This window comes from Microbacterium saccharophilum (assembly GCF_007992455.1).
Taxonomy (GTDB): domain Bacteria; phylum Actinomycetota; class Actinomycetes; order Actinomycetales; family Microbacteriaceae; genus Microbacterium; species Microbacterium saccharophilum.
Genome location: NZ_BKAH01000003.1, coordinates 169600 through 224231, shown reverse-complemented (window position 1 = coordinate 224231; position 54632 = coordinate 169600). Strand labels below are relative to the sequence as shown.

Here is a 54632-nt window from a genome sequence, read left to right as displayed (position 1 = left end):
GTGTCGGAGACGCTCGATGCGCAGAGCGCCGACATCCACATGGTGTCGGGAGCGACCTACACGAGCGATGGCTACCTCCAGTCGCTGCAGAGCGCGATCGACCAGGCACAGTCATGAGCCCCGTCATCGCCGGCCGCCCGCACCGACAGGTCTGGACCGAGCAGATCATGGGCACGGTCGTCAGCATCCACGCCGTCACCCGCACCGGCGCACCGGAACGGGGCGCGACGGAGGCTGCGGCGGCTTTCGCCGCCCTTCGCGAGGTGGACCGCGTCTTCTCGACCTACCGGGATGACTCCGACATCTCCCGGCTCCGGCGGGGCGAGTGCGCCGTCGCGTCACTGGACCCGCGCGTCGCCGAGGTCGCCGCCGCGTGCACCGCGTGGGAAGCGGCGACGGCGGGACGGTTCAGCGCCGACTGGCGGGGATGGTTCGACCCCACGGGCTTTGTGAAGGGCTGGGCCGTCGAGTCGGCGGCGCGTGCGCACCTTGCGCCGCTGCTCGCGGACGACGAGGTCGTGGCGGTGGGGATCAACGCCGGGGGTGACCTCCAGCTGTACACGGCGCCGGGCGCGGACTGGGTGTGGCACGTCGGCATCGCCGATCCGACCCGCCCGGGCGTCGTGCTCGCGACGGTCGACGTGGTCGACGGCGCCGTCGCCACGTCGGGGCTCGCCGAGCGCGGGGCGCACATCATCGACCCGCGGTCCGGGGCGCCGGCGCGCGGCGTCGCGAGCGCCACCGTGATCGCCGACGGCCTCGCTGCGGCCGATGTGTGGGCGACCAGCGCGGTCGTTGCGGGAATGGACGAGCTGGCCTGGATCCAGGATGCGGGCACCCGCACGGGCATCCTGATCGGCGACGACGGCCGCGTGCGGCGGTGGATCCGCTCGATCGAGGTCTCGGTCGTCGGGGCGGACCCTGACCTGGCGACGATCGCCTGACCTCCACTCCGGCCCGGCCCGGGCCTGAGCGCGACTGACCGCAGGGACGGAGGGCGCCGGCTCAGAACGGCGCGTCGCGGGAACCGAGCGGATCCTCGGCGGGGAGGAGCCACGGTTCTCGGAACCGCTTGCGCCTCCCGAGGACCTCGGGTTCGGGCACGAAGCGCACGGTGGGCTCCGGTCTGTCGGTGTGTCGGCGCCCGCTCGGGCTCGTCCAGACCAGCACCCCCGGCGACATCTGCTCGACCGACCACGCGCTCGCGTGTTTCAGGGTGTGATGCCGACGGCAGAGGTGGGCGAGGTTGTCGCATCGGGTGGGTCCGCCGCGCGCGGCGTCGCGCGTGTGGTCCAGATCGCAGCGCCACACCGCCCTCCGGCATCCGGGGAAGCGGCAGTGCTCGTCGCGAGCGCGAAGGAAGCGCTGGAGTCCAGCCGGCACCCGGTAGCGATCGACGGCGAGGACGTCGCCGGTGAGCGGTGAGGTCATCACGCGCTCCCAGCCGGTGGCGCCGCCGGCGAGCTCGCGGGCCGTGTCCGCGTCGATCGGCCCGTACCCGGCGAGAAGGGCGGGCTCTTCGCTGTGTCCGATCATCGTGAGGACCGGAAGCGTGACTTGGACGATCGCCCGGATCTCGCCGAGCCCCTCCCCGCCCACGCACGCGTCCGGGGTGGCAGTGAGCAGCAGGTCGGTGAAGACGTCGGCGCGCACCTGTTCCACGGTCCGCGCGTCGGCGTCGGCGTCGACGCCGCCGCCCCGGGCATCGATGACGCACCGAGCCTGCCGGCTGAGACGGTCGTGGATGCCGTGAGCGAGCGTCGCGGGGAGCGTCGCGACCAGTTCCGCCATGCCGTCGGAGAGGTCGTTCACCTCGACGCGGCGGCGCTCTCGCGCCTCCTCCGCCCGCTCGTCGAGCGACCTGTCCAGACAGCGCTCCGCGAACGTGCGGACGAGCGGGGCCAGTCGCCCCGGAGTCGTCGCGCGCGCCCGGTCGAGCGCGAAGTCGAGGTACGCCGCGCGATCCGCGTCATCGTGGATCGCGGCGCCGGCGTCGTGGATCACGATCAGGTGGCGGCGGGAGATCTCACCTCGCTCGAGAGCATCGACGCCGGCCGCGAACCGCGTGCAGAGGTCGGCGCACTGCCCCATCTGCCGGGACACCGACCACTCGCTCCTCCTCGTCGCCGTGGCGAGCTCGGCGACGAGCGACCGCTGCGCGATCTCCCGGCTGGATCCTCGTTCCCCGGCGTCGTCGACGAGCGCGGCGGCGCGGGCGAGAGTGCGGATCTCCTCGGCGTCGAGTGCGCCCTGCCGCCGCTGGACGTCGGCGAAGGCATCCACCACCTCATCCGTGCGGCGCAGGACGACGGACGGGTCGTCGTCGCGGTGTGCGCCGGATGCAGACATGAGGGCTCGCTTTGGGTCGGGGTCAATGCGGGCACATATTCGAATGTCTGAGGACATTCTAGCACACGAGCTCAGACATCGCCGTACTTTTGTTCCCATCTTCTTCGCATCCCTCGCCGCCCGTCCGCCGTGCCGGGCAGTTCGAACGAATCGATTCGATAGAATGTTGCGGTGGTGCCGACGCGGACACCGCTCCCCCCGCCCCGTTTCGCTGAAAGCCCGCATGTCCACGTCCCTCACCACCGGCAGCCCCTGGCGCGTCATCCTCCTCTTCTCCGTGCCGCTGCTCCTCGGCAACGTCGTGCAGCAGCTCTATCAGTTCGCGGACGCCATCGTCGTGGGCCGGTACCTCGGCGTCGGCGCGCTCGCCTCCGTCGGTGCCACCGGCAGTCTCTTCTTCTTCCTGCTGGGCTTCGTCTGGGGGCTGACGACCGGTTTCGCCATCCCGACGGCGCAGGCCTTCGGCGCGGGCGATCATGCCGCCGTCCGGCGCTCCGTCGCGACGGGCACCCTGCTGACAGCCATCGCGACCGTGCTCCTCACGGTCGCGGGCGCCCTGCTCGCGGAGCCGATGCTGCAGCTCCTGCAGACCCCGCCGGAGCTCATGGCCGACGCCACGGTGTTCGCGCAGGTCAGCTTCCTCGGTTCCGGCACGATGCTGTTCTTCAACTACCTGTCCGCGATCATCCGCGCCATCGGCGACTCCCGCACGCCGCTCGTCTTCCTCACCGTGGCCTGCGCGCTCAACGTCGGGCTCGTCATCCTCATGGTCGGCCCCCTGGAGTGGGGAGTCGGCGGCGCCGCCCTCGCCACCGTGACGTCGCAGGGGGTCTCCGTGCTGCTGTGCCTGGAGTACGTGCGCCGCCGCGTGCCGGTGCTCCATGTCCGCCGCGCCGATTGGCGCGTCGCCCGCATCGACCTCGTCCAGCACCTCCGCATCGGTCTGCCGATGGGCTTCCAGGCATCGATCATCGCGATCGGCACCCTTGCCGTGCAGGTGCGCCTCAACGAACTGGGGGCGGACGCCGTCGCCGCCTACACGACCGCCTCCCGCGTGGACAGCCTCGCCGTCGCCCTGCTGCAGTCGCTCGGTCTCGCGGTGTCCATGTTCGTCGCGCAGAACTTCGGCGGGGGCCGGCCCGACCGCATCCGCCGCGGCGTCGTGCAGGCGACCTGGATGGCGCTCGGCGGCGCCGTCGTCCTCGGCATCGTGCTCGTCGCGTTCGGCAGCCACATGGTCCGCCTCTTCGTCGGTGAGGGATCGGACGGTGTCGTCGACCTCGCCGCGCTCATGCTCGTCATCAACGGGATCTCGTACAGCGCGCTGGCGGTGCTGTTCGTGCTCCGCGGAGCCCTGCAAGGGCTCGGCCACACCCTCATCCCGACGGTCACGGGCATCATCGAGCTGTTCATGCGCGTCGGTGCGGCCGTCATCCTCGGCGGCATCGTCGGCTACGTCGGGGCCGTGTGGAGCAACCCGCTCGCCTGGATCGGTGCCGTGGTGCTGCTGGCGCCCGCCTACGTCCGCGCGCATCGCGAGCTCGCCGGGATGCCGATCGCCACCGGCGACCACATCTCCCCGGCCACCACGCCGATCGCGGTCGTGGGCCCCGTCGACGGTTCGATGAGCGTGGATGCCGTCATCACCCGCCCGGTGCCGCTGCCCGAGTTCGCTACCGACAGCCGCGTCCGCCGACGCCTCACGCACCTGCGTCGACGGCGCGTCGAGCGCGCGGCGAAGCGCGCGGACTGATCCGAGGGGGACAATCGGGGGGTGACCAACGCGCTTCCCGCCCTCACCGAGACGCCCGACCCGAAGTTCGTCATGGTCGGTGACGGCCACCGGATCGCGACGTACTCGTGGGGTGATGACACCGCACCGACCGTCGTCGTGGTGCACGGATTCGCTTCGAGCACCCGCGACAACTGGGTGAGCACCGGCTGGGTCCGTGACCTGCAGCAGGCCGGCTACCGCGTGCTCGGCCTCGACCAGCGCGGCCACGGCGCGAGCGACAAGCCGCACGACCCCGCCGACTACGACCTGCGGACCCTCGCGGGCGACGTCGAGGCGGTGCTGGACACCTACCTCGTCGGGACGGCGTTCTATGTCGGCTACTCGCTCGGGGCGCGCGTGGGCTGGGAGGTCGCGCAGGACCTGCCGGGCCGCATCGAGCGCGTCGTGCTGGGTGGGGTCCCCGACGGGATCCCGCTCGGACGCCTGGATCTCGACCAGGCGACGGCGTACGTCCAAGACGGCACCCCGGTCGAGGACCGCGTCACCCAGAACTACATCGCGCTGACCGAGCGCGTGCCCGGCAACGACCTGCGCGCGCTTCTCGCGATCGCCGGCGGCATGCGGCGGTCGGGCACGGTCGATCCGGACCCGGCGCAGGCGCCGGCGCAGCCGATCCTCTTCGCGACGGGCTCGCAGGACGCCATCATCGAGGGCTCGAAGGCGCTCGCCGCCGCCTGCCCGCAGGGGCACTTTGTGGAGATCCCCGACCGGCACCACTTCAACGCGCCCGGTTCCCGGGTGTTCCGCGCCGCGGCCCTGGAGTTCCTCGCCCAGGCGGACTGACCCCGGCGCCGACCATGTCCCGGCCGGTCAGATCGTGACGACGATCTTGCCCTGGACGTGTCCGGCTTCCAGCTGCCGGTACGCATCGACGGCCTCGGCCAGCGGGTAGGTCGCGGCGCGTTCGATGCGCAGCGTCCCGTCCGCGGCGAGCTGCGCGAGCGCGGCGAGCTGCACGGCATCCGGCCGCACCCACGCATACACCCCGTCGAACTCGTCGCGGGCGCGCGGGTCGGTGATCGAGACGACGAACCCGCCTTCGTGCAGCAGGGCCGGTGTGGAGTCCAGGGCGCCGCCGCCCGCGTAGTCCAGGACCACGTCGATGCCGTCGGGGGCGAGTGCGCGCACCTGCTCGATGAGCGGAGCGCCGTACTCCACGGGCTCTGCGCCGAGCGATCGCAGGTAGTCGTGCTTGGCGGCGGACGCCGTGCCGATCACGCGCGCGCCGCGGAGCCGCGCGAGCTGCACGGCGAACGAGCCCACGCCGCCGGCGGCGTTGTGGACGAGCACGGTGTCGCCCTCGGTGAGCCCGGATCGCTCCACGGTCTGCAGTGCCGTGAGGCCCGCGAGCGGCAGCGCCGCGGCATCCTCGAACGACAGCCCCTCCGGCAGCGGCGCCGCCGTGCGGACCGGCACCGGCATGAGCTCGGCGAGCGAGCCGTGCTCCACCACGTCGGCGCGCGCGTAGGCGAGGATGCGGTCGCCGACGGCGTACTCGGGGGTGTCCAGGCCCACCTGCTCCACGACACCGGCGACATCCCAGCCGGGGATGGCGGGAAGCCGCGTGTCGAAGAGCCCGCGGAGGTGCCCCTCCCGGAGCTTGTAGTCGACAGGATTCAGGCCCGCCGCCGCGACGCGGACCAGGAGGGTGTCGGGGCCGATGTGCGGATCGCCCACCTCGGTCAATTCGAACCGCTCGGCGCCGCCGAACTCCGTGTACACGAGTGCCTTCATGCTGGTAGCAAACACCACAGCCCGCGGGCATTCCACTGTCTGGCAGGGCGCGCGGCGGCGTGGCATCATCGGCAGGTGACCGCTCGGCAACCCCAGGACCTGCAGACGCTGGCCCTGCTCCGTCGTGTGCGGGACCGGATGGACCGGGACTACGCGAAGCCGCTCGACGTCGCATCGCTCGCCCGGGACGTGCATCTCTCCGCCGGTCACCTCAGCCGCCAGTTCAAGCGCGCCTACGGTGAATCGCCGTACTCCTACCTCATGACCCGGCGCATCGAGCGGGCGATGACGCTGCTCCGCCGCGGCGACCTCAGCGTCACCGAGGTCTGCTTCGCCGTCGGCTCGTCGTCGCTCGGCACGTTCAGCACCCGATTCACCGAGCTGGTGGGCGTGCCGCCCAGCGTCTACCGGGAGCACGGCGCCGCCTACGTCCCCGGGATGCTGCCGTGCATCGCGAAGCAGATCACGAAACCGGTCAGGAATCGAGAAGCGCCGAGGTCACGCGTCCTCGTACCGTGAGAGCCATGGACATCACGATTCATTCGAGCTTCCTGCCGCACACCGACCCCGAGGCATCCCTCGCGTTCTACCGGGACGTCCTCGGCTTCGAGGTGCGATTGGACGTCGGCTACGAGAACATGCGCTGGATCACGGTGGGTCCGGCCGGTCAGCCGGACACGGCGATCGTGCTGCACCCGCCGGGAGTCGGCAACGACATCTCCGACGATGAGCGCGAGACGATCCTCGAGCTCATCGCCAAGGGCACGTACTTCGGCGTCAATCTCGCCACGGACGACCTGGACGGGACGTTCGCGAAGCTCGAGGGAGCCGGCGCCGACATCGTGCAGGAGCCCATCGAACAGGACTACGGGGTGCGTGACGCGGCCTTCCGCGATCCCGCGGGAAACCTCATCCGCATCCAGGAGAACAAGAGGAGCAGGGACAATGGCTGACCAGCGGAGCAAGGCAGACGGCTTCAGCGCCGAAGAGCGCGCCGCCATGAAACAGCGCGCGGACGAGCTGCGCGCATCGAAGGGGCTCAAGGGCGCCGCGAAGCTCGCGAAGGAGCTCGAGGCGTGCGTCGCCGCGATCGACGGCCTGGACGGCGTCGACCGTCAGGTGGCCACCCTCCTGCACGGCATCGTGACCGACGAGGCCCCCGACCTCGACCCGAAGACCTTCTACGGGTTCCCCGCGTACGCCCGGGACGGCAAGGTGGTCGTGTTCTACCAGCCCGCCTCGAAGTTCAAGACGCGCTACGGGACGGTGTCCTTCGATGACCCCGCGAACCTCGACGACGGGCCCATGTGGGCGGTGTCGTACGCCGTGGTCGAGGTGACGGACGCCGTGGAGAAGAAGGTCCGCGAACTCGTCAAGAAGGCCGCGAGCTGACCCCCCGATGACCGTCATCCGCATCGCCACCATCGGCACGAGCATGATCACCGGCAGGTTCCTGGATGCCGTGCGGCAGACGGACGGCATCCAGGCGACCGTGGTCTACTCGCGCGACAGCGACCGGGCGGCCGCGTACGCCGACGAGCAGGGGATCGGCGCGACCTCCTCAGACCTCGAGGAGCTGCTCGCGTCCGGCGACGTCGACGCGGTGTACGTCGGCTCGCCCAACGGGAAGCACGTCGAGCAGGCACGCGCCGCGCTGCGCGCCGGACGCCACGTGTTCGTGGAGAAGCCGGCAGCGCCCACGGCGGCCGAGTTCGAGGCTCTGATCGAGGAGGCCGCCGACGCCGGCGTCGTCGTGTTCGAGGGCATGCGCAACGCCTACGACCCGGGCATGGACGAGATCCGTGCGCTCCTGCCCCGGCTCGGGACGATCCGGCGGGCGGCGTTCACGTACTGCCAGCGGTCGGCGCGCTACGACCGGGTCCTCGCCGGCGAGCGGGTGAACATCTTCGATCCGGCGCTCGCCGGGGGCGCGCTGCTCGACCTCGGCGTCTACTGCGTGAGCCCGATGGTCGACCTGTTCGGCGAGCCGGACGCCGTGCGCGCCGTCTCCGTGGAGATCGCGGGCGGCGCCGACGGCACCGGCTCGGCGCTGCTGACCTACCCCGGATTCGTCGGCGAGGTGGCGTACTCGAAGATCACCGTCACCGCGCGCCCGAGCGAGATCCAGGGCGAGCTGGCGACGTTGGAGATCGACCGGATCGCCGAACCCTCCCGCCTGCGGGTGCACGGCATCGACGGCTCCATCGAGGAGATCGAGCTGAACCCGCCGGAGAACAACATGCTCTTCGAAGTGCAGCGCTTCGTCGACCTCGTCCGCGGCGGCGACCCCGCCCCGGACAACGCCCGGACGCTCAGCACGCTCCGTGTCGTCGAGGCGATCGTCGCCGGCTGAGCTCAGTCCAGCAGCGCCGGCGGGACGGCGATGATGCGGTCGTCCCCGTCCCGCGGGGCGCCGCGGCCGTCGGTGTTGTTCGTGAGCACCCACACCGCGCCGTCTGGCCCGGCGAACACGTCGCGGAGGCGGCCGAACGCGCGCGCGTAGAACTCCTCCGACGTGGCGGTGTCGGAGAGCGGGACCGATCGCAGCACCTCGCCGCGCAGGTTCGCGATGAGGATGCGGTCGCCGATCACCGCGATACCGCTCGGGCTCGCGGCATCCGTCGCCCAGCTCTGCAACGGGTCGACGAAGCCCCGCTCCTCGCCGCCGGTCCCCTCGACGACGGGCCAGCCGTAGTTGCCGCCCGGCATGATCTCGTTGAGCTCGTCCCACGTGTTCTGCCCGAACTCGCTGGCGAACATCCGGCCGTCCGGTGCCGGTGCCCACGCCAGGCCCTGCACGTTGCGGTGCCCGAGGGTGTAGACGGGCGAACCCCGCCTCGGGTTGTCCGCGGGGATGCCGCCGTCCGGCTCGAGGCGGAGGATCTTCCCGTTCAGCGCATCGGGGTCCTGCGCGGCGTCCGGGTCCCCGGCATCCCCGACCGGGACGTACAGCATGCCGTCCGGACCGAACGCGATGCGTCCGCCGTTGTGGTTGCCGGCTCGGGGCAGCCCGTCCACGACGATCCGCGGGTCGCTGAGGCGGAGCGCGCCGGGCGCCCCTTCCACGGCATAGCGTTCGACGCGGTTGCCGTCCGCGGCCGTCGAGTACGCGAAGAGGCCGTCGTCGCCGTCGAACGCGAGTCCGAGCAGGCCGCCCTCCCCGCCGTGGGCCACGTTCTCGACCGTGACGACATCGCGGAGGGCGCCGCCGGCGGTCAGCTCGCGGATGCGGCCGGTGTCGCGCTCGCTGATGAGGACGGAGGTGCCGATCCGGACGAGCGACCACGGCGCGGCGAGGCCGGTGACGATCGTCACGGGCTCGGAGGTCGGGGCGGCGGACGGGGACGCCGCGGGCGGTGGGGGTGGCGGGGGATCGGGCCCGGCGACGCCGCAGCCGGTGAGCCAGCAGGCGGTCGCGAGCACGAACGCCGCCGCGGCCGTGCGTCGTGGCCGTGTCCCTGCGAGCCGTCCCCGGGGCGACATGCTCACACGGTACCCGGGTGCCGGTGGCCGCGCCGCCCCCTTGCACGCTTCGCGGAGGCGGCGCATCCTGACCCCATGCAGAAGATCGTGCCCAACCTGTGGTTCGCCGATGCCGCCGCCGGCGGCGAGTTCTACGCCGGGGTCTTCCCCGGCTCCCGGGTGAGAACCTCCTCCTTCTATCCGCAGGACGGCCTGCTCGACTTCCAGAAGGACTACGCCGGGAAGCCGTTGACCGTCGACGTCGAGATCGACGGCTACCGGCTGGTCCTGATCAACGCGGGCGACACGTTCCGCCCGAACCCCTCGATCTCGTTGACGCTGAGCTTCGCGGAGGCGGAGATCGATCGGCTCGACGCGCTCTGGGACGCGCTCGCCGACGGCGGGCGCGTCCTCATGCCCCTTCAGGAATATCCCTACAGCGCGCGGTACGGCTGGGTGGAGGATCGATTCGGGGTCAGCTGGCAGCTGACGGTGGCGGGCGATGAGCAGCGGCCGCCTGTCATGCCGACGTTCCTCTTCAGCGGGCCGGCGCAGAACCGCGCCCGCGAGGCGATCGAGGAGTACACCGGACTCTTCCCCGACGCCCAGGTCGGCGCGATGGTCGAGTATCAGGAGAAGAGCGGACCGGCGGATGCCGGTGCGGTCATGTACGCCGACTTCACGCTCGCAGGTCAGTGGTTCACCGCCATGGACTCGGCGGCGACGGAGTCGCATCCGTTCACGGAGGGCGTCTCGCTGCAGGTCGAATGTGCCGACCAGGCCGAGATCGACCGCTACTGGGCGGTGCTGTCCCGGGTGCCGCAGGCGGAGCAGTGCGGCTGGTGCAAGGACCGGTTCGGCGTCAGCTGGCAGATCGTCCCCGGCGGCATGGACGACCTCATCTCCTCGCCGGCCGCGTATGCGGCGATGATGGAGATGCACAAGATCGACATCGCGGGGCTGCGAGCCGCGGCATCCTGACTCCCCCGGCGGGTCCTCAGGTGGCGGCGACCTAGACTGGAGCCGTCCCATTCCGCCCCTTCGGAGGAGTTCCGTCGTGTCCCAGGCCGCCGCCACCCGCACTTTCGAGGTGCGGCACGTGCAGCTCGCGCGTGCGTTCTTCGCGGCCCTCGCGGCGGTCATGATCACCTTCACGCCGGATCACTCGGCGGCGGTCGGGCTCTCCGTCTTCAGCGGCTTCGCCATGGCGACCGGGATCGTCCTGCTGCTCGCGGCCTGGCTCGTCCGCCCCGGCGGGCGGCGCGCGCCGGCTGTCGCGCTCGGCGTGGTCACGATCCTCGCCGGCATGGTGGGGGGACTCGGCGGCATCCGCAGCATCACCCTCTTCTTCGTCCTCGTGATCGCGTGGGCCCTCCTCGCGGGGGTCGTCGAACTCGTCGCGGGCGTGCGCGCGCGCAGGCGCGGCGACGCCGCGGCCCGGGACGCCGTCTTCATCGGCGCACTGACGATCCTGCTGGCCGTCGGGCTGCTGCTCGTCAACCCCGCGTACAGCCTGGAGTACTTCATCAAGGAGGCCGGCGCGACGTTCGAGCTGACCGGCATCAGCATCGGCGTCGGCATCTTCGGGGCCTACGCCGCGATCGTCGCCGTGTTCCTCGGGATCGCCGGCTTCAGCCCGCGTCCCGCCGTCGCCACCGCGGACGACCTGACTGCTTCGGCAGGAGAGAGCGCATGACCGACCCACACCCCACCCGCCGCGACCTGCTCAAGCCGGTGCAGCTCATCGGCTTCGCCTTCATCGCCGCCGCCTTCGCGGGCGTCATCACCCTCGTGACGATGGGCTTCTTCCAGACCCTGACCGGCGACCAGCGCGCGCACGTCATCGTCGTCGCGCTCATCGTCGCCGGCATCGCGTTCATCGTGACCCTCGTCGGCATCGCGCTGCTGATCCTCGCCGTCGACCCGGCGGAGATGTCCAAGCCCGTCGACCGCCCTGTGCTGATGCGCAAGGACGACCGGCCGGCCGACCCCGACACGGGCGCCCCGCGCCCCTGACCGGCCGTCGCGGCGCCGGTGCGTCGCGCGGCCCCGTCGCGCCGCGCCGCATCCGCGCCGGCGAGGCCACCCGCCGGGCCCCCGCGCAGCGAACTGCAGGACCGGGCGTGACGGGTGGGGCCTGTGGGGCTCAGGCGCCACTTCGGCCACGGGTGATCCTGCGGTTTGCCACGCGCCGCGCCCGGCCGGCTGCCGGCGCGCGTCGGTGGATGCTGTGCTGCGGCGCCGTCGGTGCGCCCCCGCGCAGCGAACTGCAGGATCGGGCGTGACGGGTGGGGCCTGTGGGGCTCACGCGCCACTTCGGCCACGGGTCATCCTGCGGTTGGCCGCGCGCCGCGCCCGGCCGGCGGCCGGCGCCCGTGGGCGCATGCCGCGCCGCGGCGTCAGGCCAGTTCGTCGACCAGCGCGTCGGCGAGGCCCACGTACCCGGCGGGGGTGAGGGCCAGGAGGCGCTGCTTCGCGGCATCGCCGATGTCGAGGCCCTGCACGAACTCGGCGAGCTCGGGTCCGCCGACACGGCGGCCCCGAGTGAGGTCCTTCAGCAGGGCGTACGGGTCGGTGATCTGCGAGCGACCGGCGACGATCTCGGCGCGGACGACGGTCTGGATGGCCTCGGCGAGGACCTCCCAGTTGGCGTCGAGGTCGGCCAGCAGCACGTGGCGCGACAGCGAGATCTCGGTGAGGCCGCGCTGCAGGTTGTCCAGCGCCAGCAGCGAGTGCCCGAACGCGACGCCGATGTTGCGCTGCGTCGTGGAATCGGTGAGGTCGCGCTGCATGCGGCTCGTGACGAGCGTCGACGCCAGCGTCGCGAAGAGGCCGCCGGAGATCTCCAGGTTCGCCTCGGCGTTCTCGAAGCGGATGGGGTTGATCTTGTGCGGCATCGTCGACGACCCCGTCGCGCCGGCGACCGGGATCTGGGCGAAGAAGCCCATCGAGATGTAGGTCCAGATGTCCGTGGCCAGGTTGTGCAGGATGCCGCCGGCGTGCCGGACCCGGTCGTAGAGCTCGACCTGCCAGTCGTGCGACTCGATCTGCGTCGTCAGCACGTTGAAGCCGATGCCCAGGCTCTCGATGAAGCTGCGGGACAGCTCCGGCCAGTCGACGTCCGGGGCGGCGGCGAGGTGCGCCGACCACGTCCCGGTCGCGCCGGAGAACTTCGCGAGGTACTCCCCGCCCTCGATCTGCCTGGCGACGCGGTCGAGGCGCCACGCGAAGACGGCGAGCTCCTTGCCCATCGTCGACGGCGTCGCCGGCTGGCCGTGCGTGCGGGAGAGCATCGCGGCATCCCGGTGCTCGCGGGCGAGGTCGGCCAGCGCGGCGGTCACGGCGCGCAGCTTCGGCAGCCACACGTTCTCGACGGCGCGCTTGACCGTCAGGGCGTAGGAGGCCGAGTTGACGTCCTCGCTCGTGCACGCGAAGTGCGTCAGCTCCGCCACGGCATCCAGGCCGAGCGCACTCAGCCGGTCGCGGACGAGGTACTCGACCGCCTTGACGTCGTGCCGCGTCACGGCCTCCTTCTCGGCGAGCCAGTCGATGTCCGTCTGCCCGAAGTCGGTGTAGAGGGCCCGCAGTGCGGCCTTGTCGGCCGGCGACAAGGGCGACGAGCCGAACAGCGACCGATCGGTGAGGGCGATGATCCACTCGACCTCGACCTCGACGCGCGCGCGGTTCAGGCCCGCCTCGGAGAGGTAGTCGGCGAGGCCCGTGACCGCGGAGCGGTAGCGGCCGTCGAGCGGGCTGAGGGGCTGGGGAGGCAGAGAGGTCACGAGGCTCCGATCGGTGAAAACGGGCGCTCAGGACGTCGGACGGATGGCGGGTTCGAGCTGCCGGAAGAGCGCCCGGCTCGCACTCTCGATCATACCGAGCACCTCGTCGAACATCCCGGGCCCCGCGTAGTACGGGTCGGGGACGTCGAGCGAGCCGTCCGGCTGGGGGTCGAACGACAGCAGCAGCGCGAGCTTGTCGGTGTCGGCGGCCGACGGCGCCCAGCTGGCGAGGATGCGCTCGTGGGAGCGGTCGAGCGCGACGACGAGGTCGCTGCGCTGGAAGTCGTCGAGGGTGAACTGCCGGGCGCGGTGCTTCGATCCGTCGTAGCCGCGCCGCTGCAGCGCCTCGATCGTGCGGACGTCGGCGCGTTCCCCGACATGCCAATCCCCGGTGCCGGCGCTGCTGGAGTGCACGCGGTCGCCGAGTCCCGCCTGCTCCGCGAACCAGCGGAAGACGACCTCCGCCATGGGCGACCGGCAGATGTTCCCGGTGCACACGAACAGCACGCGGAAGGGCTCGGACGCAGGGGGCACGCTCCATATTGTGGCGAATACAGCGCCTTCTGCACAGGATGCCGTATTCCGGCGCTCCGCACGGCGCCGCGGCGGCCGCACCGCAGCCGCTCCCGCGCGGTCAGGATCGGCTCATGGACCTGCAGGCGGCGACCGCTCTCGCGTTCGCCTACGAGCGGCTCGCCGCCGCCGCCGCCGACGTCGACGACCTCCGGGCGCAGGCGCGCGCGCTCACGGCCGCGACCGCCTGGACGGCGCGCGCCGCCGAGGCGTACCGCGCGGCGCTGCAGGAGTGGAGCGACCGGCTCGACGCCCTCGCGGTCGGCATCGCCCTGTGCGAGAGCGAGCTCGCCGCCCGGATCCGCGGACTGGATGCCGGCCGATGAGCGATGACCTGGAGATCCGCAGCGGCGGCGTGATCGCCGTCGACACGGCCGACCTCCGGCACGCGGCGGGACGGCTGACGTCGCTCGCGTCGGCGGGGGACCGGGTCCACGCGGCCCTCGTCGGGGTGGCGCACCACCTCGCCATGCACGGGGTGTTCGCGTCCGTGCCGTGCGCTCTCGCGGACGAGGCCGCCGGCCGCGCCGCCGCGCTCGCCGCCGACCTGCGCACCCTCTCGCTCGTGTACGAGCTGGTCGAACTGGAGGCGCAGCGCGCCGCGGCGGAGGCCGGCGGCGACCCGGCCCGCGCGGCGCGTCTGGGCCGGGCGTACGCCGCCCGCCAGGCGGAGGCCGGCGACGCGGGCGCCGAGGCGATGCGGCTCCTGGACGGGTGGCGCGGCGAAGCGCACGCCGAGCTCGAGCGTCAGATCGCGCAGGCGCTGCAGCCGCTCGGCCCGCAGGGGTGGGGTGCGGCGTTCGCGCTGCCCCTGCTCCTCGCCCGGGTGCGCACGCTCGGCCGCGGATTCGTGCCGCGGGACGCGCGCCTCCGGGGCGAGCCGCAGCCCGTCACCGTGCCGGTCCTCCGGCGCGGCGCGGCGACCGCGCCGCATGCTCTCGCCGACATCGCCGCCCGGATGCCGGGTCACGGCGACGGCCGCATCCGTGTGGAGCGCTACGTCATGCCGGACGGGTCGCGCCAGTTCGCCGCCTACCTCGCCGGCACGCAGAGCGCGATGTCGGTGTCGGAGCCGTTCGACATGGCATCGAACCTCGACCTGTACGACGGAGCCCGCGCCGCCTCCTACGACGCCGTCGTCGCGGCCCTGCACGCGGCGGGGGCGCGGGATGGTGACACGGTGCACCTGGCCGGTCATTCGCAGGGCGGGATGATCGCCGAGCGGCTCGCGCTGGACGGGCAGTTCCGCGTCGCCACGGTCGTCACCTTCGGCTCGCCCGTGCAGGCCGATGTCCGGGGCGACACCCTGCAGGTCGCGCTGCGGCACACCGACGACCCGGTCGCGGCGCTGGCGGCCGGCGGCGCGCCGTACCCCACGGGCGCGCCCGGCAGCTTCGTCGCCGAGCGCGTCGCCGATCCCGGCGGCTCCGTCACCGACCTCGCCTTCGGCGCGCATCAGCTGGATGCCTACGCCGAGACCGCACGGCTCGTCGACGCCTCGGACGACCCGCGGGTGGATGCCGTGCGCGAGCGTCTCGCGGAGCTCGGCACCGCGACGTCGGTCACGGCCACGCTCTACGGCGCGGAACGCGGCTGGGTGCGCGCGCCCGGCCGCGCCGATCCGAACCCCGTCAGCGCTTCTTCTTCAGCTGCGGGCGGAGGATGATCCCGAGGATCCAGTTGATGAGCGAGATCACGATCGCGGCGACCACGCCGAGCCAGAACTCCTCGACGCGCAGCCCCCAGCTCCACCACAGCGTCAGCCAGGCGGTCAGCCACAGCAGGAAGCCGTTGATGACGACCGAGATGAGGCCCAGCGTCAGGATGTACAGCGGGAAGGCGACGATCTTGATGACCGTGCCGATCACCGTGTTGACGATCGCGAACACGGCGGCGACGGCGAGCAGCGTCAGGACGAGCTGCAGCGTCTCACCGGGCGCGAACGGCAGGACGTCGACCTTGAGCGGCTCGATGAGGGTGACGACCCAGATCGCGAAGGCGTTGATGACGACGCGGATGAGGAAGCGCATAGTGCGCTCAGTCTGGCACGCCGCATGGTTCGGGGGCACGGGTGTGCGGGAGACTCGTCAATAGACTCGTCGCGTGACCGACATCCCCGTCCGCATCCGTCCCGAGATCGCCGCCCTCCCGCCGTACCGGCAGGGCAAGCAGGCCGGCGAGGGGGTCTTCAAGCTGTCCAGCAACGAGAACCCGTTCGGGCCGCTGCCGGGCGTCGTCGCGGCCGTCGCCCGCGCGCAGGCCTTCAACCGGTATCCGGATGCCTCCTCCCCGCGCCTGAGCGCACGCATCGCCGAGCGGTACGGGGTCGCGCCGGACGCGGTGCACATCGGCGCGGGCTCGGTGTCGATCCTCTTCCAGCTCGCGCAGGCCACCTCCGGGCCCGCGGACGACATCGTGTTCTCCTGGCGCTCGTTCGAGGCCTACCCGAGCCTCGCGACGGTCGCCGGCGCCACCGCGACCACCGTGCCGAACACGCCCGACGGGCGCCACGACCTCGTCGCGATGGCCGCCGCCGTCACGGAGCGCACGGGCATGGTGCTCGTCTGCAGCCCCAACAACCCGACCGGTCCCATCGTGACGCAGGACGAGTTCGACGCGTTCCTGGCCGCGGTGCCGGCGAACGTCCTCGTGGTCCTCGATGAGGCGTACGCCGAGTTCGTCACCGACCCCGCCGCCGTCGACGGCCGCCGTGTGCTCGCCGCCGGCCACGACAACGTCATGGTCCTGCGCACGTTCTCGAAGGCGTACGGCCTCGCCGGTCTCCGCGTGGGCTACGCCGTCGGGCACCCCCGCATCCTCGACGCCGCCCGCTCGACCGGCATCCCGCTGTCGGTCACCGCCGCCGCCGAGGAGGCGGCGCTCGCGAGCCTCGACGCCGAGGAGGAGCTGCTCGAGCGCGTCCGCGTCATCGCCGACCGCCGCGACCGCCTCGTGCGGCTGCTCCGCGATGCCGGCTGGGACGTCCCCGACGCGCAGGGCAACTTCGTGTGGCTGCCCGCCGGAGACCGGGCGCTCGAGGTCGCCGCGGTCTTCGAGGCCGCCGACCTCATCGTCCGCCCGTTCGCCGGCGACGGCGTGCGCATCACGGTCGGCGAGGAGGAGTCGCTGGACCGGGTGGTCGAGGCGGCGCGCCGGAGCATCGCGTCGGAGTGACGGTCGCGCCCCCGCGTCGCCTGTGGACTCGGCACCGTGAATCCCGGCATCCGTTGTCGATGTCCTGCAGAAGACGCACCGGAGGGCACGTTAGCGTAGGACCGTGACCCCCTCTTTCGAGGCTCAGGCCGATGATCCCGCCCTCGTCCGCGTCCTCGCGGCCGACGGCACGTTCGCGCCCACCCCGGAGGCCGAGCGCCTCCTCCCGCTGATCGACGCGCTGAGCGACGACGACCTCCGCGGCCTCTACCGCGACATGGTTGTCGTCCGCGCCTTCGACCAGCAGGCGACGAACCTGCAGCGTCAGGGCCAGCTCGCGCTGTGGCCGCCGTCCTTCGGGCAGGAGGCCGCACAGGTGGGCTCCGCGCGGGCCGCGCGTCCGCAGGACCACCTCTTCCCGTCGTACCGCGAGCACGTCGTGTGCACGATCCGCGGCGTCGACCCCATCGACATCGTCCGGCTCATGCGCGGCCTCACGCACGGCGGATGGGACCCGACAGACCCGAAGAACGGCAACACGCACATCTACACGCTCGTGCTCGGCGCGCAGACGCTGCACGCCACGGGCGTCGGGATGGGGATGGTCTTCGACGGCCGCTGCGGCACGGGCGACCCGGAACAGGACGCCGCCGTCATGGTCTACTACGGCGACGGCGCGTCCAGTCAGGGCGACGTGCACGAGGCCATGGTCTTCGCGAACACCTACCGCACGCCGCAGGTGTTCTTCCTGCAGAACAACCACTGGGCGATCTCGGTGCCCGTCGCCACCCAGGCGCGTGCTCCGCTCTACCGCCGCGGTGAGGGCTACGGCATGCCGTCGCTGCGGGTGGACGGCAACGACGTGCTCGCCAGCTACGCCGTCACGAAGCTCGCGCTCGACGAGGCGCGCGCCGGCGAGGGCCCGCGCGCCATCGAGGCGCTCACGTACCGGATGGGCGCCCACACGACGAGCGACGACCCCACGAAGTACCGCACCTCCGACGAGGAGGCCTCATGGGCGCGCCGCGATCCCATCCAGCGGATGCGCGCGTATCTCGAGGGCCGCGGCGCGGCCTCGACCCTCTTCGCCGAGGTGGATGCCGAGGCCCGGGCCTACGCGGACGACGTCCGGGTGCGCACGAACGCGCTCGGCGACATCGACGCCGCGTCGATGTTCGCGCACGCGTACAGCGACGAGCACCCGCTCATCGATGCGCAGCGGCAGTGGCTCGCCGACTACGAGGCCGCGTTCGGGGAGGCCCAGGCATGAGCGATGTCCAGAACCTGCCGTTCGCGAAGGCCCTCAACGCCGGCCTCCGCGCCGCGATGGCCGCCGACGACCACGTCCTGCTCATGGGTGAGGACATCGGCCGCCTCGGCGGCGTCTTCCGCGTCACCGAGGGGCTGCAGGCGGAGTTCGGCGACCGTCGCGTCCTCGACACCCCGCTCGCCGAATCCGGCATCGTGGGCACGGCCATCGGGCTGGCGATGTCGGGCTTCCGGCCCGTCTGCGAGATCCAGTTCGACGGGTTCGTCTTCCCGGCGTTCGATCAGATCACCTCGCAGCTCGCGAAGATCACGAACCGCCACGAGGGCGCCTACCGGATGCCGGTGGTCATCCGCATCCCGTACGGCGGGCACATCGGTGCGGTCGAACACCACCAGGAGAGCCCCGAGGCGTACTTCGCGCACACCCCCGGCCTGCGGGTGGTGTCCCCCTCGACGCCCAACGACGCGTACTGGATGATCCAGGACGCCATCACCTCGCCCGACCCCGTGATCTTCCTGGAGCCGAAGGCGAAGTACTGGATCAAGGGCGAAGTGGACACCGCCGACCGGGCGCTGCCCCTGCACGCCTCGCGCGTCGTCCGCCGCGGCACCGACATCACGCTGGTCGGTCACGGCGCCATGGTCACGACGCTCCTGCAGGCCGCCGCGCTGGCCGAGTCGGAGGGCACGAGCTGCGAGGTCATCGACCTGCGCTCCCTCTCGCCCATCGACTACGGGCCGATCCTGGACTCCGTGCGCCGCACGGGCCGCATGGTCTACGCGCAGGAGGCCCCAGGCTTCACCTCCGTCGGGTCGGAGGTCGCTGCGACCGTCATGGAGAAGGCGTTCTTCGCCCTGGAATCCCCCGTCCTCCGGGTCTCCGGCTTCGACGTGCCGTTCCCGCCGGCCAAGCTCGAGGGCACGTACCTCCCCGACCCCGACCGCATCCTCGAAGCCGTCGACCGCGCACTGGCGTACTGACGCAGACTGATTTGGAGCACCGATGAGCACGCAGACCTTCCATCTGCCGGATGTCGGCGAAGGCCTCACCGAGGCGGAGATCGTGCAGTGGCGCGTCTCCCCCGGCGACGCCGTCGCCGTCAACGACGTGCTCGTCGAGATCGAGACCGCCAAGTCGCTCGTCGAGCTGCCGTCGCCGTTCGAGGGAACGGTCGGCGAGCTCCTCGCCGCGGAGGGCGACACCGTGACGGTGGGTGCCGCGATCATCACGATCGCGGGCGCCGCCGCCGAGCCGGACGCGTCTGCAGGCCTGTCGGAGCACGGCGAGAAGGCCGCCGAACCCGAGGACGGCGGCGCGGTCCTCGTCGGCTACGGCACCGGCGGGCACGTGCAGTCGCGGCGGCGCAAGCCCGCCGAGCGTCCGGTGAAGGCGTCGGTCGGCGTCGTCGCCAAGCCGCCCATCCGCAAGCTCGCCCGCGACCTCGACGTCGACCTCACGCAGGTCGTCCCCTCCGGCCCCGCCGGGGAGGTCACCCGCGATGACGTCGTCAAGCACGCCTCGCAGGCCTCGGTGTTCCGCAACATCGCGACGCCCGAGGCGCCCGAGGTCCGCGAGCAGTCCATCCCGGTGGCGCCGCAGGCCGCGTCCCGCCCGGCTCAGCCCGTCGCGGCACCGCCCGCCGCCGACCCGGAGCGCGAGGAGGCGATCCCCGTCAAGGGTGTCCGGAAGGCGATCGCGAGCGGCATGGTGCGCTCCGCCTACACGGCCCCGCACGTCTCGGTCTGGACCGACGTCGACGCGACCCGCACGATGGAACTCGTCAAGCGGCTGAAGGCGTCGCCGGACTTCGCCGACATCAAGGTCTCGCCGCTGCTCATCATGGCGCGCGCCGTCATCTGGGCGGTGCGCCGCACGCCCATGGTCAACGCCGCGTGGATCGACAACGAGGACGGATCCGCGGAGATCCGCGTCCGCAACTACGTCAACCTCGGCATCGCCGCCGCGACGCCGCGGGGTCTGCTGGTCCCGAACATCAAGGATGCGCAGGACCTCAACATGCAGGGTCTCGCCCGCGCGCTCGAGAAGCTCACGCTCACGGCGCGCGAGGGCAGGTCCACCCCCGCCGACCAGCAGGGCGGCACGATCACCATCACCAACATCGGGGTCTTCGGGATGGATGCCGGCACGCCGATCATCAACCCCGGCGAATCCGGCATCATCGCGATGGGGACGATCCGGCAGAAGCCCTGGGTCGTCGACGGCGAGGTGCGCCCCCGCTTCGTCACGACCGTGTCGGGGTCGTTCGACCACCGTGTCATCGACGGTGACGGCGTGAGCCGGTTCGTCGCCGACATCGCCTCGATCCTCGAGGAGCCCGCGCTGCTGCTGGACTGAGCGCCGCCGCAGGCATCCCGTTGATTTGAGAATGGTTATCAATAGCACGTAGGCTGGAGGCATGCGCCGCTCCGCCCCCGTCCTCTCGCTGGTCGCCGCCTCCGGGCTGCTCCTCGCCGGATGCTCCGCCGCGGGCACCGAGGACGACGGCATCCGGGTCGTCGCGTCCACGTCGGTGTACGGCCAGATCGCCGAGGCGATCGGGGGCGACATGATCGAGGTGACCTCCCTCATCTCCTCCGTCGCACAGGACCCGCACGCGTACGAGGCTCCCGCCCGCGACCAGCTGACCATCTCCCGCGCCGACCTCGTCATCCGCAACGGCGGGGGCTACGACGCCTTCGTCGACGGGCTCATCGAGGCGAGCGATGCGGATGCCGTCGTGCTGACGGCCGTGGAGTTCTCGCACGCCTACCCGGGCAACGACGGCCACAGTGTCACAGAGGAGAGCCGCGAGGCCGACCACGATCACGACAGCGCCGCCGCCCACGACCACATCGAGGGCTTCAACGAGCATGTCTGGTACGACCCGGATGCCATGGCGCACCTCGCCGCGGACATCGCCCACGAGCTGAGCGAGCTGGACGCGGCCCACGCCGGCGACTACGCCGCCAACCTCGCCGACTTCCAGTCCGGCATCGAGGAGATCACGGGCGACCTCGCCGCCGTCGCGGCCGCGCACGCGGGCGACCGCGTCTTCGTCACCGAACCCGTTCCGCTGTACCTGGTCGAGGCGGCGGGTCTCGTCGACGCCGCGCCCGCCGCGTTCAGCGAGGCCGTCGAGGAGGGGCAGGACGTCCCGCCGGCGACGCTGCTCGAGGCGCGCGACATGCTCGACACTGGCGAGGTGCGTGCGGTCCTCGCCAACGCGCAGACCGGCGGGGCCGAGACCGGCGAGGTCCTGCGCTGGGCGGCCGCCGACGGCATCCCGGTCGTGGAGTTCACCGAACTCGTCCCCGAGGGCGAGACCTACCTCGGCTGGATGCGGGCGAACATCGCCGATCTCGCCGGTACGCTGACCCGGTGACCTCGCCCGCCGACCCCGCGCTGCAGAATCCGCTGCAGATCCGCGGCGCCGCCCTCCGGCGCGGCGACCGGGAGCTGTGGAGCGGTCTCGACCTCGACGTCGCTCCCGGCGAGCTCATCGCCGTGCTCGGACCGAGCGGCTCCGGCAAGACCACGCTGCTCCGCGCCATCCTGGGCCTGGAGCCGCTCAGCGAGGGCACCATCACGGCGCTCGGCGAACCGGTGCGCCGGCGCGGCAACCGCCGGATCGGGTACCTGCCGCAGGCGCGTCCCCTCCCGCGGGACACCTCCATCCGCGGGCGCGAGCTCGTCGGACTCGGCGTCGACGGCCACCGCTTCGGTCTGCCGCTGCGCCGCCGCGGGGACCGGGCCCGCGTCGACGCGCTGATCGACGCCGTGGACGCGGGCCACTTCGCCGGCGAGCCGGTCGGCGTGCTCTCCGGCGGCGAGCAGCAGCGGCTGCGCGTCGGGCAGGCGCTCGCCGACGACCCCCGCCTGCTGCTGTGCGACGAGCCGCTCACGAGTCTCGACCTCGCGAACCAGCAGGCCGTCGTGCGGCTCATCGACGCGCACCGGAAGACCGGGGCCGGCGTGCTCCTCGTCACCCACGACATCAACCCGGTGCTCGGGAAGGTCGACCGCATCCTGTACCTCGCGAACGGCCGCTTCACTCTCGGGAAGCCGAAGGACGTGCTGACCTCACCCGTCCTCAGCGACCTCTACGGCGCCCCCGTCTTCGTGCTGCGCGCCGGCGACCGGCTCGTCGTGGTCGGCGCCCCCGACGCCGAGGAGTCGCACCACCACCACGAGGGGCACCAGTGAACTGGGCGGACGTCGGGGACGCCATGTTCGGCGGCCTCGCGGACTACGGCGACATCCTCGCGCTCGTGTCGAACTCGGTGTGGGCCGGCGCGATCCTCGGGCTCGTCGGCGGGCTCATCGGCGTCTTCGTGATCCAGCGCGACATGGCCTTCGCAGTGCACGGCATCAGCGAGCTGTCCTTCGCCGGTGCCGCCGCGGCGCTGCTGGTCGGGGCGGACGTCGTGACGGGGTCGATCGTCGGGTCGCTCGTGGCCGCCGGTCTCATCGGGTGGCTGGGGGCGCGGGCCCGGGAGCGCAACTCCATCGTCGGCGTGCTCATGTCGTTCGGGCTGGGTCTCGGCATCCTCTTCCTCTCGCTCTACAACGGTCGCAGCGCCAACCGCTTCAGCCTGCTGACGGGTCAGATCGTGTCGGTGCAGTCCGCGCAGCTCGGCTGGCTCATCGGGATCTCCGCCTTCGTGCTCATCGCGCTGCTGCTCATCTGGCGTCCGCTGCGGTTCGACTCCCTCGACCCGCAGTCCGCCGCCGCCCGCGGCGTGCCCACCGTCGCGGTCTCGCTCGGCTTCATGCTGCTGCTGGGCCTCGCGGTCGCCGTCGCGGTGCACATCATCGGCGCGCTCCTCGTGATGGCGCTCGTCGTCACGCCCGCCGCCGCGGCCGTGCGGGTCGCGTCGGGAGCCGTCGCGGTGCCGCTCCTGTCGGCGCTGTTCGGCATCGTCGCGGCGGTCGGCGGCATCCTGCTCGCCATCATGGGGACCCTGCCCGTGAGCCCCTACATCACCACCATCTCCTTCGTGATCTACCTCGTCTGCCGCGTCATCGGTGCGCGGCGCGGGCGGGTCACGACGGCGCGATGAGGGCTTCCGCACGGGGAGCCCGGAAGCCCCGCGGGTAGACTCCGGCCATGGCCCAGCGCAACACCTGGCAGCGCGATCGCGTGCGCGCGGCGCTCTCCGGCTCCCCCGGATTCGTGTCCGCGCAGGACCTGCACGCCTCCCTCCGCGACGACAACACCGGCATCGGTCTCGCCACCGTCTACCGCACCCTCGCCTCCCTCGCCGCCTCCGGCGAGGCCGACCAGCTGCAGAGCCCCGAGGGCGAGGCGATCTACCGCGCCTGCTCGAGCGAGGGCCACCACCACCACCTCATCTGCCGCAGCTGCGGCACGACCGTGGAGATCCAGGCCACCGACGTCGAGACGTGGGCGCAGCGGACGGCGGCAGCGCACGGCTTCACCCGGGCAGAGCACGTCGTCGACATCTTCGGGCTGTGCGCGGCCTGCTCGGAAGCGGCGCGGTGACCAGCACCCGGACGGCCCCCGCGCGGGTGCTGCCCTGGGCAGCCCTCGGCGCGGGCGTCGCCGTGATCGCGGCGCTGCTCGCTCTCGCGCTGATCTCCCCGGCACCGCTGCTGCCGACCCGCGCGCAGGACGCCCTGACCCTCTCCATCAGCGTGCTCATCGAGTCGCTGCCGTTCGTGCTGCTCGGCGTCATCCTCTCGATCGTCGTGCAGGTGTGGGTGCCGCCGGACGTCATCGAACGCTGGATGCCGCGGCGCGCCTGGTCCCGCCGGGCCGTGCTGTCGCTCCTCGGGATGCTGATCCCGGTCTGCGAGTGCGGCAACGTCCCGTTCGCCCGCGGCCTCATGATGCGGGGGTTCACGGTCCCCGAGACGCTGACGTTCCTCATCGCCGCGCCGATCGTCAACCCGATCGTGATCATCACGACCCACCAGGCGTTCGGCTTCGACGACGGCATCCTCATCGCCCGCCTCCTCGGCGGGTATGCCGTCGCCAACCTCATCGGCTGGCTGTACAGCCGTCACCCCGACCCCGACGGCCTCGTCACCGACCGGTTCCGCGCCGCGTGCGAGATCGTCGAGACCGAGTCGGGCGGTCGCGGGCGGCGCAGCCTCGCCCAGTTCGTCGTCGAGCTGCGCGCCGTCATGCCCGCGCTCGTGATCGGCTCCGCGCTCGCCGGCGCCGTGCAGGTGCTCGTCCCGCGCGACCTGCTCCTCGCGATCGGGTCGAATCCGGCGCTGTCGATCGTCGCGATGATCGCGCTCGCGATGGTCGTGTCGATCTGCTCGAACGTCGACGCGTTCTTCGCCCTGTCGTTCGCATCCACGTTCACACCGGGCTCGATCGTCGCGTTCCTGATCGTGGGCCCGCTCGTCGACGTGAAGATGCTCGCGTTGCTGCGGACGACCTTCCGCACGCGCGTGCTCGTGGGACTCGTCGTGGTCGTCGTGCTGAGCGCGGTCGCGCTCGGCGGGGTGGTGAACCTCCTTGCCTAGGCTCCTCGGGACGCGCCTGCTCGGTGTGGGGCTCACCGCCGCCCTCGCCGCCGTCACGCTCGCCCTCGCCGTCACGGATCGGCTCGGGCTCTACATCAACCCCGACTCGACCTGGTTCGCCGTCTCGATGGCGGTGCTGGCGCTGGCCGGCGCCGTGCTCAGCTTCGCCCTGCCGCTCGGCGAGGAAGCCGACCACGGCCACGGGCACGGCGAAGACCACGGGCACGCCGACCACGCCGACGGAGCCGACGCGCCGGGCGGGATCACGCCGGGCGGGATCGCGGTGCTCACCGGCGGCATCCTCGCGACCGGTCTCGTCGGCGCCATCGTCCTCGTCCCGCCCGCGACGCTCTCCGCCGAGCTCGCGATGTCGCGCGACACCGGCACGGCGCCCCTCTTCCAGGGCGCCGACAACGTCGCGCTCGCCGCGACCGGCGACACGGCGTCGTTCGGCGTCGGCGAGTGGGCGAGCGTCTTCGCGACCGCGACGAACCCCGATGCCTTCGACGGCGACGAGATCACGCTCACCGGCTTCGTCACGCCGGGCGAGGACGGCTTCGACCTCACCCGGCTCGTCATCACGCACTGCGTCATCGACGCCCAGCCCGCCCGCATCCCGATCGCTGCGGCGGACGCACCGGAGACGGGCGAATGGGTCACCGTGACCGGCACCATCCGCGACGTCGAGGGGCGCCTGCAGGTGCAGGCCACCTCGGTGGACGTCGTGGCGGAGCCCGAGGACCCGTATGAGTACTGACCCGCCGACGCGTCGCTCCCAGGCGCGGCAGCGGCGCAGCCGCGCCTTCACGACGAGCTTCGCGGTCGTCATCGGGGTGCTCGCCGCCGTCGGCCTCGGCGGCGCCGCTCTCACGACGGCGCAGGGTCCGCGCATCACGCAGGTGCAGATCGACGCGGAGGCCGCGGTCGCGGCCTCCGGGTCCCGCATCCTCTTCACGACGACCCAGTCGCTCGCCGAGGTCACGGCCGAGCAGGTCACCGTCTCGCCGGCCGCCGACTTCACGGTCGACACCGCCGGCCGCACGGTCGGCGTGCGGTTCGCACTGCCGCTGTGGGATGCCACGGAGTACACCGTGACGATCTCCGACGTCGCCGGCATCGGCGGGGGACCGGCGGCGACGATCACGGAGACCTTCACGACCCCGCCGCTGGAGGTCTACCTCCTGCAGCGCGGCGAGGGGGAGGACACCGTCTTCCGCACCGGGCTGGCCGGAGACGCCGCCGTCCCGGTGTTCACCGCGCCGCACATCGAGGACTTCCGCGCCACGTCCGGGCACCTCGTCATCGCGACGCGCGACGACGAGGACCTCTCCGAGCTCATCGTGACGGCGCTGGACGGCTCGGACCCGCGCACGCTGCCGCTGCCCGGCGACGGCATGGTCACCAACCTGCAGAGCGCCGACCGCGGCGACCTCATCGGCTACACGTTCACGGATGCCGACATCGGCCCCAACGGGGGACGCGAGAGCGTGCTGCACACGGCCTCGCTCGGCGCGGGCCGCGCGGACGACGACCCCACGCCCATCACGATCGAGGGCGGGGATTACCGCGTCGAGGACTGGCGGTTCGTGCCGGGGACCGACAGCGTCCTGCTGCTCACCTTCGACGGCGCGCTCACCCTCGCCTCGGCGGCCGGCGGCGAGCCGGTCGCGCTCGGCAACGCCGTCGTCATCCACGGGATCGCGCGCGGATCGACGCAGGCGCTCGTCGAGCGCATCGACGGCCTCGCGCGCATCGACCTCGCGACCGCGGACGAGGAGCCGCTGGCGGGCACGGCGCCCGACCTCGGGCAGCCGGGCGCCGTCACACCCCTGCCCGGAGGGACCGGGGAGACCCTGCGCGTGCTCGCGCACCTCGACGGCTTCACCGTGATCTCCACCGACGTCGCCGTGGTGGATGCCGACGGCTCCGCGCGCACCGTGTTCACGGTGCCGCCGGAGGACACGCTGCTGCAGACCTGCGTCTCGCCGAGCGGGCGGTACGCGGCGCTGCTGGTGGCCCCCGACATGGTCGACAATCCGTACGACGGCTACGCCCTGCCGCTGCCGACCCGGCTCGAGACCCATGTCATCGCGCTCGCCGGGGACGCCCCGGACAACGAGATCGTGGCGCTCTCGGGATTCGACATCTCGTGGTGCCAGAACGCGACGCGCGGATGATCCCCGCCACCCGTGACGCCCTCACCGCGCTGCCCCTCGAGGTGGCGCCGCGCCTCCTCGGCGGGATCCTGCGCGTCACGGTGGACGGCGTCACGGTCGCCGTGCGGCTGACCGAGGTCGAGGCGTACCACGGCCTCGGCACCGGCGACGTGGCCGACCCCGGTTCGCATGCCCGCAGCGGACCCACGGCGCGGAACGCGACGATGTGGGGCGAGCCCGGGCACCTGTACGTCTACCTGAGCCACGGCATCCACTCGTGCGTCAACGTCGTCTGCGGACCCGAGGGACAGGCCGGCGGAATCCTGCTGCGCGGCGGAGAGGTGATCGAGGGGGTGGATGCCGCGTTCACGCGGCGCCGGGCGGCCCGCACCGCGCGCGACCTCGCCCGGGGACCCGGACGGCTCGGCGACGCCATCGGCCTCCGGCATCCGCGCCATGACGGGATCGACGCCGTGACGGGCGCCCCGCGGGCGGGCGCGACGGCGCACCTGCTCCTGCCCGAGGAGACCGCGCCGGTGGTCGAGACGGGCCCGCGCGTCGGGGTCGCGGGCGTGGCCGGCACGGCGGCGTTCCCGTGGCGATTCTGGCTGCCGGGCGAACCGACCGTGTCGTCGTTCCGGTGGGGGCGTGGGGCAGGTCCATCGCCGGCTACGCCGTAGCCCGTCGCGCCGTCACGTGCGCTGCACCTTCTTGCGCAGGCGAATGGGGGACGTCGTGACGGCGCGCCATCGCATCGAAGCGTCGAACCAGACCGGTGCCATGACTTCGGGGACGCCCTGATTCATCCTGATCCGCCATCCGATGCGGTCGAGGAATCGGTGGTGGTACCAGCAGAGGAGGACGCCGTTGTCCGTGTGCGTCGCGCCGCCGTGGGCGTGCTCGGTGACGTGGTGGATCTCGCACCAGCCCGCGGGCACGCCGCCTCCGGGGATGATGCAGCCGCCGTCGCGGAGGGCGATCGCGCGTCGCTGGTGCCGGTTGAACACGCGCTCCTCGGTGCCGATGCGGACGATCCGTCCGTTCTCACCGCTGGTGACGCGCTGGATGCGTCCGGAGCACGCGATGTGCCGGGCGACGGTCATGGAGACCGGCTCCGCACATCCCTGCGCGTGCGCGTAGCCGGTGTCGCCGGCGAGGTCCGCGGCCGCGACCGACACGACGAGGGTCGGTGCGTGCCCGCCCAGCGTCGGCAGCAGGCCGCTGGATGCTGCGACACCGAGCGCGGCCGCGAGCGCGTCGTGCTGCTTCTGGGGGGGCGGGTGCGGTCATCGTGCGGGAGGAGCGGAACGTCTTCGCCGGCCGGGGTGAACGACACCTTCGGGGAGAGCTGTGCGTCGAAGATCGTCTGCAGCTGCGCGGCGACCTCGGGCAGCAGCATCCCGCGGACCGGCACGCCGGCGGGCGTGGCGACACCGAGGACGAGGGCACGTGTGCGGATCGCCGCGCGCTCGCGGGGCTCGGCGCCGTCCTGGTCCAGCGCGACAGCCCAGGTCTGCGCATGGATCTTCAGCAGTTCCGCGCATGCCGGCGGCGCGCCGTCCGGACCCTCGCCGCGCGCTTCGGCGACGACGATGTCCGCGGCGCCCCGCCGTGCTGCGGCGGTGACCCGAGGGGCCGTCGCCTGGAGGGGGTCGGTGATCGCGAGGATCCCGTCGATGCCGACCAGGCCCTCGAGTGCCGCCGACCGCACCGACGGGAAGGCGGCGTCGAGCGCCTCGCCGGTCGTCTCCGACACCGCAGGCCGCACGGCTCGGGCCGCCCGCTGCACGCGCGTCGCGGCTTGGGGCGCGAGCCGCGTGATCTTCTGGACGAGCTCGGTGACGTCCCGGCATCCGAAGCGGGAGGTCATCCGCTCCTCGCGCACCGGGGCTTCCGAGCGGCGCATCACCTCGCCGACCGCATCGACCAGCAGGGCGTCGACCAGGCGGCCGAGTTCCGCGATTCTGCCCAGCTGCAGCGCGAGCTCCGCCTCACCGGCACGTTCGAACGCCCTGGACGACGCCGCAGCCCGCACCAGATCCGCAGCCTGCGGGAGCAGGTTCTGCAAGGGTGCGGCGAGGAGGTCCATAGCCGCATTCTGCGCCGGGGGTCCGACATCCAGAGTCGGAAAAGCGCTGGTCCGGAGGGGAATGCGGTGGCCGTCGGATGAGACTTCTCTCACCTGATGCGGAGGCCCTGCCGGGGCCGGGATCTGCGCCGTGCTAGACTGACTCTTTGTCTGCGCGCACTCCAGCACGCAGTTCGTATCCCCCTCCTGATTCCGGCCACCCGGTCGTGCGCAGGCGTGGGGTGCAGACAAGGGATCTTGGGTGGCACCGTCCGGTGTCACGGTACTAAGGAGAAATCACTATGGCAGCAGTGTGCCAGGTGACCGGAGCTGTTCCCGGCTTCGGTCACGCCATCTCGCACTCGCACCGCCGGACGAAGCGCCGCTTCGACCCGAACGTGCAGAAGAAGACCTACTTCGTTCCCTCGCTCGGTCGCAAGATCACGCTGAACGTGTCGGCTAAGGGCATGAAGGTCATCGACGTCCGCGGCATCGAGTCGGTCGTCAAGGACCTCCTCGCGAAGGGTGTGAAGCTCTAATGGCGAAGAAGGCTCAGGACGTCCGTCCGATCATCAAGCTGCGGTCCACCGCCGGCACGGGGTACACCTACGTGACGCGCAAGAACCGTCGCAACAACCCCGACCGCATCGTGCTGAAGAAGTACGACCCGGTGATCCGCAAGCACGTCGAATTCCGAGAGGAGCGCTGATCTCATGGCCAAGAAGAGCAAGATCGCGCGCAACCACCAGCGCGAAGAGGTCGTCGCCCGCTACGCCGAGAAGCGTGCCGAGCTGAAGAAGACCCTCGTGGACCCGAACGCGACCGACGAGGCCCGCGAGGCCGCCCGCGTCGGCCTGCAGAAGCTGCCGCGCAACGCGTCGCCGGTGCGCCTGCGCAACCGCGACGCCATCGACGGCCGCCCGCGCGGCCACCTGTCGAAGTTCGGCATCTCGCGTGTCCGCTTCCGCGACATGGCGCACCGGGGCGAGCTGCCCGGCGTGACCAAGTCGAGCTGGTAAGCACCCCTCGCATCGAAGGCCCGGATCCCCGCAGGGGGTCCGGGCCTTCTGCTGTGCCGGGTGAGAGGCGGGTCGTCGAGACCTCATTCGTCACATTCGCCCCATCCTTCCCGCGACACGCCGGGGAAACCGCCCTCAGAGGGCCGGAAATCCGCGGAATGTCGCGGTTCGTGGGTATATTCGGGACCGGTCCATCCGACCAACCGGGCGCGCGCCGTCCGGTCCGAAGTAATCAAGGCGGCACTCGTCGCCTCCTGGAGGACAACCCCATGGCCATCACCAAGACCGAGCTCGTTGCCAGCATCGCCAGCGCGACGGGCCAGAGCCAGTCCGCTGTCTCCGGCGTGCTCGACGCTCTGTTCTCGACCGTCTCCGACGCCGTCGCCAAGGGCGACAAGGTCACGATCCCCGGCTGGATCGCCTTCGAGCGCGTCGACACCGCCGCCCGCACGGGCCGCAACCCGCAGACGGGCGAGGAGATCAAGATCGCCGCCGGCAAGCGCGTCAAGGTCACCGCGGGCTCGAAGCTGAAGGCCGCCGTCAAGTAAGACGTCACCTGAAGAAGGGGGATGCCGTCCGGCATCCCCCTTCTGCTTGTCCGGGGCCCGGAATCCCGCGCGTAGGCTGGAACGGTGAACTCCCGTGCGCTCCGCTACGCCGGGCCGGCGATCCTCGCGGTGTCCGCGCTCGTGGCGCTCCTCGCCGGGCTCGCTTTCGGCGGCGGCGCGGCGCCGCTGCTCCTCGGCGACCCGGGGCCGGTCGTACGCTGGGGGCTCCCCGTCGCGACGCTCGTCGTGAACCTCTCCGCCGCCGGCGTGCTGGGATCGCTCGTCCTCGCCCTGTTCGCCCTCCGCGCGGGGGAGCGGCCGTTCGACACGGCCCTCGACGTCGCTTCCATCGCGGCGGCCGTCTTCACCGTGGCCGCGGGCGTCACGGCCTTCCTCACCTTCCTCAGCATCTTCAACCAGGCCCCGTCGGCGGACGCCCAGTTCGGCGCGCAGCTCGGGCGCTTCCTCGTCGACACGGAGCCCGGCCGGGCGTGGTCGCTCACGACCCTCGGCGGCGCGGTGCTGACGGTGCTCACCTTCGCCGTCCGCGGCTGGACGTCGACGGTGCTCGTCGCCGTGCTCGCCGTCGCGACGCTCATCCCCATGGCCACGCAGGGGCACTCCGGCGAGGAGGCGAACCACAACACCGCGGTCGTCGCGCTCGCGATCCACATCATCGGCGCCGCCGTCTGGCTGGGCGGCCTGGTGCTGCTCGTCGTCCTGCGACCGCGGATGCCGCGCGCAGCCCTGACCGACGTCCTGGGGCGCTACTCGAGCATCGCCCTCGCCGCCTTCGTCGTCGTGGCGCTGTCCGGCACGGCGCGGGCCGTGGCCGGCCTCGGCGCATGGGACGACCTGCTCTCCGCCTACGGCGCCCTCCTGTCCGTGAAGGTCCTCGCGCTGCTGGCGGTCGGCGTGCTGGGCGCCTGGTACCGCCGGCGCCTCATCGCGGGCATCGGGACGGATGCCGGGGCGCGGCGCTTCTGGAGCCTGATCGCCCTGGAGCTCGCGTTCATGGGCATCGCGAGCGGGGCGGCGGTCGCCCTCGCCCGCACGGCGCCCCCGACGGTCCTCTCGCTGCCGGCGTCGCCCTCGCCCGCCGAGGTGCTCACGGGTGCCCCTCTGCCGCCGGAACTCACCGTCGACCGCTGGTTCACGACGTGGGACATCGACGTGCTGTGGGCGTTCGCGGTCGGGTTCGGCGTCTTCTTCTACCTCGCGGGGGTCCGCCGTCTCCGCGCCCGCGGCGACGCCTGGCCGCTGTACCGCACCGTGCTGTGGCTGGTCGGGATGCTGCTGCTCCTGTGGGTCACGTGCGGCCCGATCAACGCGTACCAGGACTACCTGTTCAGCATCCACATGGTCGGCCACATGCTGCTCACCATGGCGATTCCGCTGTGCCTCGTGCCGGGCGCCCCCGTCACGCTCGCCGCCCGCGCCATCCGCAAGCGCGAAGACGACACGCGCGGCGGTCGCGAGTGGATCCTCTGGGCCGTGCACACGCCGTTCGCCAAGGTCGTGACGCATCCGCTCGTGGCCGCGGCCGTCTTCATCGGGTCGCTGTGGGTCTTCTACTACACGGACCTGTTCCGGTGGTCGCTCTACGACCACCTCGGTCATGAGTGGATGGTCGCCCACTTCCTCATCTCGGGGTATCTCTTCGTGCTGTCCCTCGTCGGCATCGACCCCGTGCCGCTCCGCTTCCCGCACCCGTTCCGGCTCGTCATGCTCATCGGGGTCATGGCGATGCACGCCTTCTTCGGCATCGCGATCATGATGTCCTCCGGGCTGTTCGTCGCGGAGTGGTTCGGCTCGATGGGCCGCACGTGGGGTGACACGCCGCTGCAGGATCAGTACGTCGGGGGCGGTGTCGCGTGGTCGATCGGCGAGATCCCGACCCTGATCCTCGCGATCGTCGTCGCCATCCAGTGGAGCAGGTCGGACGACCGGGCCCAGCGCCGCTCCGACCGGCACGCCGACCGCACGGGAGACGAGGAGCTCACCGCGTACAACGCGCGCCTGCAGGAACTCGCGGACCGCGAGGCCCGCGCGGCGCGCTGACCGAGGTCACTCGGCGGAGGAGACCTGGATCGACGCCGTCCCGTCGGGCAGGATCGTGACGGTCCCCTCGATGAAGAACGGCACGTCCTCCGAGCGCGGGAACACCGTGCCGTCCTCGATACGCCGGATGAGGACGTCCACGTGGGCGACGGCCTCCGTGCGGCGGATGACCCAGTTCGCGCCGTCCGGGGCCAGGGCGACCGTCGGCTGCTGCGTGATCGACCACGTGGGGAGATCGGCGATGCGGTTCTTCACGTCGATCCCGAACGGGCATCCGGTCGGCTGCAGCACCTGCTGCTCCGCGCATGCGGTGAGGAAGCCCTCCACCTTCTCCTGCACGACGTCGACGAAGTCGGGCGTCGGCTGGGTCTGCAGGTCGACGGGGACCTGGGCCTGCGGAGTGTCGGAGAGCACGGCGACGCCCTTGCTCACCGAGATCGGCGTGTCCACGGACAGCGCATAGAGCCCCGGGGAGAAGACCAGGAGCGGGATCGCGGCGAGCGGATCCGCATCCACCCCATCGGGGGACACCTGCCGCTTGTCGACCTCGAAGCCGTTGACCCGGAACTGCATCGCACCGCGCACCGTCAGGTCGATGACGGCGAGGGGGCTCTGCGCGAAGCGCCACGACGGCGCGACGCCGATCCACCCGTTCCGCTCGACCTGGAACGTGCTGGTGCCCTCGAACGGGCCGGACGAGTACGACACGGTGACGCTCGTGATGCCATCGCTCTCTTCGACCTCCTCCGCCGTGATGTCGGTCAGCGGGGCGAGCGCGTCGCGGCGGAGGAGCGCCTCCGACGCGTTGAGGGGAAGGCGGGAGGCGGTCAGGTCGGCGGAGTCGACCGGCACCCCCGGGATGGCGAGGGCATCGGCCGCCCGGCCCTGGCTGAGCAGGTCGAGGTAGCCGAGCACGAAGGCGGTCGGGCTGTACAGCTGCTGGTACAGGTAGGCGCCCGTGCCGGTCAGGGCGGCGGCCAGGAGCACGCCCACGAGGCCGAGGGCGGTGAGGTCGGCCGCGAGGCGGCGACGGCGACGGCGGTGGGCGGATGCCGTGCGCGCCGGGGCGGCAGAGGCACCCGGCGCGGGCGCGGGATCGGCGGGCGCGGGCGCGGGCGCGACGGCATCCGTCTCGGTCAGATCGCGCGTGCCGTCCACGTACCCAGTCTAGGAAGGCCCGGCTGATAGCTAGCATGGTTCCGGTGAGCACGCCGACCCTGTCACCCGAGCAGGAGGCGCTGTTCCGGCTCATCGAGGACACCCGCGAGCACGTCTTCGTGACGGGCCGCGCCGGCACCGGCAAGTCCACGCTGCTGCAGCATCTCGCGTGGAACACCCACAAGCAGATCGCCGTCTGCGCTCCGACCGGGGTCGCGGCGCTCAACGTCGAGGGCCAGACGATCCACTCGCTCTTCCGGCTCCCCATCGGCCTCATCGCGGACAGCGAGATCGAGCAGTCCGAGCCGGCACGCAAGATTATGAACGCGATCGACACGCTCGTCATCGACGAGATCTCGATGGTCAACGCCGACCTCATGGATGCCATCGACCGGTCGCTCCGGCAGGCGCGCCGCCGCCGGGCCGAGCCCTTCGGCGGCGTGCAGATCGTCATGTTCGGCGATCCGTACCAGCTGTCGCCGGTGCCGCCGCGCGGCGACGAGCTGCGCTACATCCAGGACCACTACCGGTCGTTCTGGTTCTTCGACGCGCAGGTGTGGGCCGGTCCCCGGGCCGATCGCGGCGCGATCCGCTCCGACGGGCTCCTCGACCTCGGGCGCGTCGGCGCGCCCCTGCACATCCGCGAGCTGCGCGACATCCACCGGCAGTCCGATCCGGCCTTCAAGGCGATGCTCAATGCCGTCCGGCACGGGATCGTGACGGCCGAGATCGCCGACGCGCTCAACACGATGGGGGCGCGCACCCCGCCCGAGCCGGTGGACGGCGAGCCGCCCATCATCACGCTCGCGACCCGCAACGACATCGTGAACCGCATCAACCAGCGGCACCTCGATGCCCTGACGGGGCCCGTGCAGACGGCGCGCGCCGAGATCAGCGGCGACTTCGGTCGCGGCGACACCTACCCCGCCGAGCCGGAGCTCCAGCTCAAGGTCGGTGCGCAGGTGATGTTCCTCCGCAACGACATCGCCGGATACAGCGGTGACGGCCCCCGCTGGGTGAACGGCTCGATCGGCACCGTGACCCGCATCGCGGGCGGGTCGGTGCGGGTCGAGCTCGACGGCGAGGAGCACGACGTCGAGCCGACCGTCTGGGAGAGGTTCCGCTACGCGTACGACCCGGGCTCCCGCAAGCTCACCCGCGACATCGTCGCCGAGTTCACCCAGTTCCCGCTGCGGCTCGCGTGGGCCGTGACGATCCACAAGTCGCAGGGCAAGACCTACGACCGCGCGATCGTGGATCTCGGGTCGGGGGCGTTCGCCCCGGGGCAGACCTATGTCGCCCTGTCCCGGCTCACGTCGCTCGAGGGCCTGTACCTGTCTCGTCCGCTCCGCCCGAGCGACATCCTGGTCGACCGCGACGTGCGCCGCTTCATGGCGGCCGTCCGGGCGGCCGCGGAGTGAGCGCAGAGCGGATCAGGCGACGCGTGCCGCCTTGTCGGCGAGCAGGTCCTCGAACAGCTCGGTGTTGAAGCGGTAGGCGAGAAGGACCTCCTCGATGATGCGCTCCTGCTCGTCGGCTTCCCAGGGCGCACGGTCCAGCAGCTCGCGATAGGCGTCCTTGAAGGCGCGGGGTCGGCGATGTCCGCGAAGAGGTAGAAGCGGACGCCGTCCTCGGCGAAGCCGAACTGCCGGGCGAGGATCCGCCCGATGAACTGACCGCCGGACAGGTCGCCGAGGTAGCGCGTGTAGTGGTGCGCGACAAGCCCGCCGGGCCACGTGGCGCCGACCTCTCGGATGCGGTCGACATAGCGCTGCGTCGCCGGCAACGGCGACACGGTGCCGCGCCACGCTGGCCCCAGGAGGTGGTCGAGGTCGGCCTCGATCGATGGGAGCCGGTCCAATTCGGGGCTCAGGAAAGGCGCGACGACGGCATCCGTCCGGAGGGTCGGCGCCGCCTCCTCGAGCGCCTCGTAGATGAACCAGTGCTGCACGACGAGCGCGGTGTAGTCGTCGAGGCTTCCGCGTTCGGCCATGAGATCCGTCATGAAACCTGCACCCTCGCTGCCCGAGTGGGCGGCGTGCGAGCGGTCGCGGATGGCGGCGGAGAAGGGGACGGGCTCGGTCATGCCCTTCAGCGTAGCGGAAAGTAAGGCTCAGCTAACCTGAAGCTTCACTCGTGGTCGCGGGGCGTGATCCCGAGACGCCGGCAGGCGTCGTCGTACAGCGCCACGATCTCGCGCCGCACCTCGCGGCGCTCGGAGATCGGGCCGGACGGCCACGGCACGCGGAGGACGTCCTCCCCGCCGTCCGCGGACGTGACGTGCCACTGGCCGGCATCCGCGTCGAAGGTCTGCATCGTGGCGGCGATCGGATCGGGGAGAGGGGAGAACGCGCGCGCGATCAGCAGATTGTCGTCGGCGTGGTCGCGGTTCATGTGTCCGAGGACGCCGGCGAGGGCGTCGTCGTCGAAGGGGGTCGGCATGCTTCGACCCTACGCGGACGCTCCGTGTCAAGGGGGTGCCGGCGAAGAGGCCCGCCATGGCGGGTGTGTTCTAATCGAAGGGTGAACTCCGGGGGTGGACGAATGCTGCGCACACGTCGCTCTCGACGGCTCACGGCCCTGGCCGCCGCGGCTGTCCTCGCGCTGACGCTCACCGCCTGCGCACCGGAGGACGAGCCCGCCGTGGCGCTCCCGCAGCAGGTCGACGCGGCTCTTCCCGAGGCCACGCAGACCGAGCTGCGCGCCGCCGTCGAGCACGCGATGGCGGCGACCGCCTCCTCCGGCGCGATCGCGGCGGTGTGGGCGCCCTGGGCCGGCACCTGGGTCGCGGGGCTCGGCACGACCGCGGTCGACGGGGCCGAGGTCACGCCGGACATGACGTTCAAGGCCGGATCCGTCACGCGGGCGATGACCTGCGACGTGCTGTACGCCCTCGCCGCCGACGGCACCGTCGCGCTCGGCGACCCCGTCACGGAGTGGGTGTCCGGTGTGCCCGATCTCGGCGCGGTCACGCTCGAGCAGCTCTGCGACGGCACGAGCGGGCTCGCCGGGTACGGAGGCCGCATCTTCGGGCGATGGATCGCGAACCCCGAGCGGGTGTGGAGTCCGCGGGAGCTGCTCGCCTACGGGATGTCGGCCGGCCTCGCTTTCGAGCCCGGTTCGGCCTACCTCGACTCCGACACCGGGTACGTCCTGCTGGGCCTCGCCCTCGAGCGCGCCTCCGGCAAGCGGGCGGCCGAGCTGTTCCAGGAGTACGTCTTCGAACCGGTCGGCATGGCCGCCAGCTCGCTGCCCGCCGGCTCGCCCGCGGATGCGTCGACGCTCCCCGGACACCGGTCCGGCGATGCGAACGGCGCGGTCGACTGCGCGACGCCGCCGCTGGATCTGACGGGCCTCTCCGCGTCGGCCGGCTTCACCGCCGACGGCGTCCTGACGAACGTCACCGACCTCGGCCGCTACGTGCAGTCGCTGGCCACCGGCGCACGCTCGTACGATGTCGACGCGCGCTTCGAGGAGCCCCGCGCGCCCGGCGCCGAAGCTCCCTCCTGGTTCACAGTGGACGGCGGCACCTACCAGGCCGGGTCGCTCGTCGGCCAGTACGGGTCGTTCCCCGGCTATCTCACGGCGGCCTTCGCCGACCGGCAGACCGGCATGGCCGTCGTCGTCGTGCTGAACAACTCGCGCGGATCCGCCGACGCCGTCCGCGCCACGGCCTGGCAGCTGGCTGCGATCGCCTCGAAGGCGCCGGCGGCTGCCGGTCAGGCGGCTCCCGAGGCGGGCCTGCCGTGGACGGCGGAGAGCGTCCTCCCGGACATCGACAACGCCACCGTCTGCCCCGCGTCGTGACCGCACGTGCGGGCGCGGCTCCGGCCGTCGCGCTCGTCGTGGCGGGGCTCGCCTGCCAGGAGGTGGGCGCGTCGCTCGCCTACCTGCTCTTCCCCCAGGTCGGCCCCCTCGGCATGGTGATGCTGCGACTGGTGTTCTCGGCGCTCGTGCTGCTGGCCATCGCCCGCCCCAGATTGCGCGGCCACACGTCGCGCGACTGGCTGAGCGTCGTCTGGTTCGGTGTCGTGCTGGCCGTCATGAACGGCTTGTTCTACCTCGCGCTGGAGCGCCTGACGCTCGGCGTCACCGTCACGATCGAGGTGCTGGGCCCGCTCGTCCTGTCGATCGTCGCGAGCCGTCGCGCGTCGGCATGGCTGTGGGCCGCGCTCGCCTTCGCGGGCGTCGTGGCGCTCGGCGGCGGCGGCGGGTGGGATCGACTCGATCCGGTCGGCGTCGTCTTCGCGCTGGGCGCGGCGGCCAGCTGGGCGCTGTACATCCTCGCCTCCGCCCGGGTCGGCGCCGCGTTCCCCAAGCTCGACGGCCTCGCCCTCGCGATGACCGCGGGCGCGCTGATCTCCCTGCCGTTCGGCATCGTCAGCGCCGGCGGAGCGCTGCTGCGCCCGGAGCTTCTCGCCATCGGCGCCGCCGTCGCGGTGCTCTCCTCGACCATCCCGTACGCGTTCGAGCTGATCGCGCTGCGGCGCCTGCCGGCATCCGCCTTCGCGATCCTCATGAGCCTCGCGCCGGCGACGGCCTGCCTCGCCGGCTTCCTGCTGCTCGGCCAGCGCCTCACGACGCTCGAGCTCGCCGGCATCGCGCTCGTGATCGTCGCCTCGATCGGCGCCGTGCGCGCGGCCGGTCGCCGTGCGCGGGAAGCGGTCGAACCCGTCGCCTGACGCCGGGTCAGTCCTCCGCGGGGGCCGCGCGGACGGCGCCGCGGTCGGCGATGAGCGTGTCCCGTACGCGTCGGCGCAGCACCTTGCCGATGAGCGACTTCGGCAGCTCCTCCCACACGCGGTACGAGGTCGGCCGCTTGTACTCGGCCAGCTGTTCGCGGGCGACCTCGCGGGCGGCATCCTCGTCGAAGGTCGCGCCGGGCTCCAGCACGACGACCGCGGTCACGATCTCCGCGCCGCCGCCGCGCGGGATGCCGACGACCGCGGCCTCGGCGATGCCTGGCACGCCCGTCAGCACCTTCTCCACCTCGGTCGGGGCGACGTTGAAGCCGCCCGTGATGATGATCTCCTTCTTGCGGTCGACGACCGTGACGAACCCGTCCTCGTCCTGCATGACGAGGTCGCCGGTGCGCAGCCAGCCGCCCTCGAGCAGCGTCTGCGCCGTCTCCTCCGGGCGGTTCCAGTAGCCCTGGAAGACCTGCGGGCCCTTGATGAGCAGTTCGCCGGTCTCGCCGAGCTCGACCTCGCGGGTCGGCTCGTTCGGCTCGACGACGCGGATGTCGGTGGAGGGGAACGGGATGCCGATGGCCCCGATCTTGCGGGTGTCGGTGAACGGGTTGGCGAGGGCGACAGGGCTCGTCTCGGTGAGGCCGTACCCCTCATTGAGCATGCTGCCGGCCTGGTCCTCCCAGCGCTTGACGATCGCCGGGGTCAGGGTCATCGCGCCGGAGATCGAGTAGACGACGTCGCTGAGGTCGAGCTTGCCCTCCTTCGCGACCCGCGCGAGACGGTCGAACATGGGCGGGACGGCGGGGATGAACGTCGGCGGCAGCTTCTTCGCCGCCTGCGAGACGAGCTCGGGGTCGAACGTCGGGAAGAGCACGGCGTTCGATCCGGTCTCCACGGCGTAGATGACCGACAGCAGCAGCCCGAAGGAGTGGAACATCGGCAGCAGCCCGTAGATGCGGCCCTCGCCGTGACGGAACTGCGGCATCCACGCGGCCCCCTGGCGGGCGTTCGCCCACAGGTTCCCGTGGGTGATCATGGCGCCCTTGGGGGTGCCGGTCGTACCTGACGTGTACTGCAGGCACGCGACGTCGGACACCGTCGGCCGCGGGAACGCGGCATCCAGCGGAGCGGACTTCTCCAGTCGCGCGAACGGGACCGTCCCGGCCGCGGGCGCCGTGAGCTTCGCGCGGGATTCGCGGGCCTTCGCGATCGGCAGGCTCAGCGCCAGCCGGGTCGGCAGCGGCATGGCGCGCGTGACGTCGACGGAGACGACCTGGCGGATGCCGACATCCTTCGGCAGGTTCTGGATGACGGGCGCGACCTTGTCCCACGCGATCGCGTACTGCGCGCCGTGGTCGCGGAACTGCACCTCGAGCTCGTCCCGCGTGTACAGCGGGTTGTGCTCCACGACGATCGCTCCGAGGCGCAGCACGGCGTAGAACGCGATGAGGTGCTGCGGGGCGTTGGGCATCACGAGCGCGACGCGGTCGCCGGGCCGGACGCCGAGGTCGTACAGGCCCTGCGCCACGCGGGCGACCCGGTCGACGGCATCCCGGTAGGTGAGGCTCTTGCCGAAGAACGTGACCGCGGGGCGCTCGCCGTACTGCGCGACGCGCTCGTCGAGGAGGTCGGAGAGCGAGCCCGTCGCCGGCTCGATGTCGATCGGCGTGCCCTCGGCGTAGAAGCGGTTCCAGGCGCGCGTCTCGTTCAGTTGCATGGAGTCAAGATTACGGGGCGGGGCGGCGGGGGATGTGGGACGCGGCGGCGGGGTCGGGCGGGGCGTGGGGTGGGCGTGGTGCGGCGTTGCTCGGCCGCGCCACGTGGTGGCTCACGGGGCATCGCACCCGCACATCGGCGCGGATGAACCTTCGGGGTTGGACCCGCAGCGCGCCGGGCCGGGCGGGCGTGGCCTTCGCCCGTGGCATCCTGCGGGTCGCCCGCGGCCTCACCCGCACTTCGCCGCGGATGAACCTTCGGGGTTGCGCTCACAGCGCGCCGGGCCGGGCGGGTGGCCTTCGCCCGCGGCATCCTGCGGGTGTCGGCCGGACTCACCCGCACTTCGGCGCGGATGAACCCCCGGGGCCCGATTCACCCGCGCCGAATGGCGGGTCACGGGGCGACGCACCCGCACATTGGCGCGGGTGAACGCCTCGCGCGCTCGCAGCGCACCGGGCCGCGCCGAGGAGGCTGGCCTTCGCCCGCGGCATCCTGTGGGTGTCGCCCGGCCTCCCCCGCACTTCGGCGCGGATGAACGGCGCGGGCCGGCTCGGCAGGTCGGCGAGGGCGCCCGGGCAGGGTCGCTCACGCCCGATCGTGCAGGGTGATGGCGTAGCCGTCCGGGTCGAGGAACGTGAATGTGCTCCCGAACGGGCCGTCGATCGGCGCCGCGGCGATGGTGACCCCGTCGGCGACCATCGCGTCATGGATCGCCATCGTGTCGTCGGCGTGCATCCAGACGCCGATGCCATGACCCAGCGGACCGGCATCGAGATCGACGCCGGGAAGGGGCGGGCGCACCGCGAAGACCGCCGGGGAGGTCGCGAAGACGACTGCCTGGGGCGGTCCCGCCTGCCGCACGAAGCCGAGGTATCGCTCGTAGAACGCCGCCGCCCGTGAGACGTCGAGCACCTGCAGGGAGATGAAACCGGGGCCGGAAACGGTCATGTAAAACTCCTATCTATGTCAGCTAACTGACATTGAATGTATGTCAAGATGCTGACATGGCTCAGGATGCGCAACGGATCGACCTCGCGGCATCGCCGGGCTACCTCCTGAAAGTGGCGTCCACGGCGCTGCGGGCAGCGATGGAGGAGGTGCTGCATCCGCTCGGGATGACGATCACGCACTACTCCTGCCTCGAGCTGCTGGCGCAGCGTCCCGGCCTCTCCAACTCCGAGCTCGCCCGCGGCGCGTTCGTCACGAGGCAGTCGATGAACGTGCTGCTTCAGGGGCTGCAGCGCGACGGGCTCGTGACGCGCCCGGAGCAACCCGCCGCGGGGCGGGCGCTCCCGACCGAGCTCACTGCCGCCGGCCGACGCCAGCTCGACACAGCCAGCGCCGCCGTGCGGGCGGTGGAGGACCGCATGGTTGCGGACCTCAGCCTCGGGGACCGGGCCCGTCTCATCGATCTGCTGGGGCGCTGCGCCTCCTCGCTGACGCAGAGCTGAGCCAGGGCGTCACGTCGCCGGTGGCGACGACCGTCCTCAGCGGAGCGGGTGCCGCGGGTGCCAGGTCGGATAGCATTCCGACATGGCCAACCCGACCCCCATCGAAGACGTGTCGATCGGGGGCGAGGCCATCCGCCTCGGGCAGTTCATGAAGTTCGCCGGGCTCCTCGACTCCGGTGGCGACGTGAAGGAAGCCATCATCGACGGCTACGTCACCGTGAACGGCGAGGTCGATCGCCGTCGCGGACGGCAACTGCAGCTCGGCGACGTGGTCGGCCACGAGGGGCGCCGAGTACGCGTCTGCCCGTGAGGGTCGAGCGGTGAGGTGGAGGGGCTGACGGGAATCGAACCCGCGCTATCTGCTTGGGAAGCAGAAGTTCTGCCATTGAACTACAGCCCCGTGCGCTGTGCGCCGGTCCAGACTACCCTGCCCGAACCGGAGCGCCAACGCGGCCCCAAGGAAGCTCAGCCGGGCGAGCCGGGGTAGCGGCCCGGAGGCACCTGGATGCCGGGCCGGTATGCGGGTGCGAACTGCTGTCCGGTCTCCCGCATCGCGAGCACCACGCCGTTCTTCACCGCCGTCCGCATGATGAGGTACCCGACCCACAGCATGAGCGCCACGACGGCCAGATAGATGACGAGCATGAGGATGAAGAAGCCGACGCCGAATCCAGCGGCCAGCCCTGAGTAGTCGTTGTCCATGACCGAACGATATCGGCGCGGACGTCCCGCACCGCCGCACTACGCTGGGCACGTGCTGCTCAGTGATCGAGACATCCGCGCCGAGATCGACGGAGGCCGCGTCGGCCTCGCCCCGTGGGATCCGGCGATGGTCCAGCCGTCCAGCGTCGACGTGCGCCTGGACCGCTACTTCCGCCTCTTCGACAACCACAAGTACCCGTTCATCGATCCCGCCGAGGACCAGCCCGACCTGACGCATCTCATCGAGGTCGCCCCGGACGAGCCGTTCATCCTGCACCCGGGCGAATTCGTCCTGGGCTCGACGTTCGAACAGGTCACGCTCCCGGATGACGTCGCCGCGCGGCTCGAGGGCAAGTCGTCGCTCGGTCGCCTGGGCCTGCTGACCCACTCGACCGCCGGCTTCATCGACCCGGGCTTCTCGGGGCACGTCACCCTCGAGCTCTCCAACGTCGCGACCCTTCCGATCAAGCTGTGGCCCGGCATGAAGATCGGGCAGCTGTGCTTCTTCCGCCTGTCGTCGGCGACCGAGTCGCCATACGGCTCGGGCCCCTATGGCAACCGGTACCAGGGGCAGCGCGGGCCGACGGCATCCCGGTCGTTCCAGAACTTCCACCGCACCGACGTGGGCTCGACCGACGCGGGCGCCTCCGGCCGCTGACGCCGGCGACCGCGCGGCGGATTTCGTCCGCGACATCGCCGCCACGACAGGTGGATGCCGGCTGACGGCCACGATCTCCGCCGTTCGGCGCGGCCGCGCGGCAGAGGAACGGCAAAGCGCCCGTCTCCGCGGGGAGACGGGCGCCGTCCGACAGGATGCCGAGGCTCAGGCGTCGCGGCGGCTCTCACCGCGCGTGAAGCCGGCCTGGAAGCCGCGCGCGTACGCGTCCTCCGCCATCCGGTGACCCGGGTGGTCGCGGTGGCCGCGCCCGCCGTAGGCGAATTCGCCGCCGAAACCGCGCCCGCGGTGGCCGCAGTCACCGTGCCCGCGGTGGCCGTCCCGACCGCGCCCGCCGGGCCCGAAGCCGCGCCGGTCGCCATTCTCCGCGTCCGAGTCCGACTCGCGCCCGAAACCCGGCCCGACGTCGTGTCCTTGGCCGAAGCCGGGGCGCCCGAAGCCGTGTCCGGCCCCAAAACCGCGTCCCTGCCCGAAGCCCCGCCGCCGGCCGAAGCCGCGGCCGCCGGGCATCCGCTCCGCGCCGTCCCAGCCGAGTCCGCGCGCGATCGCCTCGAGCGAGGCGACGCTCGTCGCGAAGTCGTCGTCGGAGACCGTGGCGGCCACCTTCGAACGGATGCCGTCGACGAGCGCGCCGAGGCGCTCCTTCGCGGCACGTCCCTCGTCGGTGAGCGCCCAGCCGGCATCCGTCGGGGTGACCCATCCGCGCTCGGCGAGCGTCCGCAGCTTCTTGCCGCGAAGTCGCTCGAGCGCCTCGGGCGCCTCGACGTCACCGTCGATCAGGGTGAGGATGCGCCAGTCGCGGCGCGTGACGCCCTCCGCGGCGAACGCCGCCTCGAACTCGCGCTCGAGAAGTCGGTCGACCGTGCGCAGCCAGAAGCCGAGCGGACGGGAAGGGCGGCCAGCGCCCTCATCGGTGTTGTCCGTGTTGTCCATGTCGTTGTCCATGGGAAGTCCTTTCATTGGCGGCGGCCTATCCGCCGCAGATGCATGTCATCTCGCATGCATATGTAGGATGACATGCATTCGGGTCGCATGTCAAGGTGCATGTAAATTCGGAGGATGACCGATTCCGAACCCGAACCCGCCGAGCTCGACGCGATCATGGCCGCCCTCGCGCTCGTGCGCGGGCGCGGGCGGGGTCCCGGCGGGTTCGGACCGCGTGGCCCCGGCTTCGGACCGGACGGCTCGGGATCGTCCCGTGGCCGGGGCGGACCGTTCGGTCCCGGCGGCCCCTTCGGCGGCGGCCCGGACGGCCACCGCGGCCATGGCCCGTGGAATCACGGCGGACCGCACGGCGCGCAGCACGAGTGGCTCGCCGCGGGGCCGCGCCTCGGCGGCCCGGCACGCCTCCGCCTCCTCGACGCGCTCGCCGCGGCATCCCACCCGCTCTCGGTCAGCGAGGTCGGGGAGGCGATCGGTGTCGATCAACCGCGCGCGTCGCGCCTGATCCAGCAGGCCGTCGATCTCGGGCTGGTCCGCCGGGAGGCAGACCCCGACGACGCCCGGCGTACGCGCGTCGCGCTGACCGCGCAGGGCACCGCACTCGCGCAGGGCTTCCGCGGCCAGCGCCGCGAGCACCTGACCCACGCGCTCGCCGACTTCACCCCCGAGGAGCGGACCGAGCTCGCCCGGCTGCTCACCAAGCTCGCCGCGGCGTGGCCGCAGCGCTGACGGCTACAGGCGGACGTGCGGGGGCAGCTTCACGAACAGGAGCATGACGAGGCCCACGGCCAGCACGATCGCGATGCCGAGGATGCCCCAGTACGTGGCGCCGAACCAGACGATGAAGAGCGTCCAGAGCAGGGGCGAGATGAAGCTCGCGACGCGACCCGTCGTCGCGTACAGGCCGAAGATCTCGCCCTGCATCCCCGGCGGCGTGACGCGCGCCAGCAGTGAACGGGACGCCGCCTGCGCGGGTCCGACGAAGGCGCAGAGGATGAGTCCGCCGACCCAGAACGGAAGCTTCCCGGCGTCGTGCAGCAGGAAGACCGCGACGGCGATGACGATGAGGCCGGTGAGCGAGGCGACGATGACGGCGCGGGCGCCGAAGCGGTCGTCGAAGCGCCCGGCGATGATCGTCGAGACCCCGGCGACGAGGTTCGCGACGATGCCGAAGATCATCACCTCGTTGGGGGAGAAGCCGAAGGCGACGGCGGCGAGCACCCCGCCGAACGCGAAGACGCCGGCGAGGCCGTCGCGGTACACCGCGCTCGCCGCGAGGAACCAGAACGTCGGGCGGTGGTCGCGGAAGAGCGCCGCGATGTTGCGGACGAGCTCGACGTAGGCGCGGAAGAACCCGACCCGCTCGGCGCCCTCGCGCGCGGGCGGCTCGGGGACGTTCCGGAACAGCGGGATCGCGAACACGATCGTCCAGACGGCGCAGCCGACCGCGATGACGCGGTACGCCATCCCGTTCGAGGTGTCCATGCCGAACCAGTCCGCGAAGGTCAGCGCGACGACGATCCCGAGCGCGAGGATGCCGCCGATGTACCCGAGCCCCCACCCGAGCCCGCTCACCCGTCCGACGGTGCGCGGGGTGGAGACGCTGACGAGCAGGGCGTTGTAGTTGACGCCGGCGATCTCCGACACGACGGCGCCCAGGGAGACCAGGATGGCGCCGAACCAGAAGAACGCGGGGTCGGCGAAGACGAAGAACAGGCTGAACTGCACGAGGGCGAGCAGCACGGTCGCCACGAGCAGCCAGCGCTTCTTCCGGCCGGCGCGGTCGGCTGTCTGGCCGAGGACGGGCGCGATCAGCAGGATGACGATGCCCGCGAGGAACGAGACGAGCCCGTACCCGCTGCTCAGGTCGGCCAGCGCGCGCTCCTTGACCGGGTCGGAGGCGTCGAGCGCGGCGATGTCCGCCGGCAGGAAGCTGTCCGAGACGAGGTACAGCGAGACGAAGACGAACGTGAGGATGACGGAGTTGAACGGCTGCGCCGCCCAGTCCCACATCGCCCACGACCGCACCTGCCGCTTCGGCACGACCCGGTCGGGGGCGGAGTCCTGGAACACCTCGCCGATAGCGCCCAGCGCACGGGTGTCGGCGGGGGCGGGTGGGGTGGGGCTGGGGCGCGAAGTCGGGTTCGTCACGCGGTCATCCTTCGGGAGAGGGTGGGCCGCAGCGGCGCGGCGCGTGCCCAGGTTATCTGCGAGCCGCCCATTCGCGTTCCAGGATCGCGTGATGGCCCGTGTCGGTCCACTCGCCCTTGAGCCACATGTGCTCGCGGAAGAGCCCTTCCTCGCGCATCCCGAGGCGGGTGCAGAGGGCGACGGATGCCGTGTTGCGAGGGTCGAGTTCCGCGTAGACGCGGTGCAGCCCGAGCTCACCGAAGCAGAGGTCCAGCAGCACGGTCGCCGCCTCCTGCGCGTAGCCGTGCCCCTGGTGCTCCGGCAGCAGGATCCACCCGATCTCCGCCGTCCGGTCCTCGACGCTGTGCAGCTCGAGGTACATCGTGCCGAGGAAGCGACCCTCGCGGTCGCGGATGGCCGGCTGCAGGTAGTCACCGGCGTTCTCCAGGCGCAGGGCGCCGGCATCCCGCGCCAGCACGTCCACGACCTGGTCGCGGGAACGCGGCTCATAGAGCAGGTACCGGCACACGTCCGGATCGGACTGCATCGCGTACAGCGGGTCGAGGTCGCTCTGCCGCAGCGCCGTCAAGCGCACGCGCTCGCCGTCGAGCGGCCGGAAATCCCAGGGGAGAGCCACGGCATCCATCTTGCGCCACGTGAGGACCTGAGTCTCTCCCGCCGGCGCGGGGAACCGACAGAATGGGAGTCCCCGTCGTCTGGTTCCGATGCCCACTTCCCCCCGCATCCGGCCGGTGCGCTCCAGCTCCGCGCCCACCCGCTCGATCGCGCGCGCCCTGGCGATGGTCGCGGCGTTCGCCGTGCTGCTCGGCGTCTTCCAGATCGCGCTCGCCCGCCCGGACGGCCCGGGGCTCGCGACGATGTGCGCGCTGACGGCTGCGTTCTGGCTGTACGTCGGCGTCGGGGTGCTCGCCTGGCAGCGTCGCCCCAGCAACCCGATGGGGTTCCTGCTCGTCTGGGCAGGATTGATGCTCTACCTCGGCACCGTCGCGAACACGGGAATCCCGGTGCTCGTAGGGCTCGGCGCCGTGTGCGCGACCCTCGCGCTGCCGGCGGTCCTGCATCTCCTGCTGGCGTTCCCGAGCGGGCGGCTGGCGCCGGGCGCGGCGCGTGCGATCGTCGTCGTCGCCTACCTCAACTCGACCGTCGTCCAGGCGCCGCTGTACCTGTGCGATCCGGACGGACCGTTCCCGCTCTTCGCCGTCGTCGACGCCCCGGCCCTGGTCGGGGCCGCGCGGGCGCTCCAGATCGGCGCCGGCGCGATCGTGACGGCGGCGACCGCGGTCATCCTCGTCCGGCGCCTGCGCGCCGCGGACGCGGGGCACCGACGCGTCCTCGTCCCGCTGTTCTCCTACGGGGTGCTCGCCGTCATCCTGATCCAGGCGACCGGCTACCTGCTCAAGGGGCTGCTCGGGGTCGACCCGCTGGTCGCCTTCCACATCCAGCTCGCCGTCGTGAGCGGGGTGCCGGTGGCCTTCGGCCTGGGCATGCTCCGCGGCGGGTTCGCTCGCGTCGGCGAGGTCGAGGAGCTCGGGACATGGCTGGGCTCGGCGCCGGCGACCCGGGCCTCCCTCGTGACGGCCCTGTCTCGCACGCTCGGCGACCCGAGCCTGTCGCTCGCGTTCTGGGCCGAGACGACGGGGGAGTACGTCGACGCGGAGGGTGCGCCGGTTCCCGGGCCGGCGGCGCACCGCGGCTGGCTCAGGATGCCGACGTGCATCGGCGCGTGCAGGCCGTCGTCAAATACCTCGAGCGGTCCTGATCCGGCGCAGGTGCGTCACCGGGGCGAGGTCGCCTCGCCGGCGGCCTCGGCTGCGTCGGCTGCCCGCCGCCGGGCGCGCTCGCGCGCGGCCTGGACGACTTCGAACACCGCATAGAGGAACAGACCGCCGGCGGAGATCGCGAGGACCAGCGTGCGGTTCGCGCCGGTGAGCAGGCTGTTCACCCAGCCGAGCAGCGGGAAGCTGTACCAGATGGTGCCGCGGATCTGCACGGCGCGGACAGGGTCGGCATCCGGTTCGGTGTTGTTGTCGCCCTGCGTGATGAAGGTCAGCTCGCCGTCTGTGTAGGTCTTCGAGATGACGCGGTGGCTCACCACGGCGGCCTCGCCGGAGCGGATCTGGTAGGTCACGACGTCGCCGATGGCGATCTCGTCGGCCGGTGTCGGCTTGACGACGACGAGGGTGCCCGGGGGGAGCGTGGGCTCCATCGACTGGGTGAGCACCGTCATCGCGCTGCCGCCGACGAGGGCGGGGAGGGCGACGACGGCGACCGCGACGGCGAGGAGAAGGACGAGCAGGCCGCTGCTCAGGCCCACGCCGAGGTAGTGGAGCAGACCGTGCTCGCCCTCGGTGCGGATGCGGGCTTCTTCGCGGTGCGCGCGACGCGTGGCGGTCGGCAGCGTGACGGTGGGGAAGGATGCGGTGGCGGTGGTCATGATGCGCACTCCAGTGTGGGGGTGATGCCGAGCCCGAAGATGCTGCTGCGTTCGAGGGTGACGGGCGCGCTGGGCTCGGCGCTCGTACCGTAGGCGGACTCCCGGGCCTCCACCGCGAACTGGTAGACGCCCTTGGGGTTGATGTCGCGGGCGTTGAGCGTGACGGCCGTCGTCGTGGACGTGCCGAGTTCGCGGTTCGTCTCGACGTCGTAGATGCGATAGGAGACGGTCGACCCCGGCGCAGTGTTCGCCGGAGCGTTCCATCGGAGAGTGACGGAGGTCCGGAAGAAGGAGTCCGTGCAGGTCACCGCGCCGATCCCCCCGAGGCGGTAGACGCTCTGGGTCAGTGGGGCGGCGGTCGAGGTGGCCTTCCAGTTCGCGCCGACCGCGCCGGTGGCGGTGAAGGTCGCGGTGACGCTCTGACCCTGCAGGGCAGCATTGCTGCTTCCCGCGTCGGTGCCTGCGATCTTGGTGGCCACGCACACTGTGACGGATGCGCCGGCCGCCAGGTTCTGCGCGGCGGCGGGCAGCGCCGGCGTCGGGTTGGCGAGCGTCGTGGTCACCACTCCCGACGTGGGGGCGGCGGCGCCGCACGTGCCCGTCCACAGCGACAGCGTCGTCTTCTGGGCGAGGGCGCTGCTGCTGCCCGTGGCGAGCTGCGTCGTCAGGGTGTAGGTGAGCGGTGTCGTGCCCGTGTTCGCGAGGACGAGGGTTCCGCCGACCGGCGACGACGAGGTGCCGGCGTACGCGTACGTGGTCGTGAGAGAGCCGGCCTGCGTGAGTGTCGTCGCGGCCGTCGCGGAGGATGCCGTGGCCGAGACGGAGGCGGCGGCGGTCCAGGTCGCCACTGCGGCGCCCGACCCGCCGAGCACCGCGAGGGTGACCAGCGCGGCGACGGGGCCGAGGTGGCGGCGACGGATCATGGCTGGACCTGCGTTCCGGAGACGGTGAGGGTGAGGGGGGATGCGGCGGCGCCGGCTGCGGCGGCGGGTGCGCTGTCGGGGAGGCCGAGGCCGATGCAGACGAGTGCGGACGCGCCGGGGGAGAGGGTGCCGCCGAGGGCGCGGGTCGTGCCGATCGTCGCGGTGACGGGGGCGGTGACCCGGCCGGCTGCGCAGTCCGCCGCCGACGCGGCGGTGCCCGCCGTGACGACGAGTGCCGAGGTGAAGGCGGTGGCGGTGGCCGTGGAGGTGATGCTGAGGCTCAGCGGCGTGGTGCCGGTGTTGCGGACCGTCGTGGCCGCGTAGACCGTGCGGCCCGGGTAGAGGCCGGTGGCGGCGAGCTGGGGGTTCGTGACCGTGAGGCCCGCCGACCCGGCGCGGAGCGTGGTGGCGCTCGACGCCGGGGCGGCGACCGACCAGGCGGCGTATGTGGCGCCGCCGGCGGTGATCCCCAGCACGATCGTGGCCGCGGTCCCCACCACGGCCAGGAGGATCCGGCGCGGAGCCGACGCAGCCCGCTGCGCGCGCCGTGCGGCGTGGCGGTCGGTGCGTCGGGACATCAGGATCCTCGGTTCGAAGCTTCGGGGGCCGGAAGGGCCCGCCGCCGGGGCGACGGGCCCACGGATCACGCGGTCTTCTGCGTGAGGGAGACGGTGAAGCCGGTGAGGTTCACGGCGCCGTTCATGCTCGCGTTCTCGGCGCCGGCCGTGGCCGACTTCGGGAAGGTGATGGTCGCGGTGATCGTGGCGATCTGGTCGGTGGTGCCGGCGCCCGGGACGACGGTGAAGGTGTCGCCGGTCTGGACGATGCCGGTGCCGCTCGCCGTGAGCGTCGCGGTCTTCAGGAGCGACGCGGCCAGGGCCTGGTCGGCGGCGTTCGTGGGGTTGGCTGCGACGATCGAGCCGCCCGTGAGCGCCGGGATGGCCTGCAGGCTGTCACCGTCCGCCTTGATCTTCATGGTCTTCGTGTAGGTGAGGACGTCACCGGGGGACACGGCGTAGGTGGCGATCGTGATCGGCGACCCGTTGGCGGTCCACGTGCCGGCGACCTTGGTGTCCTCGACGACGAGGTTGCCCGCGACGATGGTGCTGCTGCCGGCTTCGGCGGCGGAGGCGTTCCACGTGGCGAACGTGCCGGCACCGCCGAGGAGGAGGGCGACGCCCGCTGCGGTGGCGATGGAGGCCTTGGCGATCTTGTTCATGATGGGGGTCCTTTCGCGGCTCGTGGCCGCCTTTTCGGGGGGTTGTGGGGTGCGGGTCGTGCTGCCTGCGATTCAGATCCGGGGCGGCTTGTCGAGCACATGATGAGTCTCTCGACCCGACCTCAAGAAGCACCCCCGATCGCAGCGAGCACCTCCGCAAGATCGTCCGAACGTCTCGTGAGCCCCAGCCCCACCCACAAGGAACCCTCAGGTTTTTCACAAGGAACCCCCCGATCCCTGGCATCGCGCGGTTCAGCATGATCTCCACCGGCATCCGTCGCCGACCGCCATCCCCGAACTTGATACGACCAGACTCAACTTCATTTGACCCACTGGGTGCGTCCGCGTACACTTGAGTCATCGCGGCTCAGGTTGGGCCGCCCCCAGACTTTCCATTGATAGAAGGAGCAGCACACATGGCACGTGCAGTGGGTATCGACCTCGGGACGACGAACTCCGTCGTCTCTGTCCTCGAAGGCGGCGAGCCGAAGGTCATCGCCAACGCCGAGGGCTTCCGCACGACCCCGTCGGTCGTCGCGTTCACGAAGGACGGCGAGGTGCTCGTCGGCGAGACCGCCAAGCGCCAGGCCGTCACGAACGTCGACCGCACCCTGACTTCCGTCAAGCGCCACATGGGCACCGACTGGAAGACCCAGTCGATCGACGGCAAGGCGTACACGCCCCAGGAGATCTCCGCCCGCATCCTGCAGAAGCTCAAGCGCGACGCCGAGCAGTACCTGGGCGACACCGTGACGGATGCCGTCATCACGGTCCCCGCGTACTTCAACGACGCCGAGCGTCAGGCCACGAAGGAGGCCGGCGAGATCGCGGGCCTCAACGTCCTCCGCATCATCAACGAGCCCACCGCCGCCGCCCTCGCGTACGGCCTGGACAAGGGCAAGGAGGACGAGCTCATCCTCGTCTTCGACCTCGGTGGCGGCACGTTCGACGTCTCCCTCCTCGAGGTGGGCAAGGACGACGACTTCTCCACCATCCAGGTGCGCTCCACCGCCGGTGACAACCGCCTCGGTGGCGACGACTGGGACCAGCGGGTCGTGGACTACCTCATCAAGCAGTTCAAGGACACGACCGGCGTCGACGTCTCGGGTGACAAGATCGCTCTGCAGCGCCTCAAGGAGGCCGCGGAGCAGGCGAAGAAGGAGCTGTCGTCCTCGACGAGCACCAGCATCAACCTGCCGTACCTCTCGCTGACGGACTCCGGCCCCGTGTCGCTGTCCGAGACGCTGACGCGCGCGAAGTTCGAGGACCTCACCAAGGACCTGCTCGACCGCACCAAGAAGCCGTTCGAGGACGTCATCCGCGAGGCCGGCATCAAGGTCGCCGACATCGACCACGTCGTGCTCGTCGGCGGCTCGACCCGCATGCCCTCCGTGGGCGAGCTGGTCAAGCAGGAGACCGGCAAGGAGCCCAACAAGGGCGTCAACCCGGACGAGGTCGTCGCCGTCGGCGCGGCCCTCCAGGCCGGCGTCCTCAAGGGTGAGCGCAAGGATGTGCTGCTCATCGACGTGACCCCCCTCAGCCTCGGCATCGAGACCAAGGGCGGCATCATGACGAAGCTCATCGAGCGCAACACCGCCATCCCGACCAAGCGCAGCGAGACCTTCACGACGGCCGACGACAACCAGCCGTCCGTCGCGATCCAGGTCTTCCAGGGCGAGCGTGACTTCACGCGCGACAACAAGCCGCTGGGCACGTTCGAGCTGACCGGCATCGCGCCGGCGCCGCGCGGCATCCCTCAGGTCGAGGTCACCTTCGACATCGATGCGAACGGCATCGTGCACGTGTCCGCCAAGGACAAGGGCACCGGCAAGGAGCAGTCGATGACGATCACCGGCGGCTCCTCGCTGCCGAAGGACGACATCGAGCGCATGGTGCGCGAGGCCGAGGAGCACGCCGCCGAGGACAAGAAGCGCCGTGAGGCCGCCGAGGTCCGCAACCAGGCCGAGACCCTGTCGTACTCGATCGACAAGCTCATCGCCGACAACGCCGACAAGCTGCCGGAGAACGTCAAGACCGAGGTGCAGGCCGACGTCGACGCGCTCAAGACGGCGCTCGCCGGTGACGACGACGACGCCGTGAAGACGGCGTTCGACAAGCTGAACACGTCGCAGACGAAGCTCGGTGAGGCCATCTACGCCTCGTCGCAGGCCGAGCAGCAGGCGCCGGATGCCGGTGCGCAGCCCGGTGCCGAGGGCGACGCGCCGACGGCATCCGCGGAAGAGGATGTCATCGACGCCGAGGTCGTCGACGACGAGGACGAGAAGAAGTAGGACTCATGACGAAGAAGGACTTCGAACAGCCCGAAGAAGGCGACGAGGTCCTCGGCGAGGAGGGGTCGGAGGCGCAGGTCTCCGACCCTGATTCGCAGGAGGACATCGTCGAGGACGACGTCGCCGAGGAGGACGAGCTGACCGTCGAGGACATCCTCGGCGCGATGCAGTCCGATGAGGCGACCGTCGCGGACGCCCCCGCCGCGGAGCACGACCTGCTCCTGGACCTCAAGCGCCTGCAGGCCGAGTACGCCAACTACCGCCGCCGGACCGAGGAGCAGCGGGAAGCCGAGATCGAGCGCGCCAAGGGCGCGGTCGCGAAGGGCCTCCTGCCCGTCCTCGACGACCTGGACCGTGCCGAGAAGCACGGCGACCTCGAGGAGGGCACCCCCTTCACGCAGATCGCCGAGAAGCTCCGGGGCGTCGCCGAGCGCATGGGCGTCACCGCCTACGGCGTCGCCGGCGAGGCGTTCGACCCGCAGCAGCACGAGGCGATCTTCCAGGCGCCGACACCCGGTGTCGAGACTGCGACGGTCCTCGAGGTCGTCGAGGTCGGCTACCGGCTCGGCACCACCGAGCTGCGGCCGGCGAAGGTCGTCGTCGCCGTCCCGGCGGAGTAGTCGGAGAGGAGTTCCATGGCCAGTCAGGACTGGTTCGACAAGGACTTCTACAAGGTCCTCGGTGTCAGCAAGGACGTCACCGACGCCGACCTGAAGAAGACGTACCGCAAACTCGCGCGCACGCATCACCCCGACTCCAATCAGGGTGATGCGGGCGCCGAGGCGAAGTTCAAGGAGATCAGCGAGGCGTACGCCGTGCTGAGCGACAAGGAGCAGCGCGCCGAGTACGACCAGATCCGCGCCATGGGCTCCGGCGCGCGCTTCCAGGCGCCCGGCGCCGGCGGCGGCTTCGAGGACGTCTTCAGCCGCTTCGGCGGCCGGGGGGGCGCGCAGACCGCTGACTTCGACGACCTGTTCGCGATGTTCGGCGAGCAGACCGGCGGACGCTTCGGCTCCGGCCGGTTCGGCCAGCCCTCCGGCGGGTTCCGCGGGTTCGGCGGGCCGCAGCGCGGCGCCGACGTCACCGCCCGGACGACGCTGGACTTCCAGACCGCCGTCCGCGGGGAGACGATCTCGCTGCAGGGCGAGGACGGCAAGCCGTTCAAGGTCAAGATCCCCGCCGGCGTCGCCGACGGGCAGAAGATCCGCCTCCGCGGCCGTGGGCGGCCGTCGCCGGACGGCGGCGAGCCGGGCGACATCGTCGTGGCGGTCGCGGTGCGCCCGCATCCGGTGTTCACCCGTGACGGCCTGAACCTCCGCGTCACCGTTCCCGTGACGTTCACGGAGGCGGCGCTCGGCGCGACGATCGAAGTCCCGACGCTCGGCGGCGATCCCGTCAAGCTCCGGGTCGCGCCGGGCACGCCCTCCGGGCGTGTGCTGCGGGTCAAGGGACGCGGCGTGCAGACGTCGAAAGGCACCGGAGACCTCCTCGCCGAGGTGCAGGTGGCCGTGCCGTCGCACCTGGATGACAAGGCCCGGGAGGCGCTCGAGCGGTTCCATGAGCTCGAGTCGAAGGAGAACCCGCGCGCCGATCTGATGAGCAAGGCCCGCGAGTAGAGACGAAGAGGTGAGGACCATGGCTGACAGCACGATCGATGAGGACGCCCCGATCCTCGCCATCGCGGTGGCCGCCGAGCTCGCCGGCATGCACCCGCAGACCCTGCGCCAGTACGACCGGTTGGGCCTCGTCATCCCCGCCCGCACCCAGGGCGGCTCGCGGCGGTACTCCCTGCGGCACGTCGCGCAGCTCC

The 54632-nt window shown here is 71.7% G+C and carries 61 protein-coding genes, 1 tRNA gene and 2 pseudogenes (2 of these 64 only partly in view); 42 read left to right on the top strand and 22 right to left on the bottom strand.

Annotated elements, in window-relative coordinates; translation table 11 throughout:
- Window positions 1-117, top strand: partial view of an FMN-binding protein gene (locus MSA03_RS04890; protein WP_147049866.1) — the 3' portion only. It extends 354 nt beyond the left edge of the window; the window shows 117 of its 471 coding nt (coding positions 355-471); its start codon lies off the left edge, out of view; it ends in the stop codon at window positions 115-117.
- The gene (locus tag MSA03_RS04885) at window positions 114-944 is read left to right on the top strand and encodes an FAD:protein FMN transferase (RefSeq protein WP_147049865.1); all 831 of its coding nucleotides are present in this window, start codon (window positions 114-116) and stop codon (window positions 942-944) included. Before MSA03_RS04890 ends, MSA03_RS04885 begins: the two co-directional genes overlap by 4 nt.
- A 61-nt stretch (window positions 945-1005) precedes the next feature.
- Here the strand turns inward: MSA03_RS04885 and MSA03_RS04880 are convergent, their stop codons facing one another.
- Window positions 1006-2349 (bottom strand): HNH endonuclease signature motif containing protein, encoded by a 1344-nt coding sequence (locus MSA03_RS04880; protein WP_147049864.1) that lies wholly within the window; start codon window positions 2347-2349, stop codon window positions 1006-1008.
- 223 nt (window positions 2350-2572) lie between these two features.
- Here MSA03_RS04880 and MSA03_RS04875 point away from each other — a divergent pair, with 223 nt between their 5' ends.
- A complete protein-coding gene (locus MSA03_RS04875; RefSeq protein WP_147049863.1) occupies window positions 2573-4102 on the top strand; it encodes an MATE family efflux transporter in 1530 nt (509 codons plus the stop codon).
- Window positions 4103-4123: 21 nt separating this feature from the next.
- Window positions 4124-4927 (top strand): alpha/beta fold hydrolase, encoded by an 804-nt coding sequence (locus MSA03_RS04870; RefSeq protein WP_147049862.1) that lies wholly within the window; start codon window positions 4124-4126, stop codon window positions 4925-4927.
- Between the two features lie 27 nt (window positions 4928-4954).
- On the opposite strand, the gene MSA03_RS04865 is transcribed toward MSA03_RS04870, so the two are convergent.
- Window positions 4955-5878, bottom strand: a complete 924-nt coding sequence (locus MSA03_RS04865) for an NADP-dependent oxidoreductase (protein WP_147049861.1) — start codon at window positions 5876-5878, stop codon at window positions 4955-4957.
- Window positions 5879-5953: 75 nt separating this feature from the next.
- Here MSA03_RS04865 and MSA03_RS04860 point away from each other — a divergent pair, with 75 nt between their 5' ends.
- The 4 genes from MSA03_RS04860 to MSA03_RS04845 are packed head-to-tail and all read left to right on the top strand — an operon-like array spanning window position 5954 to window position 8231.
- The gene (locus tag MSA03_RS04860; protein ID WP_147049860.1) at window positions 5954-6397 is read left to right on the top strand and encodes a helix-turn-helix transcriptional regulator; all 444 of its coding nucleotides are present in this window, start codon (window positions 5954-5956) and stop codon (window positions 6395-6397) included.
- Window positions 6398-6402: 5 nt separating this feature from the next.
- On the top strand, window positions 6403-6831 hold the full coding sequence (locus MSA03_RS04855; protein WP_028496264.1) for a VOC family protein: 429 nt from the start codon (window positions 6403-6405) through the stop codon (window positions 6829-6831).
- Window positions 6824-7270: a hypothetical protein gene (locus MSA03_RS04850; RefSeq protein ID WP_028496265.1), complete on the top strand. Its 447-nt coding sequence runs from the start codon at window positions 6824-6826 to the stop codon at window positions 7268-7270. Before MSA03_RS04855 ends, MSA03_RS04850 begins: the two co-directional genes overlap by 8 nt.
- A 7-nt stretch (window positions 7271-7277) precedes the next feature.
- Window positions 7278-8231 carry a Gfo/Idh/MocA family protein gene (locus tag MSA03_RS04845; RefSeq protein ID WP_147049859.1) on the top strand — a complete coding sequence of 318 codons (954 nt, stop codon included), beginning with the start codon at window positions 7278-7280 and terminating at the stop codon, window positions 8229-8231.
- Between the two features lie 2 nt (window positions 8232-8233).
- Here MSA03_RS04845 and MSA03_RS04840 read toward each other — a convergent pair whose 3' ends face one another.
- Window positions 8234-9361, bottom strand: a complete 1128-nt coding sequence (locus MSA03_RS04840) for a PQQ-dependent sugar dehydrogenase (RefSeq protein ID WP_147049858.1) — start codon at window positions 9359-9361, stop codon at window positions 8234-8236.
- 75 nt (window positions 9362-9436) lie between these two features.
- Between MSA03_RS04840 and MSA03_RS04835 the strand changes: the two genes are divergently transcribed.
- From MSA03_RS04835 to MSA03_RS04825, 3 genes are all read left to right on the top strand, one after another.
- Window positions 9437-10321 (top strand): VOC family protein, encoded by an 885-nt coding sequence (locus MSA03_RS04835; RefSeq protein WP_147049857.1) that lies wholly within the window; start codon window positions 9437-9439, stop codon window positions 10319-10321.
- A 76-nt stretch (window positions 10322-10397) separates the two neighbouring features.
- The gene (locus MSA03_RS04830; RefSeq protein WP_170245452.1) at window positions 10398-11036 is read left to right on the top strand and encodes an acyl-CoA synthetase; all 639 of its coding nucleotides are present in this window, start codon (window positions 10398-10400) and stop codon (window positions 11034-11036) included.
- The gene (locus MSA03_RS04825) at window positions 11033-11356 is read left to right on the top strand and encodes an amino acid transporter (RefSeq protein ID WP_147049855.1); all 324 of its coding nucleotides are present in this window, start codon (window positions 11033-11035) and stop codon (window positions 11354-11356) included. The genes MSA03_RS04830 and MSA03_RS04825 overlap by 4 nt, the downstream gene beginning before the upstream one ends.
- Window positions 11357-11739: 383 nt before the next feature.
- On the opposite strand, the gene purB is transcribed toward MSA03_RS04825, so the two are convergent.
- Entirely contained in the window at window positions 11740-13122 is a 1383-nt protein-coding gene (purB, locus tag MSA03_RS04820) for an adenylosuccinate lyase (RefSeq protein WP_147049854.1), read from the bottom strand.
- A 27-nt stretch (window positions 13123-13149) separates the two neighbouring features.
- A complete protein-coding gene (locus MSA03_RS04815; RefSeq protein WP_028496272.1) occupies window positions 13150-13656 on the bottom strand; it encodes a low molecular weight protein-tyrosine-phosphatase in 507 nt (168 codons plus the stop codon).
- 113 nt (window positions 13657-13769) lie between these two features.
- Between MSA03_RS04815 and MSA03_RS04810 the strand changes: the two genes are divergently transcribed.
- Both MSA03_RS04810 and MSA03_RS04805 read left to right on the top strand, forming a co-directional pair.
- A complete protein-coding gene (locus MSA03_RS04810; RefSeq protein ID WP_147049853.1) occupies window positions 13770-14021 on the top strand; it encodes a hypothetical protein in 252 nt (83 codons plus the stop codon).
- Window positions 14018-15361 (top strand): alpha/beta hydrolase family protein, encoded by a 1344-nt coding sequence (locus MSA03_RS04805; RefSeq protein ID WP_147049852.1) that lies wholly within the window; start codon window positions 14018-14020, stop codon window positions 15359-15361. Before MSA03_RS04810 ends, MSA03_RS04805 begins: the two co-directional genes overlap by 4 nt.
- Here the strand turns inward: MSA03_RS04805 and MSA03_RS04800 are convergent.
- Window positions 15327-15725 (bottom strand): phage holin family protein, encoded by a 399-nt coding sequence (locus tag MSA03_RS04800; RefSeq protein ID WP_147049851.1) that lies wholly within the window; start codon window positions 15723-15725, stop codon window positions 15327-15329. The genes MSA03_RS04805 and MSA03_RS04800 overlap by 35 nt on opposite strands.
- Window positions 15726-15798: 73 nt before the next feature.
- On the opposite strand from MSA03_RS04800, the gene MSA03_RS04795 reads away from it, so the two are divergent.
- From MSA03_RS04795 to MSA03_RS04740, 12 genes are all read left to right on the top strand, one after another.
- The gene (locus tag MSA03_RS04795) at window positions 15799-16869 is read left to right on the top strand and encodes a histidinol-phosphate transaminase (protein ID WP_147049850.1); all 1071 of its coding nucleotides are present in this window, start codon (window positions 15799-15801) and stop codon (window positions 16867-16869) included.
- Window positions 16870-16972: 103 nt separating this feature from the next.
- Entirely contained in the window at window positions 16973-18118 is a 1146-nt protein-coding gene (locus MSA03_RS04790) for a thiamine pyrophosphate-dependent dehydrogenase E1 component subunit alpha (protein WP_028496276.1), read from the top strand.
- Window positions 18115-19098: an alpha-ketoacid dehydrogenase subunit beta gene (locus tag MSA03_RS04785; RefSeq protein WP_147049849.1), complete on the top strand. Its 984-nt coding sequence runs from the start codon at window positions 18115-18117 to the stop codon at window positions 19096-19098. Before MSA03_RS04790 ends, MSA03_RS04785 begins: the two co-directional genes overlap by 4 nt.
- 22 nt (window positions 19099-19120) lie before the next feature.
- Window positions 19121-20473: a dihydrolipoamide acetyltransferase family protein gene (locus MSA03_RS04780; protein WP_147049848.1), complete on the top strand. Its 1353-nt coding sequence runs from the start codon at window positions 19121-19123 to the stop codon at window positions 20471-20473.
- 61 nt (window positions 20474-20534) lie between these two features.
- Window positions 20535-21500, top strand: coding sequence for a metal ABC transporter substrate-binding protein (locus MSA03_RS04775; protein WP_147049847.1), 966 nt, complete (start codon window positions 20535-20537; stop codon window positions 21498-21500).
- Window positions 21497-22321 (top strand): metal ABC transporter ATP-binding protein, encoded by an 825-nt coding sequence (locus MSA03_RS04770; RefSeq protein ID WP_244946323.1) that lies wholly within the window; start codon window positions 21497-21499, stop codon window positions 22319-22321. Before MSA03_RS04775 ends, MSA03_RS04770 begins: the two co-directional genes overlap by 4 nt.
- Window positions 22318-23178, top strand: coding sequence for a metal ABC transporter permease (locus MSA03_RS04765; RefSeq protein WP_147049846.1), 861 nt, complete (start codon window positions 22318-22320; stop codon window positions 23176-23178). Before MSA03_RS04770 ends, MSA03_RS04765 begins: the two co-directional genes overlap by 4 nt.
- A gap of 47 nt (window positions 23179-23225) precedes the next feature.
- Complete coding sequence (locus MSA03_RS04760) at window positions 23226-23621, top strand: Fur family transcriptional regulator (protein ID WP_028496282.1); 396 nt, start codon at window positions 23226-23228, stop codon at window positions 23619-23621.
- Window positions 23618-24616, top strand: a complete 999-nt coding sequence (locus MSA03_RS04755) for a permease (protein ID WP_244946322.1) — start codon at window positions 23618-23620, stop codon at window positions 24614-24616. Before MSA03_RS04760 ends, MSA03_RS04755 begins: the two co-directional genes overlap by 4 nt.
- Window positions 24609-25373 (top strand): TIGR03943 family putative permease subunit, encoded by a 765-nt coding sequence (locus MSA03_RS04750; protein WP_147049844.1) that lies wholly within the window; start codon window positions 24609-24611, stop codon window positions 25371-25373. Before MSA03_RS04755 ends, MSA03_RS04750 begins: the two co-directional genes overlap by 8 nt.
- The gene (locus MSA03_RS04745; RefSeq protein ID WP_147049843.1) at window positions 25363-26793 is read left to right on the top strand and encodes a hypothetical protein; all 1431 of its coding nucleotides are present in this window, start codon (window positions 25363-25365) and stop codon (window positions 26791-26793) included. Before MSA03_RS04750 ends, MSA03_RS04745 begins: the two co-directional genes overlap by 11 nt.
- The gene (locus tag MSA03_RS04740) at window positions 26790-27452 is read left to right on the top strand and encodes a DNA-3-methyladenine glycosylase (RefSeq protein ID WP_174799852.1); all 663 of its coding nucleotides are present in this window, start codon (window positions 26790-26792) and stop codon (window positions 27450-27452) included. The genes MSA03_RS04745 and MSA03_RS04740 overlap by 4 nt, the downstream gene beginning before the upstream one ends.
- A gap of 12 nt (window positions 27453-27464) precedes the next feature.
- Here the strand turns inward: MSA03_RS04740 and MSA03_RS14535 are convergent, their stop codons facing one another.
- Window positions 27465-27710: an HNH endonuclease signature motif containing protein gene (locus MSA03_RS14535; RefSeq protein WP_244946337.1), complete on the bottom strand. Its 246-nt coding sequence runs from the start codon at window positions 27708-27710 to the stop codon at window positions 27465-27467.
- Window positions 27711-27797: 87 nt separating this feature from the next.
- A pseudogene (locus MSA03_RS14530) lies at window positions 27798-27992 on the bottom strand (HNH endonuclease signature motif containing protein); the annotation flags it as partial.
- 1150 nt (window positions 27993-29142) lie between these two features.
- On the opposite strand from MSA03_RS14530, the gene rpmB reads away from it, so the two are divergent.
- From rpmB to MSA03_RS04705, 5 genes are all read left to right on the top strand, one after another.
- Window positions 29143-29379, top strand: coding sequence for a 50S ribosomal protein L28 (rpmB, locus tag MSA03_RS04725; protein WP_028496287.1), 237 nt, complete (start codon window positions 29143-29145; stop codon window positions 29377-29379).
- Window positions 29379-29549, top strand: coding sequence for a 50S ribosomal protein L33 (gene rpmG / locus MSA03_RS04720; protein WP_005051772.1), 171 nt, complete (start codon window positions 29379-29381; stop codon window positions 29547-29549). Before rpmB ends, rpmG begins: the two co-directional genes overlap by 1 nt.
- 4 nt (window positions 29550-29553) lie before the next feature.
- Window positions 29554-29859, top strand: a complete 306-nt coding sequence (rpsN, locus tag MSA03_RS04715) for a 30S ribosomal protein S14 (RefSeq protein ID WP_028496288.1) — start codon at window positions 29554-29556, stop codon at window positions 29857-29859.
- Window positions 29860-30128: 269 nt separating this feature from the next.
- The gene (locus MSA03_RS04710; RefSeq protein ID WP_028496289.1) at window positions 30129-30407 is read left to right on the top strand and encodes an HU family DNA-binding protein; all 279 of its coding nucleotides are present in this window, start codon (window positions 30129-30131) and stop codon (window positions 30405-30407) included.
- 84 nt (window positions 30408-30491) lie between these two features.
- Window positions 30492-32468 carry a bifunctional copper resistance protein CopD/cytochrome c oxidase assembly protein gene (locus MSA03_RS04705; protein WP_147049840.1) on the top strand — a complete coding sequence of 659 codons (1977 nt, stop codon included), beginning with the start codon at window positions 30492-30494 and terminating at the stop codon, window positions 32466-32468.
- 6 nt (window positions 32469-32474) lie between these two features.
- Here MSA03_RS04705 and MSA03_RS04700 read toward each other — a convergent pair whose 3' ends face one another.
- Window positions 32475-33626: a hypothetical protein gene (locus MSA03_RS04700; RefSeq protein WP_244946321.1), complete on the bottom strand. Its 1152-nt coding sequence runs from the start codon at window positions 33624-33626 to the stop codon at window positions 32475-32477.
- A 44-nt stretch (window positions 33627-33670) separates the two neighbouring features.
- On the opposite strand from MSA03_RS04700, the gene MSA03_RS04695 reads away from it, so the two are divergent.
- Window positions 33671-35047 (top strand): ATP-dependent DNA helicase, encoded by a 1377-nt coding sequence (locus tag MSA03_RS04695; protein WP_028496292.1) that lies wholly within the window; start codon window positions 33671-33673, stop codon window positions 35045-35047.
- Between the two features lie 12 nt (window positions 35048-35059).
- Here the strand turns inward: MSA03_RS04695 and MSA03_RS04690 are convergent.
- Window positions 35060-35712 (bottom strand): annotated as a pseudogene (locus tag MSA03_RS04690) (biliverdin-producing heme oxygenase).
- 44 nt (window positions 35713-35756) lie between these two features.
- Entirely contained in the window at window positions 35757-36068 is a 312-nt protein-coding gene (locus MSA03_RS04685; protein WP_147049839.1) for a DUF2470 domain-containing protein, read from the bottom strand.
- Between the two features lie 102 nt (window positions 36069-36170).
- Here MSA03_RS04685 and MSA03_RS04680 point away from each other — a divergent pair, with 102 nt between their 5' ends.
- Window positions 36171-37433 carry a serine hydrolase domain-containing protein gene (locus MSA03_RS04680; RefSeq protein WP_147049838.1) on the top strand — a complete coding sequence of 421 codons (1263 nt, stop codon included), beginning with the start codon at window positions 36171-36173 and terminating at the stop codon, window positions 37431-37433.
- Entirely contained in the window at window positions 37430-38308 is an 879-nt protein-coding gene (locus MSA03_RS04675) for an EamA family transporter (protein WP_147049837.1), read from the top strand. Before MSA03_RS04680 ends, MSA03_RS04675 begins: the two co-directional genes overlap by 4 nt.
- Before the next feature lie 7 nt (window positions 38309-38315).
- Here MSA03_RS04675 and MSA03_RS04670 read toward each other — a convergent pair whose 3' ends face one another.
- Together MSA03_RS04670 and MSA03_RS04665 are read right to left on the bottom strand one after the other, a co-directional pair.
- Complete coding sequence (locus tag MSA03_RS04670) at window positions 38316-40034, bottom strand: long-chain-fatty-acid--CoA ligase (RefSeq protein WP_147049836.1); 1719 nt, start codon at window positions 40032-40034, stop codon at window positions 38316-38318.
- A gap of 584 nt (window positions 40035-40618) precedes the next feature.
- Window positions 40619-40981 carry a VOC family protein gene (locus MSA03_RS04665; protein WP_147049835.1) on the bottom strand — a complete coding sequence of 121 codons (363 nt, stop codon included), beginning with the start codon at window positions 40979-40981 and terminating at the stop codon, window positions 40619-40621.
- Window positions 40982-41037: 56 nt separating this feature from the next.
- Between MSA03_RS04665 and MSA03_RS04660 the strand changes: the two genes are divergently transcribed.
- Window positions 41038-41484: a MarR family winged helix-turn-helix transcriptional regulator gene (locus tag MSA03_RS04660; RefSeq protein WP_147049834.1), complete on the top strand. Its 447-nt coding sequence runs from the start codon at window positions 41038-41040 to the stop codon at window positions 41482-41484.
- 82 nt (window positions 41485-41566) lie between these two features.
- Entirely contained in the window at window positions 41567-41794 is a 228-nt protein-coding gene (locus tag MSA03_RS04655) for an RNA-binding S4 domain-containing protein (protein ID WP_028496300.1), read from the top strand.
- A 16-nt stretch (window positions 41795-41810) separates the two neighbouring features.
- Here the strand turns inward: MSA03_RS04655 and MSA03_RS04650 are convergent.
- Together MSA03_RS04650 and MSA03_RS04645 are read right to left on the bottom strand one after the other, a co-directional pair.
- Window positions 41811-41884: transfer RNA gene (locus tag MSA03_RS04650), tRNA-Gly, on the bottom strand.
- A gap of 65 nt (window positions 41885-41949) precedes the next feature.
- Window positions 41950-42186, bottom strand: a complete 237-nt coding sequence (locus MSA03_RS04645) for a hypothetical protein (protein WP_028496301.1) — start codon at window positions 42184-42186, stop codon at window positions 41950-41952.
- Window positions 42187-42238: 52 nt separating this feature from the next.
- Between MSA03_RS04645 and dcd the strand changes: the two genes are divergently transcribed.
- Window positions 42239-42844 carry a dCTP deaminase gene (dcd, locus tag MSA03_RS04640; RefSeq protein ID WP_147049833.1) on the top strand — a complete coding sequence of 202 codons (606 nt, stop codon included), beginning with the start codon at window positions 42239-42241 and terminating at the stop codon, window positions 42842-42844.
- A 165-nt stretch (window positions 42845-43009) separates the two neighbouring features.
- On the opposite strand, the gene MSA03_RS04635 is transcribed toward dcd, so the two are convergent.
- Window positions 43010-43807 carry a MarR family winged helix-turn-helix transcriptional regulator gene (locus tag MSA03_RS04635; protein ID WP_244946320.1) on the bottom strand — a complete coding sequence of 266 codons (798 nt, stop codon included), beginning with the start codon at window positions 43805-43807 and terminating at the stop codon, window positions 43010-43012.
- 114 nt (window positions 43808-43921) lie between these two features.
- On the opposite strand from MSA03_RS04635, the gene MSA03_RS04630 reads away from it, so the two are divergent.
- Entirely contained in the window at window positions 43922-44533 is a 612-nt protein-coding gene (locus tag MSA03_RS04630; RefSeq protein WP_244946319.1) for a MarR family winged helix-turn-helix transcriptional regulator, read from the top strand.
- A gap of 3 nt (window positions 44534-44536) precedes the next feature.
- Here MSA03_RS04630 and MSA03_RS04625 read toward each other — a convergent pair whose 3' ends face one another.
- Both MSA03_RS04625 and MSA03_RS04620 read right to left on the bottom strand, forming a co-directional pair.
- Complete coding sequence (locus tag MSA03_RS04625; protein ID WP_174799845.1) at window positions 44537-45955, bottom strand: MFS transporter; 1419 nt, start codon at window positions 45953-45955, stop codon at window positions 44537-44539.
- Between the two features lie 52 nt (window positions 45956-46007).
- Window positions 46008-46571, bottom strand: a complete 564-nt coding sequence (locus MSA03_RS04620) for a GNAT family N-acetyltransferase (protein WP_244946318.1) — start codon at window positions 46569-46571, stop codon at window positions 46008-46010.
- Between the two features lie 88 nt (window positions 46572-46659).
- Here MSA03_RS04620 and MSA03_RS04615 point away from each other — a divergent pair, with 88 nt between their 5' ends.
- Complete coding sequence (locus MSA03_RS04615; protein WP_147049831.1) at window positions 46660-47829, top strand: hypothetical protein; 1170 nt, start codon at window positions 46660-46662, stop codon at window positions 47827-47829.
- Here the strand turns inward: MSA03_RS04615 and MSA03_RS04610 are convergent.
- The 4 genes from MSA03_RS04610 to MSA03_RS04600 form a co-directional block, all read right to left on the bottom strand.
- The gene (locus MSA03_RS04610; protein ID WP_170245451.1) at window positions 47730-48389 is read right to left on the bottom strand and encodes a signal peptidase I; all 660 of its coding nucleotides are present in this window, start codon (window positions 48387-48389) and stop codon (window positions 47730-47732) included. The genes MSA03_RS04615 and MSA03_RS04610 overlap by 100 nt on opposite strands.
- A complete protein-coding gene (locus tag MSA03_RS14315) occupies window positions 48386-49312 on the bottom strand; it encodes a fibronectin type III domain-containing protein (RefSeq protein ID WP_170245450.1) in 927 nt (308 codons plus the stop codon). The genes MSA03_RS04610 and MSA03_RS14315 overlap by 4 nt, the downstream gene beginning before the upstream one ends.
- Window positions 49309-49890 (bottom strand): hypothetical protein, encoded by a 582-nt coding sequence (locus MSA03_RS04605; RefSeq protein WP_147049829.1) that lies wholly within the window; start codon window positions 49888-49890, stop codon window positions 49309-49311. The genes MSA03_RS14315 and MSA03_RS04605 overlap by 4 nt, the downstream gene beginning before the upstream one ends.
- Before the next feature lie 65 nt (window positions 49891-49955).
- Window positions 49956-50531 carry an alternate-type signal peptide domain-containing protein gene (locus MSA03_RS04600; protein ID WP_147049828.1) on the bottom strand — a complete coding sequence of 192 codons (576 nt, stop codon included), beginning with the start codon at window positions 50529-50531 and terminating at the stop codon, window positions 49956-49958.
- Window positions 50532-50947: 416 nt separating this feature from the next.
- On the opposite strand from MSA03_RS04600, the gene dnaK reads away from it, so the two are divergent.
- The 4 genes in view from dnaK to MSA03_RS04580 are tightly spaced (at most 19 nt apart) and all read left to right on the top strand, a layout consistent with a single transcriptional unit that may run on beyond the window.
- On the top strand, window positions 50948-52822 hold the full coding sequence (gene dnaK / locus MSA03_RS04595) for a molecular chaperone DnaK (RefSeq protein ID WP_147049827.1): 1875 nt from the start codon (window positions 50948-50950) through the stop codon (window positions 52820-52822).
- Window positions 52823-52827: 5 nt separating this feature from the next.
- On the top strand, window positions 52828-53442 hold the full coding sequence (locus MSA03_RS04590; protein WP_147049826.1) for a nucleotide exchange factor GrpE: 615 nt from the start codon (window positions 52828-52830) through the stop codon (window positions 53440-53442).
- Window positions 53443-53457: 15 nt separating this feature from the next.
- Window positions 53458-54438, top strand: a complete 981-nt coding sequence (locus tag MSA03_RS04585) for a DnaJ C-terminal domain-containing protein (RefSeq protein WP_028496312.1) — start codon at window positions 53458-53460, stop codon at window positions 54436-54438.
- 19 nt (window positions 54439-54457) lie between these two features.
- A protein-coding gene (locus tag MSA03_RS04580; RefSeq protein WP_028496313.1) for a heat shock protein transcriptional repressor HspR crosses the window boundary here: on the top strand, window positions 54458-54632 show its 5' end (the start). 260 nt of this gene lie beyond the right edge of the window; only the first 175 of its 435 coding nucleotides appear in the window; the start codon lies at window positions 54458-54460; its stop codon lies off the right edge, out of view.

Coding starts and splice junctions, on each gene's coding strand:
- MSA03_RS04885 (WP_147049865.1), top strand. CDS start 114: ATGAGCCCCGTCATCGCCGGCCGCCCGCACCGACAGGTCTGGACCGAG.
- MSA03_RS04880 (WP_147049864.1), bottom strand. CDS start 2,349: ATGTCTGCATCCGGCGCACACCGCGACGACGACCCGTCCGTCGTCCTG.
- MSA03_RS04875 (WP_147049863.1), top strand. CDS start 2,573: ATGTCCACGTCCCTCACCACCGGCAGCCCCTGGCGCGTCATCCTCCTC.
- MSA03_RS04865 (WP_147049861.1), bottom strand. CDS start 5,878: ATGAAGGCACTCGTGTACACGGAGTTCGGCGGCGCCGAGCGGTTCGAA.
- MSA03_RS04855 (WP_028496264.1), top strand. CDS start 6,403: ATGGACATCACGATTCATTCGAGCTTCCTGCCGCACACCGACCCCGAG.
- MSA03_RS04850 (WP_028496265.1), top strand. CDS start 6,824: ATGGCTGACCAGCGGAGCAAGGCAGACGGCTTCAGCGCCGAAGAGCGC.
- MSA03_RS04845 (WP_147049859.1), top strand. CDS start 7,278: ATGACCGTCATCCGCATCGCCACCATCGGCACGAGCATGATCACCGGC.
- MSA03_RS04840 (WP_147049858.1), bottom strand. CDS start 9,361: ATGTCGCCCCGGGGACGGCTCGCAGGGACACGGCCACGACGCACGGCC.
- MSA03_RS04835 (WP_147049857.1), top strand. CDS start 9,437: ATGCAGAAGATCGTGCCCAACCTGTGGTTCGCCGATGCCGCCGCCGGC.
- MSA03_RS04825 (WP_147049855.1), top strand. CDS start 11,033: ATGACCGACCCACACCCCACCCGCCGCGACCTGCTCAAGCCGGTGCAG.
- MSA03_RS04810 (WP_147049853.1), top strand. CDS start 13,770: ATGGACCTGCAGGCGGCGACCGCTCTCGCGTTCGCCTACGAGCGGCTC.
- MSA03_RS04805 (WP_147049852.1), top strand. CDS start 14,018: ATGAGCGATGACCTGGAGATCCGCAGCGGCGGCGTGATCGCCGTCGAC.
- MSA03_RS04800 (WP_147049851.1), bottom strand. CDS start 15,725: ATGCGCTTCCTCATCCGCGTCGTCATCAACGCCTTCGCGATCTGGGTC.
- MSA03_RS04785 (WP_147049849.1), top strand. CDS start 18,115: ATGAGCGATGTCCAGAACCTGCCGTTCGCGAAGGCCCTCAACGCCGGC.
- MSA03_RS04780 (WP_147049848.1), top strand. CDS start 19,121: ATGAGCACGCAGACCTTCCATCTGCCGGATGTCGGCGAAGGCCTCACC.
- MSA03_RS04775 (WP_147049847.1), top strand. CDS start 20,535: ATGCGCCGCTCCGCCCCCGTCCTCTCGCTGGTCGCCGCCTCCGGGCTG.
- MSA03_RS04760 (WP_028496282.1), top strand. CDS start 23,226: ATGGCCCAGCGCAACACCTGGCAGCGCGATCGCGTGCGCGCGGCGCTC.
- MSA03_RS04745 (WP_147049843.1), top strand. CDS start 25,363: ATGAGTACTGACCCGCCGACGCGTCGCTCCCAGGCGCGGCAGCGGCGC.
- MSA03_RS04740 (WP_174799852.1), top strand. CDS start 26,790: ATGATCCCCGCCACCCGTGACGCCCTCACCGCGCTGCCCCTCGAGGTG.
- rpmB (WP_028496287.1), top strand. CDS start 29,143: ATGGCAGCAGTGTGCCAGGTGACCGGAGCTGTTCCCGGCTTCGGTCAC.
- rpmG (WP_005051772.1), top strand. CDS start 29,379: ATGGCGAAGAAGGCTCAGGACGTCCGTCCGATCATCAAGCTGCGGTCC.
- rpsN (WP_028496288.1), top strand. CDS start 29,554: ATGGCCAAGAAGAGCAAGATCGCGCGCAACCACCAGCGCGAAGAGGTC.
- MSA03_RS04710 (WP_028496289.1), top strand. CDS start 30,129: ATGGCCATCACCAAGACCGAGCTCGTTGCCAGCATCGCCAGCGCGACG.
- MSA03_RS04685 (WP_147049839.1), bottom strand. CDS start 36,068: ATGCCGACCCCCTTCGACGACGACGCCCTCGCCGGCGTCCTCGGACAC.
- MSA03_RS04680 (WP_147049838.1), top strand. CDS start 36,171: ATGCTGCGCACACGTCGCTCTCGACGGCTCACGGCCCTGGCCGCCGCG.
- MSA03_RS04670 (WP_147049836.1), bottom strand. CDS start 40,034: ATGCAACTGAACGAGACGCGCGCCTGGAACCGCTTCTACGCCGAGGGC.
- MSA03_RS04665 (WP_147049835.1), bottom strand. CDS start 40,981: ATGACCGTTTCCGGCCCCGGTTTCATCTCCCTGCAGGTGCTCGACGTC.
- MSA03_RS04660 (WP_147049834.1), top strand. CDS start 41,038: ATGGCTCAGGATGCGCAACGGATCGACCTCGCGGCATCGCCGGGCTAC.
- MSA03_RS04655 (WP_028496300.1), top strand. CDS start 41,567: ATGGCCAACCCGACCCCCATCGAAGACGTGTCGATCGGGGGCGAGGCC.
- MSA03_RS04645 (WP_028496301.1), bottom strand. CDS start 42,186: ATGGACAACGACTACTCAGGGCTGGCCGCTGGATTCGGCGTCGGCTTC.
- MSA03_RS04635 (WP_244946320.1), bottom strand. CDS start 43,807: ATGGACAACGACATGGACAACACGGACAACACCGATGAGGGCGCTGGC.
- MSA03_RS04630 (WP_244946319.1), top strand. CDS start 43,922: ATGACCGATTCCGAACCCGAACCCGCCGAGCTCGACGCGATCATGGCC.
- MSA03_RS04615 (WP_147049831.1), top strand. CDS start 46,660: ATGCCCACTTCCCCCCGCATCCGGCCGGTGCGCTCCAGCTCCGCGCCC.
- MSA03_RS04610 (WP_170245451.1), bottom strand. CDS start 48,389: ATGACCACCGCCACCGCATCCTTCCCCACCGTCACGCTGCCGACCGCC.
- MSA03_RS14315 (WP_170245450.1), bottom strand. CDS start 49,312: ATGATCCGTCGCCGCCACCTCGGCCCCGTCGCCGCGCTGGTCACCCTC.
- MSA03_RS04605 (WP_147049829.1), bottom strand. CDS start 49,890: ATGTCCCGACGCACCGACCGCCACGCCGCACGGCGCGCGCAGCGGGCT.
- MSA03_RS04600 (WP_147049828.1), bottom strand. CDS start 50,531: ATGAACAAGATCGCCAAGGCCTCCATCGCCACCGCAGCGGGCGTCGCC.
- dnaK (WP_147049827.1), top strand. CDS start 50,948: ATGGCACGTGCAGTGGGTATCGACCTCGGGACGACGAACTCCGTCGTC.
- MSA03_RS04590 (WP_147049826.1), top strand. CDS start 52,828: ATGACGAAGAAGGACTTCGAACAGCCCGAAGAAGGCGACGAGGTCCTC.
- MSA03_RS04585 (WP_028496312.1), top strand. CDS start 53,458: ATGGCCAGTCAGGACTGGTTCGACAAGGACTTCTACAAGGTCCTCGGT.